This is a genomic window from Prescottella defluvii (assembly GCF_000738775.1).
In the GTDB taxonomy this organism is placed as follows: domain Bacteria; phylum Actinomycetota; class Actinomycetes; order Mycobacteriales; family Mycobacteriaceae; genus Prescottella; species Prescottella defluvii.
The window spans coordinates 1-57,671 of record NZ_JPOC01000014.1; the positions used below are offsets into that span (position 1 = coordinate 1).

Here is a 57,671-nt window from a genome sequence, read left to right on the forward strand (position 1 = left end):
GCGAATCCCGGGATCAACGGCCCCTCCCCGCGGGAAGTCGGCGAGGGATTCGCCAAGGCCGCCAACGGGATCGGCCAGGGACTCGGTGCCGCCGCAACCGGCATCGGGACCGGAGTGGGAGGCATAGTCGGGGCGGTCGTGGACCCGTTGACCGGCGTCCTGATCGGAAAGTAGCCGATGCCGACCGCGCAAATCCTCGGGCCGGCTCCGGACGAACTCGTCGAAGGCGTCCCCGGCGCCCGCGAATTCCTCGACGCCGTCGACGTCGCGACACCCGGTTGTGTCCTGCTCCGAGGCAACTCCGGCAGCGGGAAGTCCCTCCTGCTCGCGGCGGCGCGCGCACTACTGGACACCCCGGTCGGCGACGTCCACACCACCGTCGGATCATGCGACGACACCAGCGGCCCTTTGATACTCGACGGGGCGCACCTCCTTTCCGACGACGAACGCACCGCCCTCGTCGAACTGGTTCGACGCCGCGACCGCACCATCGTCGTCGCGACCGAACCGCGCCCCCACGACCCGACGCTGGGCCTGCTCGTCGCGGCGGCCCAGTCCCTCGGAACGGTGGTCGATCTGCGAGCGCTGACCGCGGACGAGATCGCCGAACGCGCCCACCGACTCGGTCATCCGCCGACCGCGACTCTCGCGTCGACGCTGCACGAATCCACCGGGGGCGTACTCGCGGGCATCGACGCCGGACTGGCCGCCGCCGCGACCGCCCCCGGCGACGACGACGTCGTCCGCGCCGCAGCGGTCACGCACCTGCTGGCCGCGCTCCGCCACCTCGATGCCGAGATGCTGGCCGCTCTTGCGCTGTGCTCGTACGGTTCCGGTGTCGACGCGAGCGACATCAGCACCGCCCTCGACGTCGATCCGCACCGGGGACAGGAGCTTGCCGACCGAATCCGGGCGAGTGCCTTCGCCACCCGGACCGGCTCCGTGTTGCCCTTCGCCCGCCCGCACATCGCCGTCGCCACCGGCACCAGCCGGGTGCGCGACCTTCAACTCCGATTGCTCACCACGCGACTCGACGCCGGAACGCTCGACGCGGAGACGGCCCTGGCCCTCGTCGAATCCGGCCTGGAGGATCCGCGATTGGCCGAATTCGTCTGCGCCTGCGCGGATGCGGCAGAGCCGACGGCAGCGTCCGTCCTGTACACCGCCGCGGTGCGGGCCGGCGCCGACGCCGACCGACTCGCCGTCCGGCACTGCGAGGCCAGTGCACTGAGCGGAGACCTCGACACCGCGGAACGGATCGCGGACTCGCTACTGACCCGCACCGACTCCCTCGATCCCACGGAACTCACTGCAGCCGTTCGAATTTCCGCCAGCGTGGCGGCCTGTCGGGGCGCGGTCGACCGGAGTGCCGATCTCTACGAATGGCTCGGACCGGCACGGGTCGGCGCCGACACCGCCGTCTCCGCGACGATGCTGCTCGCTGCCGGACGACCCGACGCTGCGGCCGCCGCCCTCGCCGTCGGACGCCAGGGACCGCCCACGTCGGGGGCCGCCGGCATCGCCCTGGTCGCCGAGGGGCTCGCGCAGTCCATCGCGGGTTCCGGTGCGGTCGCGATGAACTCACTGACACGCGCGATGTCGCTGATGTCCACCAGCGCCCACACCCGTCTGCTGCCCGACAGCGCGACCGCCGTCACGGCACTGCTGTGCCTGCACTCCGGGGAGCTTGCGCACGCCGAATCGGTACTCGGCCGCGCCCTCGAATCGGACCCGCCGGGCAGCGTCGCCCACCTCAGGCACCGCGTGCTGGCTGCCTGGACCGCGATGGTCGGCGGCGATCTCGCAGGTGCCGCCGCGCTCGTCGACCCGCTGCCCACCGACCGGCCCCTGCCCCACCGGGAGGCCCTGTTCGTCCACGGACTCCGGGTGGGACTCGCCCGGCGAAACGGCGATCTCGGTGCGCTGCAACACCAGTGGTCACTGGCCCAGCCGGTCGTCGCGGGATACTCGGTGGACCTGTTCAGCCTTCTTCCGCTGGGCGAACTGTGGCTCGCTGCCGTGCGACTCGGCGACGAACCGCGGATCACCCACCTGGTCGAGCAGGCCCAGGAACTACTGGCCCGCCTCGGGGAGCCGGCCCTGTGGGGCGCGTCGCTGCACTGGTACGGCGTGCAGGCGGCGATCCTCGGCGAGAACCCGGCGAAGCTGATGCCACACGCACGGGCCCTCGCCGCGTCCGCCGAGGTGAGTTCGTATGCCGCGGGACTCGCGGCGGCAGGCCGGGTCTGGCTCCGGGTGCTCCGCGAGGAGGCGGATGCGTCGGAGGTCGAGGCCGCAGCGCGGGCACTCGACCGGATCGGGTTGCCGTGGGACGGCGCACGGCTCGCCGGCGAAGCCGCACTACGGGTCTCGGACACCCGCGGCGCGACGACGCTCCTGCAGGTGGCCCGGTCGCTCCGGGACGCAACGGCAACCCCGCCCGCCACCGGCGCCGAGCCGAGCACCCCCGATCCCGCCGCCGGGACGCTCACCGACCGTGAGGGGGACGTGGCCGAACTACTGCTGCTGGGACTGACCCATCGTGAGATCGGCGCCCGCCTGTACATCGCCCCCAAGACGGTGGAGCACCACGTGGCGCGGATCCGGAGACGGCTCGGGGCCCACTCCCGGTCGGAGTTGCTGTCGATGTTGCGGGCACTCGGCCACGGCGTGCCCGAGTCACCGGCATCGTGAACTTCGGGACTTTGTTCCCGGGCGCCCCCACCACTCCTTGCCCTATTGTTGGTGGCTGATCCCGAAGACCCCGAAGGAATTCAATGCGTACCTCGCCGGCGCCGCGCGCCGCTGCCCGTTCGTTGGCCCGCCGCGTCGCCGTCGCAGGATCCTCTGCGCTACTTCTCCTCGGACCATTCACCGCGGCCGCACAGGCAGCCCCCGATACCGCCACCGCGTCGTCCGTGACGCAGTTGCCGGTCGATCAACTGCCCGCAGATCTGGTCGAGGCGATCACCCGAGACCTGAAGATCAGTCCGCAGGAGTACCTGGACCGCGCCGCCCGCGCGCAGGAGCTCGGGTCGTATGCCGAGGGCTTCCGCGCCGAACGCCCCGACGACTTCGCCGGCGCCTGGATGGGACTCGACGGCCATCCCGTCGTCGCCGTCACCACCACCGAAGCGGCACTGGTCGCGGCGCGCGACGGCTACCGCACGCACCTGGCGCCGGTCTCCGCGTCCGGCCTCGAAGCCTCCCTCGCCGACTTCAACCGGTGGGTCGCGGACCTGCCCCGGGAGATCGCGGCGCAGGTCGGTGCAGCGTCGATCGACGTCCTGAACAACCAGGTCGTCGTGGACATCGCGAACAGCCCCACCGGGCGTGCGCTCGACCTTCCGACCCACATCGCGAACGTCAAGGTCCAAATCCAGTCGTTGGGCCCCGTTCCCGTCGAACGCGCACCGATGGGCGGCGACACCTACGTGACATCGGCGGTACCCCTGGCCTCCGGCGGCGACAGCGAGATCGGCGTCTGTTCCTTCGGATTCAACGGTGTCGATCGCAACGGCACCGCAATCAACATCAGCGCCGGTCACTGCGACCCGGCCCCCGGTGCCGCCGCCGGCGTCTACCTGCCCAGCCGCGAGAACATCGACAACAGCCTCGAGGTCGGGAAGTTCGCCCGGTCCGTGGTGGGGACTGCGAACGCGCTCGACTACTCCCTGATCCGCATCAACGACGCCGGCGTGCGTGCCGGACTCGACCGCCCGGTGGTCCGCGGCGCCGCCGGCAGCACCCTCACCGTGACCGGCACGGCCGTCCCGGTGGTGGGCGCACCGATCTGCAAGTCCGGGCAGACGTCGTCGTTCACGTGCGGTGTCGTCTCCGCCGACCGCGTCCAGGCCGAGTTGATGATGGGTGACGGCAGCAGTCGGATCGTGCGCGGTTTCGCAGGCACCGCCTGCACACTCGCCGGCGACAGCGGCGGAGCGATCGTCACCGGCACACTGGCACTGGGCATCACGAGCGGTTCCAACAGCAGTGAAGCCCCGAACTGCGCCGAAGCCAACCTCGTCCTCGCATTCGACGGCGGCACATCGAACCTCGGTATTCCGATTCGGAACGTGCTCGACGCGGCGGATGCGTCGTCGGGCGGCGGCCTCGGAGCGGGCCTGTCGGTGCGCACCGGCCCCGCCGGCGACTGACGATCGACCCCCGAGAAATTACGTAGATCGGGTGGGCACGGCCGTACCGAACCCATATAGTCGTAGCGACTCGGGGGGCACTCGCTGACGCCGGGCGATCATCCCTGCGCACGTCTGGATCCAGGGCGCAGGGGCACACAATAGAAAGGCCCACATGCGAAGCTCGCTCGCACGTCGCGCCGCGGTGTTCGGTTCTACCGCGCTCCTCCTCCTCGGCCCCGCAACCGCGGCCGCCCAGGCCGATCCAGCCGAATCGTCGTCCACCGCGGGCGTATCGGATCAGGCGGCGCACCTACCGATCGAACTCGTCGACGCCCTGCAGCGGGATCTGCAGCTCACACCGGAGCAGTATCTCGAACGGTCCGAACTCGGGCAGAAGCTCGCGGAGTTCGCCGCGCTCGCCCGCTACGAGTTCCCCGACACGTTCGCGGGCGCATGGATCGACCCGTCCGGAACTCCGATCGTCGGGCTCGCCGGCGAGGGCCGCGACGCCGCGCGTGCCGCCGTCGAGCAGGCCGGGTTCACGAGCAAGGACGTCGAGCGCAGCGAGAACCGACTGCAGTCCGACCGCGCCGCCCTGAGCAAGTGGATCGACACGCTGCCCCGCGAGATCGCCGACCTGGTGCGCGGCATCACCGTCGACATCGCCGGCAACACCCTGGTGCTTCGCGCGGACGATGCCGCGGGCGACCTGTTCGACCTGCTGCCCCCGTTCCTGCAGGGCGCCGCCCGGATCGCCCTCGGCCCCGCCCTCGGGTCACTGCAGCCGGCGGCACCGGGCCCGGACGCCGCCCGGTATGCACCCGACGCCTTCCTCGGCGGGGATCCGTACGTCGCGGCCGGCGGTGGCCTCGGGCTGCGTTGCTCGCTCGGATTCAACGCGATCGACCGCAACGGCGCCCCCGTCAACATCAGCGCCGGACACTGCGACCCCAACGGCGGCTCCGCCGGAACGGCCGCCGCATCCAAGGCGTACGCGGCGGCAGGCAACGCGACCGGACCCATGATCGGAACGTTCGAGAAGACCCGCCTCGACGGACTCGACTACTCGGTGATCCGCCCCACCGCCGAATCCGCGCAGCGGTTCGCGAACAACGGCGTGCGGGTTCCCGGAGCAGCACCGATCTCCGTCACCGGCACCGCCGATCCCGTCGTGGGCGCCCCCGTCTGCAAGGCCGGCAACACGTCGGGCTTCAACTGCGGCGTCGTCACCGCCGCCAACCAGAACGTCAAGGTCGGTGCCCGCGTGCTCGCCGGCGGATTCGCCACCAACCTCTGCGCCCTCCAGGGCGACAGCGGCGGCACCATCGTCACCGGCACCCTCGCCCTCGGCATCTCGAGCGCGTCGACCGTCGGCGACTTGGGCTTCTGCGAGGTCGCCGGCTTCGTCAGCTCCGTCATGGGCCAGACCCCGGAACTCTTCGCGACCCCGATCAACGCGATCCTCCGCGACAACCCGGGCGTCCGCCTCCGGACGTCGTAGCCCGTCCGGACACACAGACGAAGGAGCCCACTTCCGCGAGGAAGTGGGCTCCTTCGTCTGTGCGCGCTGTCCGGTCAGGCTGCGGGCGCCGGAGCCGGGTTCATCGTCTGGAACACCTGCCAGCCGTTGTAAGCGAGGACGGGACCGGCGGCGAGGATCGTGCCGACCACCGCGCCGGTACCGGCGCCGGCCGCGATGCCCGCGAAGCAGGCGGCTGGGCCGGTGGAGCCACCCCCGACGCATCCGATGAGAGCCCCGACGATCGTCCCGATGAGGCTGCCGACGGTGACCGCCGAGTCGACGCCGTCGGCCAGCTTGTCGAGCATCGAGAGGTCGATCGGCAGCGGCGGGAGGGTCGGTCCCGCGACGTCCACCGGGGTGGCCTTCGCCGGATCGGTCTCGGGCGACAGCGTCAACTGCCGTCCCTCGATGACCGGGGCGATCGAGAACTCGCGGTCGCCGATGCGGTACGACAGCGGCAGCGTCTGCAGGACGGCGCCGGCGTCGTTCGTGATCTCGACGAACTGTCCGTTCGATGCCACCTGGAATCCCCCGGCGTCGAGGACGGTCACGACCGCGCCGCCGTCGATGTGGGCCGCGTACCCGATCGCCTCCTGCGCGGGCGCGGCGTACGACGTACCCGCACCGATCCCCATCGCGGCGATCACCAGGGCCGAGGTTGCGGCAAGCTTCGTGAACTTCATAAGGCTGTCATATCCGTTTCTGTGACTGCCACGAGTGGCTCCCCGAGCGAATAGGAATTCGAATCTGCGAATCGCTCCCAGCACACCCCACCTGGACAAACGGGCCGCGAGAAGGTCTCCGATCCGCGGCGAATCATAACCCGACAGAACGCGGAATCGTCATAAATTCATTTCGAATAATTAATGAACAAACGTCCATATCGACCCCGGATCGAACTCCCCCGCGCATGTTAGGCCTACCTACACGACGTGCGTCACACCGGTACCGCATACCGTGATCCGAACCCAGCCTCGAACCACGCGGACCGGGCCCGCCGCACAGGCGCTTCGGACCAGACGGTCTGTGCAACTGCGACGAATTTTGCGGGCGAAGATGCAGGAAGCGGCGCTTCGCGCTATGTTACCGATGAGTACTGCTCACAAGTTACCGGCGGGTAACTTATTGGGCGCTAGGATCTGTGGGCTGACCCCTGGTGGCACGCGTGCTGCCCCGAAACGAAAGGCCTCGACATGAATGCCCTGACGATTACGTTGGGCACCGTCGGCGTGCTGCTGAGCCTGGTCTGTTGGGCCTCATTCCTGAGTGGGGCCTGGCGGATGGCGAAGACCGTCCAGATCGGTCAACCGGCGCCCGACCGCTGGCGCCCCTTCTTCCCGCGCTTCAAGCAGATGATCGTCGAGTTCATCGTGCACACCCGGATGCAGAAGTTCCGCACCGTGGGCTGGGCGCACTGGCTCGTCATGATCGGCTTCCTCGGCGGCTTCCTGCTGTGGTTCGAGGCCTACGGTCAGACTTTCGATCCGACGTTCCACTGGCCCCTGTTCGGCAACACCGCGGCATGGCACCTGTGGGACGAGATCCTGGGCATCGGCACCGTGGTCGGCATGCTGACGCTCATCGTCATCCGGCAGCTCAACCATCCGCGCATCCCTGACCGGCTCTCGCGTTTCGGTGGATCGAAGTTCGGTCCCGCGTACTTCGTCGAGGTCATCGTTCTGCTCGAGGGCCTCGGCATGATCATGGTGAAGGCCGGCCGCATCGCGATGACCGGCCACGCCAACCCGTGGACCGACTTCTTCACGATGCAGATCGCGAAGCTGCTGCCGTCGAGCGCCGTGATGGTCTCGATCTTCGCGTTCGTCAAGCTGATGACCGGCATGATCTGGCTGTACGTCGTCGGCCGCAACATCACGTGGGGTGTCGCATGGCACCGCTTCTCGGCTTTCCCGAACATCTACTTCAAGCGTGAGGACGACGGCGACGTCGCCCTCGGCGCCGCGAAGCCCATGATGTCCAAGGGCCGCGCCCTCGACATGGAGAACGTCGACCCCGACACCGACACGCTCGGCGCCGGGCGGGTCGAGGACTTCTCGTGGAAGGGCTGGCTGGACTTCACGACGTGTACCGAGTGTGGTCGCTGCCAGAGCCAGTGCCCCGCATGGAACACCGGTAAGCCGCTGTCGCCGAAGCTGCTGATCATGTCGCTGCGCGACCACGGCTACGCCAAGGCCCCGTACCTGCTGGCCGGTGGCCGCAAGGACATGGGCGGCGACGAGGTCGGACTGGTCGACGCCGAGGGCAACGCCGACGAGGCCGCGCTCGCGAAGATTCCCGCGGCAGCACTCGCCGAGGCCGAGCGTCCGCTGGTCGGCGAATCCGTCGAGGGCGAACTGGGCGGCATCATCGACCCCGAGACCCTGTGGTCGTGCACCACGTGTGGTGCATGCGTCGAGCAGTGCCCGGTGGACATCGAGCACGTCGACCACATCATCGACATGCGCCGCTACCAGGTGCTCATCGAATCGGAGTTCCCGTCCGAGCTCGCGGGTCTGTTCAAGAACCTCGAGAACAAGGGCAACCCCTGGGGCCAGAACTCCAAGGACCGCCTCAACTGGATCAACGAGATGGACTTCGAGATCCCGGTCTACGGCCAGGACGCGGATTCCTTCGAGGACTACGAGTACCTGTTCTGGGTCGGCTGCGCCGGCGCCTACGAGGACCGCGCGAAGAAGACCACCAAGGCCGTCGCGGAACTCCTCGCGACCGCGGGCGTGAAGTTCATGGTCCTCGGCGCCGACGAGACCTGCACCGGCGACTCGGCTCGCCGCGCCGGCAACGAGTTCCTGTTCCAGCAGCTCGCGATGCAGAACATCGAACTGCTGAACACCGTCTTCGACGGCACCCCGGACAACAAGCGCAAGATCGTCGTCACGTGTGCGCACTGCTTCAACGCGCTCGGCAACGAGTACCCCCAGGTCGGTGGCGTCTACGAGGTGGTCCACCACACGCAGCTGCTCAACCGCCTGGTCCGCTCGAAGAAGCTGGTCCCGGTCGCCAAGCTCGAAGAGGACGTCACCTACCACGACCCCTGCTACCTGGGCCGTCACAACAAGGTGTACGACGCTCCTCGCGAGCTGATGGAGGCGTCGGGCGCGACTCTCAAGGAGATGCCGCGACACGGCGAGCGGTCCATGTGCTGTGGTGCCGGTGGCGCCCGCATGTGGATGGAGGAGCAGCTCGGCAAGCGCATCAACGTCGACCGCGTCGACGAGGCACTGTCGACGTCGCCCAAGAAGATCGCGACGGGCTGCCCGTTCTGCCGCGTCATGCTCACCGACGGCGTCACCGCCCGACAGGAGCAGGGCCAGGGCGAGGGCGTCGAGGTCGTCGACGTCGCGCAGATGATGCTCGAGACCGTCACCCGTCTCGATCCCGCGCAGCTGACCGCGAACATCAAGGTCGAGCCGCGCGAGAAGGCTCCCGTCGCCGCTGCTCCGGTTGCCGAGGCTGCTCCGGTTGCCGAGGCCGCTCCTGCTGCCGCGGCCCCGGTTGCTGAGGCCGAGGCGGCTCCGGCTGCACCGGCTGCCGGCAAGGGCCTGCAGATGAAGGGCCTGGGCAAGGCTCCGGGTGCGAAGGCACCGGGCGGCAAGGGCCTCCAGATGAAGGGCGCCGCCAAGGCACCGGGCGCCCAGGCCGAGGCCGCTCCGGCCGCCGCGGCCGAAGCTCCCGCCGCCGAGGCGTCGGCAGCGCCGGTCGCCAAGCCCGGCGGACTGGGCATGAAGGGCGGTGCCAAGGCACCCGGCGGCAAGGGCCTCCAGATGAAGGGCGCCGCCAAGGCACCCGGCGCCAAGGCTCCGGCCGCACCGGCTACCGAGACTCCCGCGGCTCCCGCTGCCGAGGCACCGGCGGCTCCCGCCGCACCGGCCGCCAAGCCCGGCGGACTCGCCATGAAGGGCGGCGCCAAGGCACCCGGCGGCAAGGGCCTCCAGATGAAGGGCGCCGCCAAGGCACCCGGCGCCAAGGCTCCGGCCGCGCCAGCTGCCGAGGCTCCCGCGGCACCGGCCGCGGAGGCACCGACTGCTCCGGCCGCTCCGGCCGCCGAGGCCAAGCCGGCACCGCAGGCGAAGCCGGGCGGACTGGGCTTCAAGTCCGGCGCGAAGGCACCGGGCGCCCGCAAGGCCGCCCCCGCCGCTGCACCGGCACCGGCACCGGCTCCGGCCGCCGAGCCCGAGCAGCCTGCCGAGCCGCAGGCCGAGGCCGCACCGGCCGAGGCCCCGGCACCGAAGTCGGAGGCAGCCACCCCGCCGCCTCCGCAGGCCAAGCCCGGCGCGTTGGGCTTCAAGTCCGGCGCCAAGGCTCCGGGCCGCAAGAAGTAGTTCCCTGACGACAGCGCCCTCACCGTCCGCGGTGGGGGCGCTGTCGTCTGTGCGCACCCCGACACCACACACCACTTGTCCGCATCACATGGCCGTTCGGCGGGCAGAACCCGTGTGATTCCGCCACAACCTGTGTGCAGTCGAGTTGTCCACAGCCCGACGGCTATCCACAGGGCGCCGGCCGATTCAGGATTCGCGGGGCCGGCCGGGGGTCCGGGGTGGGCACGATGGCCGGCATGGGGGCGAACATCATTCGACGGTCCGAGGCGCTGCGGCGCGGTGCCACCGATCAGGAACTGCAGCGGCAGTGCCGGAACGGCTCGTGGCTTCGACTACGGCCCGGGACGTACGCGTCGCAGGCCGAACTCGACGCACTCGATGCGGCCGCGGTGCATCGTCTGCAGGCCGAGGCCACTGCGTGCGCCGCGTCGCCGGGCGCGGTCCTGAGTTATCAGTCGGCCGCCGTCGTGCACGCCCTCGACATGTGGAACACCCCGCTGGACGTCGTGCACCTGACGCGTAATCGCCGGTCTGGTGGCAGCCGGACCCGACGCCGTCACGTCCATTCCGCGGCGTTGCGGCCCGACGAGGTGACGGCCGTCGGAGGTCTCCGGGTGACGACGGTGGCGCGGACGGTACTGGACCTGGCGCGATCGCTGCCGTTCGAGCAGGCGGTTGTCAGCGGTGATCATGCACTGCATTCGACGGCTCTGACGCTCGCAGAACTGCAGGACGCCTCGGACGCACTGCCGGTACATGCCGGACGCAATCGTGCGCGACGCGTCGTCGACCTACTGGACGGGCGCGCGGAGAGCGTCGGCGAATCCCGCAGCCGGGTCCTGCTGATCCGCGAACAACTGCCGATTCCGGCCTGCCAGCCGAACCTCTACGCGGCCGACGGCACCCATCTGGGTCGCGTCGACTTCCTGTTCGAGGAGCGCGGTGTGGTCGGCGAGTTCGACGGACGCGTCAAGTACGGCCGGTTCGTACCCGAGGGCCGAACCGCGGCGGACGTGCTGTGGGCGGAGAAGCAGCGCGAGGACGCGATCCGGGCAGCGGGCTGGCAGGTGGTGCGGTGGGTCTGGGACGAGTTGGCGACGCCGAGCGTGATCGTCGACCGGATCGCCGGGGCATTCGAACGCGCCCGGCTCTGCCCACGCCCGAGTGGACGCGTCGAACACACACCGCAGCCGTGACAGCACACAGGTTCCGACGACGTCACACCCGTCTTCGCCACCGAAATCCGGTGTGATCCGGGCAGAAGTCGTGTGACGCTACGGACGCCACAGTTCCAGCCGCGGCACGCCGGGTGTCTCGAAGCCGAGGACCTGACCGTAGAACGACAGTTCCGCTTCCCGCGCGCTGACGATGGTCTCGAGTTTTCGGAATCCGTGGGACTCTCCCTTGTACGCGAGGTACGCGTGCGGGATCCCCTTGGAGAGCAGTGCGCTCCGGAATCGTTCGGCCTGCGACGGCGGGACGATCGGGTCGGACAGGCCCTGGAGCAACAGCACCGGGCACGAGAGCCCGTCGACGTTGTTGACCGGCGCGCGCTGCGCGTACAGGTCGGCGGATTCCGGCAGCGGACCGATCAGGCCGTCGATGTACCGGGACTCGAAGTCGTGGGTTTCCTTCGCGAACTCGAGCAGTTCGGCGACGCCGTAATACGAGACGCCGCAAGCGAACACGTCGGACGTGGTGAGCGCGGACAGCACGGTCCAGCCGCCGGCCGAGCCGCCCTCGATCGCGAGGCGGGCGGGATCGGCGAGTCCCGCGTCGGCGAGCCCGCGCACGGCGGCGACGGTGTCCTCGACGTCGACGATTCCCCACTGTCCGCGCAGCCGGTTGCGGTACTCGCGGCCGAATCCGCTGGAGCCGCCGTAGTTGACGTCGACGACGCCGATCCCGCGGCTGGTGAAGTACGCGTACACCAGGTGTACCGCGGGTGCGACGTGCGCGGTCGGCCCACCGTGCACGAAGGCGACGTACGGCGGCAGTTCCCCGTCCGGCGCCGTGTAGTTCGGATTGCGTGGCGCGTACACGAGTGCGTGCACCTCGCGTTCCGGGCCCTCGAATGTGAGCGACTGCGCCTCCGGCAGGTATTCGACGTCGGGCAGGTCGTCGACGGACAGTCGGACGTCGGTGAGTGCACCGGTGTCGAGGTCGAGCAGTCGCAGCCCGGAGGCGACACGGGATCCCCCGCAGCGCAACAGGATCCGTCGCCCGTCGACGTCCGAGATCTGCACCGACGAGATGCCGGCGAGCGGGATGTCGTGGAGTCCACCGGTGTCGAGGTCGAGCACGGCGAGGGTGTCGGTTCCGACCGTGCGGGCGGTCAGCAGGGTGCCGTCCCCGAGGGCGGTGTGCCAGCGGGCGCCGAGCTGCCACAGTGGTGCGCCGAAGTCTGCGTCCGTCGGGCAGATCGGTTCCACGCCAGGGCCGTCCACCGGCACGCGGTAGAGGTTCCACCAGCCGCTGCGGTCGCTGATCACGTGCAGCGCCGAGTTGTCGGCCCACTCGGGCTGCAGCACCGATTCCTCCGGGCCGCCGAGCAGCACGTCCACCTTGCCCGTCGCGAGAGTGAGAACGCGCAGTTCGGTTCCGTCCCAGGGCATCTGCGGGTGATTCCAGGCGATCCAGGCGAGGCGAGTCCGGTCCGGGGACAGTCGCGGGTAGGCGAGGAAGTCGGATCCGCCGACGATCGAACGCACCGCCGCCGGGTCGTCGACGGCCGATCCGTCGAGGGGCACCGCGCAGATGTCTCGGACGGGCGACGAGCCGCGGTGACGCTCGCGCACGCACCACACCTCGTCGCCGACGATCGTGAGGTCGCCGTAGCGGTCCGAGCCCGGGAGGTGCGCTGTCGGCGTGATCGGCACCGGAGCCGCGTCGACGCGTGGGTCGAACCGGTACAGCCGCTGGTCGCTGAACTCGGCGAACACCAGCACGCGGTCACCGGTCACCGTCCACGCGCCGCCCCCGTACTCGTGGACGCGGGTGCGGGCGTTCCACGGGGCCGGGAGGACGTCTCCCGGTTCACCGTCGGGTCCGTGTCGGCGGATCGCCGTCCGGCCGTTCTCGGTGGGGCGCTGCTCCGACCACCACACCTGGTCGCCGACGAACCGGCCTCCGTCCACCTGGTGGCCACTGGCCGCCAGATCGGCGGCCGCAATGGGCGACATCCACGAGCCGTAGGGGGCGACGGTCCGAGCGGCAGGGGTCATGCGGACACCCTAGCCAGGAAGATCGCGGGGACACCGTACGTCGACGTACCGTTTCCTCATGCAGGTGCCGCCACGGTTCGCCGACGCCCCGATCGCCCGGATGGCGACGGTGACGGAGGGCGGCGACCCGCACGTGGTGCCGGTGGTGTTCGCGGTCCGCGGAGAGACGATCTACACCGCGGTCGACGACAAGCCGAAGAGCACCCGGCGGCTGCGCCGGCTCGCGAACATCACCGCGACCGGACGGGTGAGCCTGCTCGTCGACCACTACGAGGATGACTGGACGCGGCTGTGGTGGGTCCGGGTCGACGGGGCCGCACGGATCCTGTCCGGGGACGGCAGCGAGGGCCGGGCCGCGATCGACGCGCTGGTCGCGAAGTATCCGCAGTACCGATCGATGCGCCCGGCCGGTCCGGTCGTGGCCGTCGACGACCTCCGGTGCCGGGCATGGTCGGCGTCGTGAACGCTGCGGCACCCGGCCCGTCCACGCGTGCCGACGGGCGTTCCCCGGGCCCGTTCCCGCACCCGGGATCGGCGGTCCCACCAGGCCGAACATGCTCGATCTCGACGCCGCTCCCGGGTCGCCGTTCGTGGGCGGCCGATTTCCGTTTGCGCACGAGTGGAATCATGGTTGCGTGAGCACTCCAGATTCCGTCCGCCACCGCCGGCCGCAGCGCGCTCTCGAGCAGTCCACCAAACTGCAGAACGTGCTGTACGAGATCCGGGGGCCGGTGCATGCGCACGCGGCGCGACTGGAGTCCGAGGGGCACCGAATCCTCAAGCTCAACATCGGCAATCCCGCCCCGTTCGGGTTCGAGGCCCCCGATGTGATCATGCGCGACATGATCGCGGCTCTGCCCTATGCACAGGGCTATTCGGAGTCCAAGGGCATCCTGTCCGCACGACGCGCGATCGTCACGCGGTACGAACTGGTGCCCGGATTCCCGGAACTCGACGTCGACGACATCTACCTCGGCAACGGCGTCTCCGAACTCATCACGATGACGATGCAGGCGCTGCTCGACGACGGTGACGAGGTTCTGATCCCGGCGCCGGACTACCCGCTGTGGACCGCGATGACGAGCCTGTCGGGCGGCACCCCGGTGCACTACCTGTGTGACGAGCAGAACGACTGGAACCCGGACATCGCGGACATCGAGTCCAAGATCACCGAGAAGACCAAGGCGCTGCTGGTCATCAATCCGAACAACCCGACGGGCGCCGTCTACTCGGCGGAGGTGCTCTCGCAGCTCGTCGACCTCGCCCGCAAGCACCAGTTGCTGCTGCTCGCCGACGAGATCTACGACAAGATCCTCTACGACGACGCCAAGCACATCTCGCTGGCCACGCTCGCGCCCGACCTGCTGTGCCTGACGTTCAACGGCCTGTCGAAGGCGTACCGGGTCGCGGGCTACCGCTCGGGTTGGGTCGCGATCACCGGCCCGAAGGAGCATGCGGCCGGCTTCCTCGAGGGCCTGGACCTGCTGGCCTCCACCCGCCTGTGCCCCAACGTCCCCGGTCAGCACGCCATCCAGGTTGCGCTCGGCGGGCACCAGAGCATCGAGGATCTGATCCTGCCGGGCGGTCGGCTGCTCGAGCAGCGTGACGTCGCGTGGGAGCGGCTCAACATGATTCCCGGTGTCTCGTGCGTCAAGCCGCGCGGTGCGCTGTATGCGTTCCCGCGGTTGGATCCGAACGTCTACGAGATCCACGACGACGAGAAGCTGGTGCAGGACCTGCTGCTGCAGGAGAAGATCCTGATGGTCCAGGGCACCGGCTTCAACTGGCCCGACCATGATCACCTGCGGATCGTGACGTTGCCGTGGGCACGGGATCTCGCGGTGGCGATCGAACGGTTCGGCAACTTCCTCTCCAGCTACAAGCAGTAGGCACCCGAACCCCTCCCGTGCTTGCCCGCCCGACCCGGTGCAGGTGCGTCCGACACGTCGGAAGCACCTGCATCCGAGCATGATCCGCCGCCTAGCGTGCAGTCGCGATGTCCCGTTCGGCTGCAAGCCTGCGGGATCGTCCCGGTATGGGTAGATTGACCGACTGGCACCCCAGGGTGTCCGCAAGCGCCTCGTCTTGCCCCCTCCCCCCTGGGCGACGAGGTATCGGTGGCGGGGACGACCCCCCCTGCTCCCCGCCACCGTCGCTTCGCTGCACCGCCGCTAGCCTGATGCGGTGAACAGGCCGATTCGATGACACCCGATGCCCATCACGGCCTCAGCCACGGACACGGCCACGGCCACTTCGAGGGCCCCCTCCCGGTGGGGCCGACCGCAGCGCGTGTCGTGGTCGGGCTTCTCGTCGCGATCGCCGTCGTCGTCGTGGCGACCGCCGCCTTCCTGTGGCCGGGCAAGCAGCACATCGACATTCCCCTGCCGTTCCAGAACGCGGGCGGCGGCGCCGTCACCACCGAGGCCGGTACCGTCGTCGCACAGGACATCGCGCCGTGCGGCAGTCCCTCCGCGGGCCGCGCGTTTCCGGGTGAACCCGCACCACCCCCGAACGGTAGTTCGTTGGAATGCCGCCGCAGTGTGGTGACCATCGACTCTGGACCGAACTCGGGGACCCGCACCCTCCTCGAGATCGTGCCGGGTCCCGGACAACCGAACCTGAGCGTCGGTGGGCACATCAGGCTCGTCCGCCAGACGGATTCGTCCGGCACCCCGATCTACGCGTTCAACGACCACGCGCGCGGACTGCCCCTGCTACTCGTCGTCGCCGCGTTCGCCGTCGCCATCGTCGCGGTCGCCCGGTGGCGGGGCGCACGCGCACTCCTCGGGCTCGGGATCACCTTCGGGGTTCTCGTCGCCTTCACCCTGCCGGCACTACTCGACGGAAAACCGGCGATGCCCGTCGCGCTCGTCTCGGGGGCCGCGATCCTGTATGCCGTGCTCTACCTGGCGCACGGCGTCAATCTCCGTACCAGTGCGGCACTGCTCGGCACGCTCGCCTCGATGCTCGTCGCGGCCGTGTTGTCCACGCTCGCGATTGGGATGACACATCTGACCGGGCTGTCCGAGGAACAGAACACCGACGTGCAGGCCTACATCCAGCAGGTCAGCATCACCGGACTCCTCCTGGCCGGCTTCATCATCGGCTCGCTCGGTGTGCTGAACGACGTCACGATCACGCAGGCGTCGGCAGCCTTCGAGATCGCGTCGATGGACGAGGCCGCGTCCCGGCGAACCATCTTCACCTCCGCGATGCGGGTGGGACGCGACCACATTGCGAGCACGGTCTACACGCTGGTGCTGGCGTACGCCGGCGGTGCGCTTCCGCTGTTGCTGCTGTTCAGTGTCGCGGGCGGACCCATCAGCGATGTCCTCACCGGTGACGCCGTGGCGATCGAGATCGTCCGCGCGTCGGTCGGTGGCATCGCACTCGCGCTCTCGGTGCCCCTGACAACCGGGATCGCGGCGCTCCTCGCCCGCCCCCGGATCGCGGGCCCGGCACCGCGGCGACGCGCGGCCGGACGGCACGCACGCTGACCGACCGCAGTCACAGGCCCGGAATACTCGGAAGACGCGGCAGGGGCGGCAGTTCCACCGGAGGTAGCGGCAACTGCGGCAACTGCTCCAACTGGGGAATCGGCGGCAGCGACGGCAGCCCGGGTAGCTCCCACCAGCGCGGTGGATCCGCCGGCCGCGACTGGACTTGTGGGCGCGATGCCGGGGCGCTTCCGCTCCCAGCGATCGGCTGCGACGCACCCGGATCGGGGGGCGGTGGAGTCTCGGCCGGCGGGGTGGTCGGCGGGAGCGAGGCCTGCGCGGTCGCCGAAGTACTCGGTGGTACCGAGGTCGTCGTGTCGGCGGTCGCCGCGGGATCGGATCCGAAAAGTGTTCTGCCGTAGCTCAACCCGAAACCGATGACCGCGATGACGACGAGCGCGCCGCCGGCGATGCCGGCACCGCTGACCTGCCGTCGCGAGACCGGTCTCCGGTGCCGTCCCCGCGCCCTGGACGGACGCGGCCCCGCCGGTCCCACGACCGACACCGGTGTCGCCAGCAGTGCGGCACCACGAGCAGTCGCAAGTTCCGGCGCGTGCGGCGCGATGACCGGTAGACCGAGCCTCCACCCGAGCACGTCCCGCACGACCGGCAGGTGGGTTCCGCCACCGACGAGAACGACGGCGTCGGGCCGCTGCCCGGACTGCGCGATCAGTTCGGCCACCAGGTCCGCCGAGCGCTCGACCGCAGGACCCGCGACGCTGTCGAATGTTTCACGTGGCAGTCGGACCAGATCGTCGCCGCGCAGCATGCCGGTGCGCTCCGTTGCCGCGACAGCCCCCGTCGACCGGTCGACCACACTGACGGTCAGCCCGGAACTGCCGAGGTCGTAGAGCACGACCGTTCGGAACCCGGAGGCACCGTCCGTCCCCCGCAGGTGTTCGAGGATCGCGGTCGCCTCGGGAACGAGGCGGAAGCCGGTGATGCCCTGCCGGCGCATCGCCATGTCGAGCGCGGCGGCCTGGGCCTCGTCGCTGTAGGAGATGCCCACGCCGACTGCCGATCCCGACCCGGCCGCATCCGCGAGGACGACGCCGACGGACTGCGCCGCGAGGTCCTCGGCGATCTGTCCACCGACCTCGATCGCCTGGTGCTCGAACACGCCGGATCCGTCCGGAGCGTCGGAGCGCACCAGACGAACGAATCCGGCCCCCACCGACACCCCTAGAACCCCACCCATGAGCCGCCTTCGATCGTGGTCGCGATGCGGTCGCCGCGCGAGCCGCGTGCTGGACCAGCCGAGTCTATACAGGCGCGCCTACACTCACCCCCATGCAACTACTGTTCGTCTGCACCGGCAACATCTGCCGATCCCCCACCGCCGAACGGATCACTGCGGCCTGGTCGGCCCGCACCGGGCGGAGCGATCTGGCCGCGTCCAGCGCAGGAACCCGCGCGGTCGTCGGCGGCTCGATGGAACCGACGGCAGCGCAGATCCTTTCGGACCTCGGTGGCTCCGCGGACGGATTCGCGGCACGCCAGTTGACGCCCGCGATCGCGTCGTCGGCCGACCTCGTCCTGACGATGACCGAGAGTCATCGAGACGCCGTGCTGCGCATGGCTCCCCGCCAGCTCAAGCGGACGTTCACCCTGCTGGAGGCGGCGCACCTGGCCTCCGCTCGCGGTTCGGCCACCGTCGCCGAACTCGCGATGGCACGGGGAACCGTCCCCCGACCCGGCAACGCCGACGTCCCCGACCCGATCGGCCGCAGCGCGATCGTGTTCGGGGACGTCGGCGATCAGATCGACCAGGCCCTACTCGACCTTCTGCCCCGCCTGCGCGACTAGAGGCGCGGGTTCGACGGGAGCCGGGGAGCCCTCCGTCTTCTGCACCGGCGCATCCGAGTCGTAGTAGTACTTGTACTCGTACGCCCCCGCACCCTTCGCCGGCGTCATCGTCAGGATCGTGCCGAGGACGGTCGCACCCACGTTGCGCAGGTTGCCGACCGCGCGCGACACCTGGTCACGCTTGGTCTGCCCGTGCTTCACCACGACCAACGCACCGTCCACCTTGACCGCCAGCACCGCCGCATCCGTCACCGGCAGCAGCGGTGAGGCGTCGATGATGACGAAGTCGAACCGCGAACGCAGATCCGCGAACAGCTTCTCGGCGTGCGTGGAACCGAGCAACTCGCTCGGGTTCGGCGGCAACGGACCCGACGCCAGCACCGAGACGTTCGGGAACGGCGTGGACTGCACGACGTCGTCGATGTCGGCCTGCCCTGCCAGCACGGTGCTCATTCCGACCGACCCGATCAGATCGAGGTACTTCGCGATACGCGGGCGACGCAGATCCGCGTCGACCAGAACCACCGAATACCCGGCCTCCGCGATCGCCAGCGACAGATTGATCGCCGTCGTCGTCTTACCTTCTCCGGGAAGCGAACTGGTGATCGCAATGACCCGGGGCGGATTGTCGACCTCGAGGAACTGCAGATTCGTGCGCAACTCGCGGAACGCCTCGGCACTGCCCGAGTACCCGTCCTGGAACGCGATCGCCGCCTTCTCCTCCCGGTCCTTGTCGAACGGCACCGTACCGACCAGACCGACACCGGCGAGCTCGTCGAGCACCTCACGACTCTTCACGGTGTTGTCGAGGCGATCACGCAGCACGGCGAGGGCGATACCGACCAGGAGTCCGATCACGAACCCGAGGCCGAGGTTGCGGTTCACCTTCGGGCTGACGGCGTCGGCCGGGACCTTGGCCGCCTCGACGACACTCGCCTTCGCCACGGGGGCCCCTCCGCGCGAGTCCGATTCCAGGCTCTCGATCGTGGCTGTCAGCGCGACGGCGACGGCATCCGCCAGGTCTCGTGCCATCACCGGATCGGTGTCGGTGACGCTGACGTCGAACAGCACGGTGTTCACCACCGGGGTGGCTTTGACCCTGGCTGCCAGATCGGAAGGCGCGATATCCAATCCGAGTGCGCCGATGGCGTTCTCCATGACCTCTTGTCCCGTCGCCAGCTTCGCGTAGGACGCCACGCGCTGCTGGGAGAACTGCGCTCCCTGCATAGCCTCCATCACCGACGAACCACTGGTGGAGACGAACAGTCGGGCTTTGGCCGCATACACCGGCGTCGCAACGAGCGACGCGACGAGTGCCGCAGCAACCGCCACCGCAGTGACCGCCACGATTATCCGCCACCGCGCCAGCACGATACGGACGTAATCTTGAATCTCCACCCCATACACTCCTGTCAGATCAGGCGACTATTGCCTGCTCGAAAATCGTCTTTCGGCCCCGTACCGCTCTCACGTCATCAGGAAACCTCCGGTCTGCAGTGGCCGCGAGGGTCCCGGGCTCGAAGTTCCGCCGCGAGTATCGGGCCGATCACCGCGAGCGCCGTCGGCGCCGTCATCTCTGCGTGAGTGCAGTCGACCGGCACCTCCCGTACCTTCCCCGTGACGTAGGCATCCCACTGACGCGGAGCGGCGATACCTTCACGACGATCTTTCGCTGCTGTGAAGAATACGAGATCCCCGGTGAATACGCTCGGCCGATGACGCCGCACCAACGTACCGGCGAGTAGCGAGTTCTCGTGCATGGCAGAGATACTGGCGGCGGTCAGGAACGAGAACGGGCTGTCGGCGCGGCGCAGAAGCTCGGTCGCGCGTTCGGGACCGAGGTCCTGCGGTTCCCCGGTGAGGTCCAACGACGGTTCGAGTTCGGCCAGCAGATCGATCACGTCGTGCCCGCCGGAATCGGTGTCCTCACCGGCCGTGTGCTCGTCGACCTCGAGCAGGCTGTCGAGGGCCACGAGGAGGGCCACCGGCTCGCCCTGGTCCTGGAGTTCGGTTGCGATTGCATGTGCGATCACACCGCCGAGCGACCAACCGGCAAGGTGGTAGGGGCCGTGCGGCTGGATCCGGCGGATCTCCCGGACATAGTCGGCCGCGAGATCCGCGATCTCTCCGGGGAATCGCAGGCCGTCCTCGAGTCCCGGCGCCTGGAGTCCGTACACCGACTGCTCCCCACCCAGGTACTGCACCAGTCCGGCGTAGCTCCAGGCGACTCCGGCCGCCGGGTGTACGCAGAACAGCGGGGCCCGTGTTCCGTTGGTCTGCAGGGGAAGAACCTTCCCCAACGCACCTGACGTCGGCAGTGACGAGTTCTCGATCGACTCGGCGAGGCGTGCCGGAGTCGCGTCAGGGAACATCAGCGACACCGGCACTCGGCGGTCGAGTTGCCTCGAGAGCAGGGTCACCACCTGCAGAGCACCCAGCGAGGTTCCCCCGGCGTCGAAGAATCCGGTGTCACGGCCGACGGGGCCGCCCCCGAGAACCTCCTCGAACACCGACGCCACCACCCGCTCGGTCGCGGTGCACGGAGGCGCTGCCGCCGCAGCCGTCGGGAGCGGCAGATCTGCGAGTGCCGCGCGGTCCACCTTGCCGTTGATCGAGAGCGGGATCTCGTCGACCGGCACGAAGACACCGGGAATCAGGTTGCGCGGTAGCCGAAGTGACAACTGCCGACGCAGGTCCCCGGCGACGTCACTCCCATCCGCGTCGTCGGTGAGCACCACGTACGCGACCAGACGCGCATCCCGCAGCAGTGTCACCGACGTCGCGACGAATCGGGACGCGCCGAGCGCCGCATCGATCTCCGGCAGCTCCACCCGTGCGCCGGCGACCTGCACCTGATCGTCCGAGCGGCCGACGAAGTGGAGTTCGCCGTTGTCCCCGACCCGAACCCGGTCGCCGGTGCGGTACAGACGCCCGCCGTCGATGCTCCGGGGGTCGGCGACGAACCGACTCGCGGTCAGCGGCGGCCTCCCCGGGTATCCCCGGGCGAGACCGGGCCCGGCCAGGTACAGATCGCCGACCGCCCCGGGTGGGGTCGGACGCAGTCGGTCGTCGAGCACGTCCGCGCGCACCCCGGCGATCGGTGCGCCGATCGGCACCGGGCTTCCGGGCTCCAGCTCCGCGAGCGGGCCGGTGCCCGTCGCCATGATCGTGACCTCGCTGGGCCCGTACGCGTTGAAGAAGCGTCGGCCCGGGGTCCACCGCCGCGCCTGCTCGGGTGGGCAGATGTCCCCTGCACTGATCAGGACCCCGAGCCTGTCCAGACCGTGGGGGTCGAGAGTCGCCAGGACCGCCGGCGTGACGACCGCGTGGGTCACCTTCTCCTCGACCAGCAACCGGTGCAGCCCGGCACCGCCGAACTCGTTCGGCCCCGCGATCACCGAGGTCGCCCCGTTGGCAGCGGCCATGATCAGCTCGAACACGGATGCGTCGAAGCTCGGCGACGCGACCTGCAGGACGCGGGAGGTCGGTGTGAGGCGGTACCGCTCACGCTGCTCCGCCACCAGGTTCAGCAGGCCCCGGTGCGTGACGGCGGTTCCCTTCGGGACTCCGCTGGTGCCGGAGGTGTAGATGACGTACGCCGTCTGGTCGAGGTGCGTTCGGGGTGCCCGGGTGAGCGAACGGACCGCCGGGGGCAGGTCCCGGTCGAGGAGGATCCAGCCCGGCTCGTGGGGTAGCCCGTCTGCGTGGAGGGAGGTCGTCAGCCCGGCGATCGCCCCGGAATCGGCGAGCATCAGGGCAATCCGCGCGGCCGGATGGCGCGGGTCGACGGACAGGAAGGCCGCCCCGGTCTTGGCCACCGCCCACATCGCGACCACGAACTCGACCGACCGGTCGAAGGCGAGCGCGACAACGGTCTCCGGGCCGGCACCCCGCGTGGAGAGGTGTCCCGCAACGCGGTCCGACCACTCGTCGAGATCGCCGTAGGACAGATCGACACCGTTGCAGCGCAACGCCACCCGATCGTGATGCACAGCGGCCGCAGCACGCAGTATCGCCGGGAGAGTTGCCTCGGCCGGGTCCGTCGCCCCCTGCGACGGGCCGCCGGTGATCGGCGTACCGCCCAGGTCGACGTCGCCGATCGCGACCGTCGGGTCCGCGAGGACGGCGTCGAGCATCCGCCCGAAGGCGTCGACGAGCCGATCGGCGGTACCCGCTGTGAACACGTCGGTCGCGTAGTCGAGCCGGACGTCGAGACCCGTCTCGCCCTGCGTGACGTCGAGTTCGAGGTCGAATCTGATGGCGTCGGAGGCGAGCTCCACAGGTTCGATCGCATTGTCCGACAGCACTCTCCGGTCCGCGGCGTTGCCCGCACCGAATGTCAGCATCACCTGCACGAGAGGATGGTGTGTGGTGACCCGCCGGGGACGGATGGTCTCGACCAGCCGGTCGAACGGCACGTCGCTGTGGGCGAAGGCGCCCAGATCCGTGTCGCGTACCGTCGCAAGGAGTTCCGCGAACGATGCACCGGTGTCGACGTCGGTGCGCAGTACCGTCGTGCCGACGAACATGCCCACCATGTCGTCGAGTTCACGCGGGCCACGGCCCGCGGTGGGCGTTGCGACCGCGATGTCACCGACGCCCGCGTACCGAGCGAGTACGGCAGCCCAGACCGCGTGCACGACCATGAACTGGCTGGCACCGTGCGCGCGCGCTGCGTCCATGAGTGACGCTGTACCGGTGTCGAACTCGCGTCGTACCGCCGCACCTCGATGCGACGGCGGTCCCGGCCGCTGTCGATCGAACGGCAGCGGCAGCCGATCGGGCAGGCGCTCGAGAGTGCGGATCCAGTAGTCGAGGCATCGCGCGACGACGGAATCCGGATCGTCCTCGGAGCCGAGCATGTCGGCACTCCACGCGCTGTAGTCGCGGTACCGCAGCGTCGGCGGGGTCCACGACGGCGCGTGCCCCGCCACTCGGGTCCGGTACGCGTCCACCAGATCTCGGCCGAACGGTCCCATCGACCACCCGTCGGCGGCGATGTGGTGCAGCTCCACGACCAGCAGGTCCACGCCGGCGCTCTCGGGGACCACGGCGATCCGCAGCGGCATCTCGGTGGTGAGGTCGAACGCTCGCGGATCCGGCACCGCGTCGTGATCGGTGATCGGCACCGAGAAGGGCGCGAGTACCACCTGGTGCGGTCCGTCGGCGGAGTCGGGGTGAATCGTCCGCAGAGTGTCGTGACGTTCCATCACGTCCGCAACGGCGAGGTCCAGGGCCGCGCGATCGAGCCCGCCGCGAACGCGCAGACCGAACCTGATGTTGTACTCCGTCGATTCGGAATCGAGGCGGTTGACCAGCCACAGCCGGCGCTGCTGGGGCGCCAGCGGGATTCGTTCACCTCGCCTCCCCGCACGAGGGAACGGACGCGGCGACGCGCCGCCTCTGTCCCGCAGGGCGGTGGCCAACCCCCGTGCGGTCGGGTTGTCGAACAGGTCCCGCACCGCGATACGGTGAGCGGACGCCGCCTCGATCCGGGCGACCGCGGACGTCGCCGACAGCGAGCTGCCGCCCAGGGCGAAGAAGTCGTCGTCGACACCCACCGCAGACAGCGCGAGCACGTCCGCGAATGCCTCGACGATCGTCTGTTGGAGGGAATCACCCGCTGCGGCCCAGCGTTCCGGGCCCTGTCGGGTACCCGGCAGCGCCGACACGTCGAGCTTGCCGTTGCCGGTCAGCGGGATCTCGTCGAGCACCTCCACCCGCGACGGCACCAGGTGTGCCGGCAGAGCCGCGGCGGCGAACTTCCTGATCTCGTCCGGGTCCGGGCTCTCGCCGGTCCGTGCCGCCACGTACGACACCAGCACGTCCCGTTCGAGTACGGTGCGCGCGAGCGCGATCCCGGAATGGCCGACGAGGATGCTGTCGATCTCGCCCGGCTCCACCCGATAACCCCGCACCTTGAGCTGACTGTCGGTGCGCCCGATGTACTCCAGACCGCCCCGGGCGTTCCAGCGCACGCGATCACCGGTCCGGTACATCCGCGTGCCGTATCCGCCGTACGGATCCGCGACGAACCGGGATGCGGTCGCGGCGAGATCACCGAGATAGCCACGGGCCAGTCCGGCACCCGCCAGGTACAGTTCGCCGACCACGCCCCGGGGGACGGGACGCAACCGTCCGTCGAGAATCATGACGCTGGTTCCCGGAACGGGTGCGCCGATGTCCACGGCCCGCCCGCGTCGCACCAGGGCGGCCGTCGCGACCACGGTGGCCTCGGTGGGCCCGTATGCGTTGACCATCGACCGGGTGTCCCCGGCAGCCCACTGCTGGACGAGTTCGGGTGGGCACAGCTCGCCCCCGACCGCGACCGTTTCGAGCCGCGGCAGCCCCGTGGGGTCGACGGTCGCGAGCGCAGACGGCGTGGACAGCAGGTGCGTGACCCGCTCCTCCCGCAGCAGTCGCGTCAGCGCGGTCCCACCGAATCGTCCCGGCGGCGCGAACACCAGTGTCGCCCCGGCACCGAGGGCCAGGATCACCTCCAGCAACGCGGCATCGAAGTTCGCCGAATAGTTCTGCAGAACAACCGACTCCGGCCCCACACCGTAGTGCGTCACCGCGAGCGCGGTCAGGGCGCTCAGGCCGACATGCGTCACCACGACGCCCTTGGGGCGTCCCGTGGAGCCGGACGTGTAGACGACGTAGGCCGGGTGCTCCGCTCGCAGCGGGCGGATCCGGTCGACATCGGTGACCGGCGCCGCGGACGTGGACGTGGACGTCTCCACGAGCGCGTCGAGCGTCACCCACGCCGCCGCGCCCAGCGGCTCGTCCGGCAGCACGTCCGCGACGACGACGGTGGCGGCGCTGTCCGCCAGCAGGTACGCGATCCTGGCGGGCGGGTATTCGGGGTCGATCGTGACGAACGCACCGCCGGCCTTGCTCACCGCCAGCATCGCGGTCACCCACTCCGGTGAACGCCCGAACGCGAGCGCCACCACGGTTTCCGGTCCCACCCCGAGACGGATCAGTTCGCGGGCGAGACGATTGGAGACGGAATCGAGCTGCCCGTAGCTCCTCTCCCACCCGTCCGCACGGAGCGCCGCCGCATGGCGTCCCACCGCGGCACCGGATGAGAACACTTCGGGCAGCAGCACCGTGTCGGGTGCACCTTCGCCCGACGTCCGGGCGATCTCCCCGGGCAGCGCGATGTCGCCGACGGCTCGGTGCGGATCCGACACGAACGCGCCCAGCACCCGGTCGAGGGTCTCCACGAGGCCGACCGCCGTCGACTCGTCGAAGAGATCCGTCGAATAGCCCAGGGCAACAGCCAGACCGGCCGGTCGCTCTCGATGATCCAAGTTCTCCGTAACCGAGAACTCCAGGTCGAAACGTGCAGCCTCGGGAGTCAGATCGACCACGTCCACGGCAACCTCGTCGAGTGCCGCCGTCGCCGACGGCAGGTTCCCGAAGGCGAGGAATACCTGGAACAGCGGGTGCGCGCCCTCCACCCGTGGCGGATCCGTCGACTCCACCACCTGCTCGAACGGCAGCATCGAATGCTCGAGCGCGGCGAGGTCGCACGCCCGAACCTCCGCGAGGAGTCGCGACAGCGACATCGCGGGATCGATCCGGGTGCGCAGGACCAGGGTGTTCACGAACATGCCTACGGCGGTGTCCAATTCGGGTTCGCCTCGACCCGAGACCGACGTTCCGATCGCGATGTCCCGGCTGCTGCCGAGCCGTGCGAGCACAACGGCCAGAGCGGCATGCACGACCATGAACAGGCTGACGCCGTGCTCGTGCGCCAGGTCCAGCAGCGCCCGGTGCCGGTCCGGGGTCAGGTGCGTTCGACGGAGCCCGCCCCGGAAGCTCGGGCGGTCCGGTCGCGGCCGGTCGGTCGGCACCGTGGAGAGGGCCGGCAGTCCCCGCAGAACCTCACGCCAGTGCTCCCGCTCGCGGGCGGCGGTCGAATCGGACTCCTCGATCGCACCGAGCAGCGTGATCCGCTGCAGGGTGTAGTCCGCGTACTGGGTGGGCGCGTCGTCCCACCGCGGCGCCTCGTCCACGAGACGGGCCGCGTACGCGCGGGCGACATCCCCGGCCAACGGTGCGAGCGACCATCCGTCGAAGGCGATGTGGTGGACCACGACCACCAGCAGATGATCCTCGTCGAGAGCGCTCAGCAGCACCGTGCGCACCGGTGGCGCCACCGCGAGGTCGAAGCCGTCCGCAGCCAGGACACCGGCCCGCGCCTCGAACTCGTCCGCGGGCACCGCGAGAACCCGGAGTTCGACCGGGCCCGGACGGTGCAGGTGCTGCCGGGGCCCGTGAGCGTCTCCGGGATAGGAGGTCCGGAGAATCTCGTGGCGGGTGTAGACGTCGCCGATCGCCCGCTCCAGGGCGTCGACGTCGAGGCGTCCGCGCATCCGCAGACCGAACGCGATGTTGTAGACGGCGGACCCGGGATCGAGTCGGTCGAGCAACCACAGTCGTTGCTGCGGCGGCGACAGCGGGACGACGTCCGGCCGTGTCCGGGCAGGCACAACGGAGTTCTCGCGCGGCGCCTCCGCCAACCGGACGGCGAGCGCCGCGACCGTCGGGTACTCGAAGACGTCCCGCACGGAGACGTGCACGTGCAACTCGTTCCGCAGCCGACCGACCAGTCGCGTGGCCCCGAGAGAGCTTCCTCCCGAACGGAAGAAGTCGGTGTCGACGCCCTCGATGCGCATCCCGAGCACCTCGGTGAATGCTCCGGCGACGGCGATCTCCCACTGTCCCGCCGGTTCCCGGCCCGCACCGCTGTCGAGCACCGGTGTCGGCAGCGCCGCGTAGTCGATCTTCCCGTTGACCGTCAACGGCAGTGAGTCCATCGGGGTCACCGTCGTCGGCACGATCGGCGCCGGGAGCGTCCGGCGCAGCATCGTGCGCACGTCGTCGATGTCGATGTCGGACGGTGTGGCGATGTACGAGACGAGAATCGCCTCGCCTCCCGGCCCCGGCCGTGCGACGGTCGCCGCCGACTCGATTCCCGCGTGGCCGGTCAGCACCGCGTCCACTTCGGCCGGGTCGATGCGGTGACCGCGGAGTTTGATCTGTCGGTCGCCCCGCCCGACGAAGACGATGCCGTCCGCGCTGCGGCGCACCAGATCTCCCGTCCGGTACATGCGCACACCGGCATCCCGGGGATGAGCGACGAAGCTGGCCGCGGTGGCCGCCGCCCGCCCGTGATAGCCCCGCGCCAGTGGGTTGCCGGCGAGGTACAGCTCGCCGATCGCGCCGACCGGGACCGGCCGCAATCGGGTGTCGAGGACGAGCGCCCCGACCCCTCGGATCGGGCCGCCGATGGTGATCGGACCGTCGGGCGTGAGCGGGTCACTGATCATCGACACGATGGTGGTTTCCGTCGGTCCGTAGGCATTGAACATCCGGCGGCCGGACGCCCAGTTCCGAACGACCCCCGCCGGCAGTGCTTCACCGCCGACGATCAGGGTGCGCAGATCCGGCAGTGTCCGAGGGTCGACGCCGATGGACGTCCACGCGGCCGTCGTGACGAAGGCGTGTGTCACGCCCTCACGACGCAGGAAAGCTGCCAGGTCGGGGCCACCGTAGAGCTCGGTCGGCGCGACGACGAGCGTCGCCCCGGCCGGCGCCGCGAGCAGGATCTCCAGGAGGGCACCGTCGAAGGTCGTCGGCGCGAAATGCAGTACCCGGCTGTCGGTGTCGACGGTGTAGCGCTCGCGCTGTTCCTCCGCGAAGGTGGCGAGCCCGCGATGGGTCACCAGGACTCCCTTGGGTGTGCCCGTCGACCCGGAGGTGAAGACCAGGTACGCCCCGCAGTCGAGTCCGTTCCGGGCGCCGGCGTCTCCGAGTGCTGCAGCGGGCAATTCGTCCAGGCGGATTCGCACGCCGGCGTCGTCCAGGCAGATCCACTCGTCGAGTTCCGGCAGCGCGTGGAGGTGGCGGCCGACGGTGATGCCACCGACCGCACCCGCGTCGGCGAGAAGTCGCGCGTTCCGTGCCGGTGGCGCCGCGGGATCGACGGGCGCGAACACGACGCCGGCCTTGGCGCACGCCCACACCGAGACCACGGACTCGAGCGAACGCGACAACGCCACCGCCACCACGTCCTCGGTCCCCCAACCTCTCTCACGAAGGAGCCGTGCCAGACGGTTCGCGAGCCGGTCGAGCTGCCGGTAGGTGAGGGCGTCGGCACCGTCGCACACCGCGACACCATCGGGGTTCGCCGACACCGCGGCCTCGAGGATCTCCCCCAGGCTCCGCCTCGGAACGGCGTGCCGCCCACGCAGCACGTCGGGTTCCGTCGGTCCGAGCAGATCGAGGCCACCGATCGGCGCGGCCGGGTCGGCCGTGACCGCCGTCAGGACGCGGACGAAGGCGTCGGCGAAACCTCGGACGCTCCTCTCGTCGTAGAGGTCGGTCGCGTAGTCCATCCGGCACTCGGCGCCGGACTCCGGGTCGGGCGTCACGGTCAACTGCAGGTCGAACTTGGCGAACGTCGGCAGGTCGAGCTCGTCGATCATGGCCAGTCCCGGGACGCCCGGGACGACCCGGTCCTCCATCGACAACGCCACCTGGAACAGCGGATGGCGGGCCAGCGAGCGGGGATACCCGACTTCCTCGACCAAGCGGTCGAAGGGAATGTCGCTGCGCGAGAACGCCTCGGCATCCGTCGAGCGGACGCCGTCGAGCAGTTGCGTGAAGCCACCGTCGGGGTCGAGGCGCACCCGCAGTACCAGCGTGCCCGCGAACATCCCCACCACGTCGTCGAGGTCGCCGTGGCCACGCCCGGCGACCGGGGTACCGATCGCAACGTCCGGCCCGGCACCGAATCGGCTCAGCAGTAGGGCGAGCGCCGCGTGCAGGACCATGAAGACCGTCGCGTCGTGGGCACGGGCCACCGCGGCGACCCTGGCGTACAGGTCGGCGTCGAGGCCGAATGCCACAGTGGCCCCCGCGCCGGATGCGGTGGCCGGACGCGCCCGGTCCGTCGGGAACGTGACCTCCTCGGGCAGACCGTCGAGAGTTCGCGTCCAGTACGCCAGCTGCTCTGCCGCGAGCGAGGTTCCGGTCCCGTCGCCTTCGAGGATCCGGTGCTGCCACAGGCTGAAGTCCGGATACTGCACCGCGGGAAGCGGCAGCGACGGTGCCCGTCCGGCGGCCCGCGCACCGTAGGCCGCGGCCAGGTCGTGTGCGAGCACCCGCAGGGACCACCCGTCCGCGGCAATGTGGTGCACGACCAGCGCCAGGACGTCGTCGCCGCGACGGAACCGGTTCTCGAACAGCACCGCCCGGAACGGGAGTTGCGTCGTGAGGTCGAAGCCGCCGCCTGCGACCACCGCGGCCGCGGCGACCGGATCGTCCGTCACATGGACGGCGAGCCCGACGCGGGCATCCTCGACCGGCACCACCGACTGGTACGGACCGGCGTCGTCGACGGGGTGGATCGTGCGCAGCGCCTCGTGCCGTGCGATGACGTCGGCGACGGCGAGCCGCAACGCCTCGACATCGGTGCCCGCGCCCAGACGGAGCGCGATCGGCAGGTTGTAGGCACCCGAGTCGGGGGACATCCGGTTGACCAGCCACAGCCGATGCTGCGCCGGGGACAGTGGGATCCGATCCGGCCGCGGACCGGATGACGGTGCCGGCCAAGCAATTCCGTCTCGGTCCAGAAGCCGGGTGAGACCGGCCACCGTCGGATGCTCGAACACGTCGCGGACCTCGACACGGCGGCCGGTGAGCGCACCGAGCCGGGCCGCGGCCCGCGCCGCGATCAGCGAGTTGCCGCCCACCTCGAACAGGCTCTCGTCCGGCCCCGGAGCGACGCCCCCCAGCAGGTCGGCGAACACTTCGGCAACCTGCTGCTCGACGGCGGACCGGGCCGTCTGCGCCGGATGCTGCCGCGCGACGGGAGCAGGCAGGGCCTTCCGGTCGAGCTTGCCGTTCACCGTCACGGGCATCCGATCCAGGACGACGAGTTCCGCCGGGACCAGATACGCGGGCACCTCGGTGCGCAGCTCGCGCAGGATCGATCCCGGATCGGCGCGGTGGTTCGCCGCCGCGCTGACGTACCCGACGATCTCGCCCCCCGAGTCGGTCCGACGCACGATCGCAGCCGCCTCACCGACCTCCGGACGCCGGCGCAGCACGCTCTCGACCTCGCCGAGCTCGATCCGCACACCCCTGATCTTCACCTGGTCGTCGATGCGGCCGACGAAGTCGACGGCTCCGTCCGACCGTCGGCGGGCCACATCGCCGGTCCGATACATGCGGTCCCCCGGCGAACCCCAGGGGTCCGCGACGAACCGCGACATGGTCGCGCCCGGGCGCCTCAGGTAGCCGCGAGCCAGTTGTGCGCCGCGCACATAGATTTCACCGGTCACGCCCGGCAGGACCGGGCGCAGACGCACGTCGAGGATCACCAGATCCAGCCCCGGGAGCGGACGGCCGATCGGACTGCCCACACCGGCCGGGGGCAACGCAATCTCGGCCATCTCGGCCACCTCGGCCATCTCGGCGTCGAGGTCGTGGAACGTCGCGTGCACCGTGGTCTCGGTGATGCCGTACATGTTGGCCAACCGCGGACGGGTGGGTCCGGCGGAGCGCCACCACGACCGCAGTCGCGGGATGTCCGACGCCTCGCCACCGAAGATCACCCACCGGACCGATGCCGGCAGCGTCGGCGTCGTCCGGATCAGTTCGTGGAACGCCGTCGGGGTCTGGTCGAGGATCGTGACCCGCTCACGTTCGAGGAGCGCACGGAAGTCCTCCGGGCTGCGCGCCACGAACGGATCGACCACCACGAGGGTGCCGCCGTGCGCGAGTGCGCCCCACATCTCCCAGACGGCGAAGTCGAAGGCGTACGAGTGGAACATGGTCCACACGTCGGTCGGACCGGCGCCGATCCGGCCGCCCGCGGCGTCCAGGAGGGCGGTGACGTTTCCGTGGCTGACGACGACCGCCTTGGGGTGGCCGGTGGTTCCCGACGTGTACAGCACGTAGGCCGCCTCGTCCGGGCGCGGGCGCCTCGACAGCGGACGGGTATCCCGGGCAGTGGCGTCGATCAGTACTTCGGGGACCGGACCGGCGGCCAGACGTCCGCTCAGATCGAGGGTCGTGACGACAGCGACCGGACGCGCGTCGTCCAGAACGAAGCGGAGCCGTTCCGCGGGGTGGTCGAGGTCCAGCGGGACATAGGCACTCCCGGTCTTCAGCACCGCGAGCAGCGTCACCACCATCTCGATGCCCCGCGGCATCGCGACGGCAACGAGCCGGTCCGGGCCGGCGCCCGCCGCGACGAGGCGGCGAGCCAGGGCGTTGGAGCACAGATCGAGATCGCGATAGGTGAGGCGGTCGTCGCCCGCGACGATCGCGGCCGAATCCGGCGCCTGCCGGACACGGTCGTCGAACAGTGCCGTCAGCGACTGCGCCTCGCGCATCGTCCGATCCGCGCAATCGGATACCGGGCCCGGTGTTTCGGCACCGAGATCGATATCCCGCACCCGCACAGTCGGATCGGCCGCGACGGTAGCGAGGATCCGGAGCATCGCGTCGGCCAGCGCACGCATCGTCCGCAGCTCGAACAACTCGGTGGCGTAGGTGAAGGTGAGGGCCATCTCGCCGGTTGCCACGGGGTCGACGGCAAGTTCGAGATCGAACCGTGTGGCAGTGGTGGGCACCTCGAGCACTTCCACGTCCAGACCCGGAACCGCGACGGACGGCCGGCTCTGGTTCTGGAATGCGAGAGCCACCTGGAACACCGGGTGCTCGCCCGGAACACGCTCCGGCGCAAGATCGTCGACCAGGTCCTCGAACGGCAGATCCGTGTGCGCGAAGGCATCCAGTCCCACGCGCCGCGCACGCATCACCACATCGACGAACGGCTCGTCGGGGTCGATTGTCGTGCGCAGCGGCACCGTCGCGACGAACATGCCGACGGCACGGTCCAACTCCGCCGCGCCCCGGCCCGCGACGGGCGCCCCCACGACGATGTCGTCCTCGTCGCTCACCCGGGACAGCAGGGCCGCGAAGGCGGCGTGCACGACCATGAACAGGCTCGAATCGTTCCCGGACGCCAACGCCTGGAGCTGCGACACGGTCTCGAATCCCACGGTCGCCCGCACGCTCGCGCCCGCCCCCGTCGGCTGGGTGGGGCGTGGCCGGTCGAACGGTAGACCCGGGCGGGCCGGGGCGCCCGACAACACTCCGCGCCAGTAGTCGAGTTGCCGTCCACGCACGCTCGCCGGGTCGTCGACGCGGCCCAGCATCGAGTGCTGCCACAGCGCGTAGTCCGCGTACTGGATCACCGGCGAATCCCACTGCGGCGCGGCACCGTCGACCCGCGCACGGTAGGCAACCAGCAGGTCGTCGGTCATCGGCGCCACCGACCACCCGTCGGCGGCGATGTGGTGGACACCGATCACCAGCACGTGCTCGTCGGGGGCCAGACGATAGAGCACCGTCCGAAGCGGCGGTTGAGTGCGCACATCGAGCGTGAATGCGGCGCGGTCGCGGAGCGCGGCGTCGAGTTCGTCGCCGGTGATGTCGACTGGACACAGGTCCGGAACGGCACGCTCGACCGCGACCAGCTCCTGGACCGGCCCCGTGACGGTTTCCGGGTAGACCGTTCGCAGCACTTCGTGACGCGTCGCCACATCCGCGAAGGCCGCACGCAACGCATCGAGGTCGACCCCGCCGCGGACTCGCAGTGCCATCGGCACGAGATACGCCGACGACTCCGGATCCAGCCTGGCCAGGAACCACATCCTCAGTTGTGCGGCCGACAGCGGCAGCACGTCGGGCCGCATGCCGACCTCGAGCGGCGGCCGGATCGCCCGCGGACCGTCGGCGGCGGCATCGATGTGGGCGGCCAGCGCACGCACCGTCGGATTGTCGAAGATGTCGCGGACGCCCAGCTCGATCCCCGACACGGCAGTCAGGCGGGACCCGACCCGTGTGGCAGCCAGCGAATGCCCGCCGGACGCGAAGAAGTCGTCGTCGCGGCCGACCGGCCCAACTCTGAGCACGTCCGCGAAGACCTCCGCGACCGCCTCCTCGGTGCGCGTCCGTGCGGGCTCCGAACCGGCCTCGGCGGAAGCCCCCGACGGGGACGGAAGTGCGCGCCGGTCCACCTTGCCGTTCACCGTCGCCGGAACGTCGGTGAGCACGTGGATCCTGTTGGGGACCATGTAGTACGGCAGCGCGGCGGCCGCGTGCCGGCGGACTGCGTCCACCTCGAACACGTCGGGGTTCGCGGGCAGGATATGCACCGCGATCACCGATTCGCCGTCCGGGCCCCGTCCCGCGACGGCCACCGCCAGCACGACCGCGGCGTGCCGCTCGAAGACCGCCTCGATCTCGCCGAGTTCGACCCGGAACCCCCGAATCTGTATCTGGGTGTCGGCCCGCCCGACGAATTCGAGTTCGCCGAGCTCGGTCCAGCGGACCAGGTCACCGGTGCGATACAACCGGGAGCCCGGCGCTCCGTGGGGATCCGCGACGAACCGCGCCGCCGTCGCACCGGGAAGCCCGTGATAGCCGCGGGCGAGACCGACACCTCCGATGTAGAGCTCACCGACCGCATCCACGGACACGGCGTGCAGCCGTCGGTCCAGGACCACGACCGCGGTCCCCCGCACCGGCGTGCCGATCGGCGCCGGAGATCCGGGACGCAGAGGCTGGGACAGTGTCGCCAGCACGGTGGTTTCCGTCGGCCCGTAGGCATTGAGCATCAATCGCCCGTCGGCCCACACGTCCGCCAGGCCGGCGGGAAGGCGGTCGCCACCGGCGTCAACCACCTCGAGCGCGTCGAGGCCCGAGGGGTCGGTGACGGACAGCACCGCGGGAGAGGAGATGAAGTGCGAAACCGTGTGCTCACGCAGGAAGTCCCCGAGTTCCGGGCCACCGATCACACCCGCCGGGAGAAGCACCAGCGTCGCGCCGCTGGTGAAGGCCAGCAGCCATTCCTGTACCGCCGCATCGAAACCCGGCGACGCGGAGTGCAGCACGCGGGCGCGCGCCGAACCGCGATACCGGCACCGCACTTCCGCGGCGAGGCTGGCCAGTCCCCGATGGGTGACCGTCACGCCCTTGGGCCGACCAGTCGTACCCGAGGTGTAGATCATGTACGCGGCATTGTCGACCCGCACCTCGGCGCCGCGGAGGTCGTCGGAGCCGGCGAGCGGTACCGGGACCGTGCCCGGTCGGTCGCCCACCGCATCGTCCAGCAGAATCCACTCCGGCCCCGCGGGCACCACCACCGACCGCACGGTGAGCCCGAGCACGGCGCCGCTGTCGACGACGATGCTGTGCAGGCGTTCGGCCGGCAGCTCCGGGTCCACCGGTACGAAGGCGGCCCCGCTCCTCGCCACCGCCCACATCGCGACGATCAGGTCGATCGATCTCGGCAGCGCGAGCACCACGGATGTTTCCGGCTCGGCGCCCCGGTCGGCGAGCACCCGCGCCAGTCTCGCCGACCGGGCGTCCAGCTCTCCGTACGTCAGCGTCACGGATCCGGATTCGACCGCCACCGCCCCCGGACGGAGCCGCGCACCGTCGAGCAGCAGCCGAGCCAGTGGACGCGGGGCCTCGGCGACGGATCCGTCCACGCGAACCGGATCGCCGGCCGCACCGACGAGCAGATCCTCGACGGCCGTCGCTCCCGGCACCGTCTCGAACAGCTCCAGGAGGGTCGCGAATCGCTCGTGATGCCGGACGAGTTCGCTTCTCGTGTACAACGCCGGGTTGGCCTCGAGATCGACCCGCACCGCGGCACCGGGAACTCCGTCGTACACGTTCAGCGACAGGTCTTCGACCGGGCCGGTCGACAGGACGTGGAACTCGCCCACCGCGTCGGCGAGTTCGATCTCCCGGCGGAACAGCATCAGATTGACGACGGGGCCGAAGGACCGCAGCATCGATCCCGCCGAGCCGTCGAAGCGGTACCGCTGGTGCCGCAGGGCCCCGGTCAGTTCGACCGACACCTGCGACACCACCTCGTCGACCGTTGCGCCGGGTTCGATCCGGACCCGGACGGGAACGATGTTCGCGATCATGGCGCCCGAGCGGCGCATCTTCGCCGTCGTCCGCGCGGAGACCGGGAGGCTCAGGACGATGTCGTCGCATCCGGTCATGCGGGCGAGGTAGCACGCCCACGCCGCGATCACGACCGGAGCAACGGATCCGTCACGGGGTTGCACCGCACGGACCCGCGAACTCGCAACGAGCGGTACCGCCGAGGGGCGCGGGCGAAACGATTTGGCCGACAGGCTGACCGGGTCGGGAAGCGACGCCAGCCGGAGTCCCCAATATTCCTCGTCGATCACGAACCGCCGCGATCGTGGATACTCCTGCTCCAGGTCGTGGATCACCTCGAGGCCGGAGGCGGTCGAAGCGGGGACAGTCTCACCTCTCGCCTCGAGCGTGTACAGCTGGGCGATCCGGTTCATCAAGGTGGTTGCGCCGAACCCGTCGAGTGCGACGTGGTGAACCTTGCCGTACCAGTAGAAGTGCTCGGGGCCCAATCGAATTGCGGTTGCGGCGATCACACGGTCGGTCACCATGTCGAGCGGCCGGGACCGATCGCGGTCCATCCACGTGTGGGCCGCCTGCACGGGGTCGGCCGCCGAGCTCAGGTCCACGACGGAGAGCCCGTCCTCCAGGTCGTGGTGGACGAACTGCCTCGGCTCACCGTCCACCTCGCACAGGCGCAGCACCGGTGACTGCAGTTCGCGGCTCGCGCGATCGGTTGCCCGCGCGAGCATCTCGACATCGAGGCTCCCCCGAACCTCCACGTAGTGTGCCATCACACAGGGGGTTTCGGGATCCAACTGCTGCGCGTACCACACGCCGAGCTGGGCTGCGGACAGCGGGAATCGCGCCGTCATCCCGTCGTAATCAGGTTGCCACTCAGGAAGATTCACCACGACCACTCCCCCCGCGCACGATCGCGCGACGCGCTCACGAGTTCCACTGAAGTTGTGGGCCATCGGTGGGTGTGGCTAGGTTGTTCCCCACACTCCGAAACAGTCTCACTCGAGAGAGACTTGCGATAAGCCCAGTCCTGCAACATGTTCGACAGGAGTTCAACACGGTGTCCGAACCTCGCCCCCTTTACCGCCGTCCGATCGTGATCACCACCGGTGTCGCCGCGGTCGCAGTCCTCGCCTGCGGCGGCTGGCTGGCCTATACGACCGTGCAGGTCCACTCCGATCTTCTCGCCGCGAGTGAGCAGGCGTCCGTCACGAAGGCCGCCCTGCTCGACGGCGACACGGCCACCGCGCAGGCCGCCCTCGGACGCGTGCAGGAACATGCGTCGACCGCCGCAGAGGCCACCCACTCGTTTCCGTGGACCGTCGCAGAGAACATCCCGTTCGTCGGCGGGACGTTCGACGCCGTACAGCAGATCGCCGACGTGGTCCGGGACCTCGGTCGCGACGTCCTGCCGAGTGCGCTCGAGGCGGGATCGGCACTCGAACCTCGCCTGCTCGTCGGCTCCGGCGGGCGTGTGAATCTCGATTCGCTCAGCTCCGCCCTGCCCGCCCTCGACGCTTCCTCCGCTGCGGCACAGGAGATCTCGGACAGAACTGCCGGAATCGAGGCATCGTCGCCGATCGGCGCGGTCGAGGACGCCGGCGCTCAACTGCAGGATCAGGTTCGGGAACTGAGCGGGATCCTGTCCAACACCCGGACCGCGGCCCAGCTCCTCCCGCAGATGCTCGGCGGCGACGGCGACCGAAGCTACTTCCTCGCCTTCCAGACCAACGCGGAAGCTCGTGGAACCGGCGGACTCATGGGGGGATTCGCCGTTCTGCGAGCTGAGGACGGCTCCGTGCGGGTCGACGAACTGGCCGCCAACAAGGAGATCTCGCTGAAGCAGCAGCCGATCGATCTCGGATCCGACTACTCCGACCTGTACGGACGGCACCGGCCCACGACCGACTGGCGCAATGCCAACCTCAGTCCGCACTTCCCCTACGCCGGCCGCATCTGGCAGTCGATCTGGGCGCAGGAGAGCGGGTCCGTCGTCGACGGTGTGCTCGCGACCGATCCTGTCGCCCTGAGCTACGTGCTCGGCGCCATCGGGCCGATCAAGATGGCGGACGGCGAGGTCGTCGATGCGGACAACGTCGTCGAACTCACCGAATCGACGGCCTACATCCGATTCGCGGACGACAACGCGGCCCGTAAGGCCTATCTGCAGGAACTCGCCGCGCGGGTGGTCGCGAAGATAACCGGTGACGTGAAGAAGCCGACCGCCCTGCTCGAGGCGCTGGGACGTGCGGTGTCCGAGCGCCGGATCGCGGTCTGGAGTACGCATCCGGAGGAGCAGGAGGTCATCGCGCAGACCCCGCTGGGACACACCGTCCCCGACGACCCGGCGCCGTACGCGAACGTGATCGTCAACAACGCCGCCGGGAACAAGCTCGACTACTACCTGACCCGCGACATCAGCTACACCGCGGAATCGTGCGACGCGGACACCCGCAAGTCGACCGTCACCGTCGCCCTCGGCAACGACACCCCCGATGCGGTGCTGCCGGACTACGTCGCCGGGATGGTCGACAACAACACCGGGGCCGAGGCCGGCACGGCACGGATGCTGGTGTCGCTGTACGGCACCCAGGGCGCCACGCTGAAGCGGGCGTCCGGCGACAACGGGTCGCTGTTCGCTCTCGCCGGGCGCGAGCAGGGCCGTCCCGTCTACACGGTCGACATCCAGATCCCGCGCGGACAGACACGCACCGTGACCTTCGAGCTGACCGAACCCACCGCCGCGGGCCCCGCGACCGTACCGGTGCAGCCGCTCGTCGCCCCGGTCACCGTCACCACCGACGTCCCGGTCTGCGACTAGCCCACCGAGCACGACGGCGATACCCGCCCCGAGCCGGCTCACCGGCTCGGGGCGGGTGTCCGCAACCATCGCCGTCACCGGCGGCTCAACCATGCCGGAGCGTCGTAGAGGCCGGGCACGCCCTTGGTCACCCGGTAGATACCCAGTGAGATCGCCACGGCAACAGCCGAGATGACGAGCACCAGCGCACCGGACACCGCCAGCGATCCCCCACCGAAGGTCGGGAGTGCGACGACGATGCCGGCGATCGCGAGGTAGTGAATGAGGTAGATCGGCAACGTGTTGCGTCCCAGGTACTGCAGTTGCCGCCCGACCTGCGAGTCGGAGACCAGACGTGCGACGACGAGTGCGCCTGTGACGCCGACGAAGCTGGTGGCGAGGCGGACGCCCGGGATGTCCTGCAGGTCGAACAGGTACGACCCCACGGACGCGACCGCGAAGACCACGATCAACCCGAACGCCAGCGGAACCGTGATGCGGTCGACCGTGTCCACGATCCGACCGCGGAGGTGGCAGCCGACGAGGAAGAAGACCAGATAGGTGGCCATGCTGTCCCACTCGTACACACCGGTCGAGATCAGTCCCGACCCGACGGCGGCCGAGAGGATTCCGCTGACTGTCAGGAGGATTACCGGGGACTGCGTCCGAGTAGCCCGGGCGATCACGAAGAACAGCGCGAGAGCGTAGACGAACCACAGCCCGCCGGAGGGCAGCACGAAGATCGACAGCAGGCTGGAGAGGGTTCCTGCATCACTCGAGTCCAGCGGCCACGGGACGACCGAGAAGAAGACGAAGCGGACCACCGACCACACGACGTACACCCACAGCAGCAGCGAGATCTTCCGCGACCACAGTGAACGCCAGGAGCCCGAGACCGGACCGAGCGCGAACAGGCCTGCGGCCAGGAAGAAGAGCGGCATCCGGATGGTCACGAGGACGTTGTTGGCCTTGACGATCGGCCCCATCGGGAACCCGACCGCCTCGAGGAAGATGATCGTGTGGTGCACGACGACGAGCAGGATCGCGGCGCCCTTCGCGACATCGACCCACCCGACGCGCGTTGCCTTCTCGACCGTCTGGGTCATCGGATCGCCCCGGCATCCAGGACGCCGACCGGATCGGCCGGGTTCGCCTCGGCACCGAAGTTGCGCGCCGCGAGCGCACGGACGGCCGGCAGATCCTCGAGCAGACGAGCCCGGAGTTCGTCCAGCTGCTGGTCCACTCGCCCGATCGTCTCCACGACCTGCGACCCGAATCCGGGATTCGGGGCGACCTCGAGGTTGCCGATGTTCAGGAGCCGGTACAGACCTTCGACCTTGCCCTGCGTGCCGAGGGTGATCGGGACGGCGCCCTGGCCGATACTCATGATGGCCAGGTGCATCCGGCCGGTCACCACCAGGTCGGCCCGCGCTGCCAGCCCACGGATCTGCAACGGCGACAACAGTTCGTCGATCACGAGAGCATTCGGGGCCAGTTCTGTGACTGGCAGCTTCGAGATCTCGGCACTGTCGTCACCGGACTCACGAATGACATGCGGCAGCATCACGATCGCGAATCCGCGACGGTCGAGTTCCGAGACGATGAGGCGGTAGTCGGACACCTGATCCGATCGGGCACCGATGAGCGCGCTCATGTTCACCAGCGCGATCCGCCGTTCCGGCCCGAGCGAGGCGGACCACTTCACGAAGGGCTCGTAGGCTTCCTCGCCGCCGAGCGCGAAGACGGTGTCCGCAACCGATTCGACGCGGGCGATTCCGCAGGCGCGGAGCCGCTCGGCACTGAGCGGCTCCCGGGCCATGCACTGAACCGACGAACCGGCCTCGCGCAGTGCCCGGATCGCCGACGGATGGGCATCGGCCGACCAGCTGAATCCGACGATCCGCGCGGACGCACCGAGATCCAAGGCGCCTCGCAGGCAACTGCTCCGCGAGATGGATCCCGTCGGGTTGTACAGACCGTCCATGAGGTCTGCGCCGACGACGCTCACGTGGCCGGAGGTCCGGGCGAGGCGAACGAAGCGGACGACGTCCTGCGTTCGGGACAGCGGATTCCCGTCGATCAGCCGGGGCAGCGCCACCACGGTGACGCGGTCGCGGTGCCGGTCCGGAATCGTCGCCGCAGAAACCGCATTCAGAACCACGGTGATCTTGCCGGAGGTGTTGTCGAGGAACGCCTCGAGCATGGCCTGGTCGCCGATGTTCCCGTGCCCGGTCGCGGCGATCAGGAGGGTCGAGTCCCGCGGACCGATCGGCGCCGCATCCAGCCGCTCCACCAGCGCGGTGACCACGCGGTCGTGATTCCAGATCGCTCGGTACCACAGCCCCGAGCCGCGGAGCCTGCCCGCGAGATTGCGCGCCAGCTGTCGTGCGACGCTGCGGCCCCGATTCCGTGTTTCGGCAATCATTTTCGTCCCCTGTTCCATAGTGCGAACTCTCGCCAGCTGCCGACCGCACGCCCGGTCTCGGCGGCCGCCAACGCGGCCTGCGATCCTGCCGCCCCGGCGGCCCAGCTCCCGAACACCACGAGCCCGAGTGAGATCGGTGCCAGGATCAGCTTGACCCGAACCACTTTCCGGATCATCCCGACGGATCGGAGGGCGAGACCGGCGCCCATCGCGATGCACAATCCGGCGGAGGCCGCGCCGGCGAACGGCAGCACCGTCATCGCCGCATCGGCGGTGTCGCCGAGCAGGGCCGACGTGAGCCGCTCGGGCGCGAGGTACATCGCGAGCACCACCACGGCCGACCCGAGTGCACCTGCGGCGGAGTATCCGCATGCGAGCAGGAACAACCCCCGGTACCGGCACTGCTTCGCGAGGAGCGACGCTTCGGACCCCAGCGCCACCAGGCCGCCACGGAGAACCAACTGCAGCGGCGCGAGCAGGATCTGTGCCCCACGCAGCGCGCCGGCAGCGGCCACGCCTCCGAAGATCGAGACGATGTACATCGCGGACTGGCTCACACCGTTGGTCGTGACGAAGTCCGCCAGGTAGGCACGCCCGCCGGGCCAGGTGACCCGAATCCATCGCAGTCCGTCCGCGAACCGAATCCGCACCGGGCACAACCAGAGTCCGACGCCGGCCGCCACCACGCTCGCGACCAGCCACGGCAGCAGGTAGACAGCGAGGTTCGGGGAACCCGCCACGACGACGAGGCCGACGGCCTGCACTCCGAAGAACAGCAGATCGACGATCAACGCGGTCGTCGAACGCCGCTCGTGGACAAGGACGAAACGACAGTGGTCCTGCAGGATCGACGCCGGGACGACGGCACCCGCGACGAGCAACGCGAGCGCGTGCTCCGGGAAGATCGCGGCCGTGGCCGCGACGAGGACCCCGCCACCGCAGCCCAGGATCAGGTTCGCGGTGGTGCAGCCGTTGTACTGGCCGTCGGCGCCGTAGGCGCGCTCGGCGATCGAGTCACGGAAGACGATCAACTCGGTGGACAGGGCCCGCACGACGCCGAGCATGATCACGATGGTCGCGCTGATCAACGAGAAGATCCCCAGCATGGCCTGGTCCAAGGATCGTGCCACCACGACGGCCAACAGGAGTGACGCCAGACTCGCACACGTCTGCGCTCCGACCGAGGATCCGAGCGCGACGACCTTGCCCACACGTGACCGTGTCGTGGCTCCGACGTCACTCATCGGTGTCGGCGCTTCTGTGCTGCGGCCGCAGCCGCCGAGATTCCGACGAACACGAAGAACAGCTGCGAGATTCCGGCGTCGGTGAGATACGGGTGGATGATCATGGCGCACAACAGGAGTGGGATGGTTGCCATCGTCGCGGTCGCGACCGACCCGGCGGCGCTCCACTCCGGCGAGGCGGCCTTCGAGCCGTGGTACGACACGACGATGGCGACGACCATCAGCACCGCGAGCGCCAGCAACAGGAGTACGCCGCCGCGAAGCAGCACCGCGATGTACATCGACTCCGGATAGGCGAAGACCGCGTCGGCCTCCGACGTGGGGCCGTACCCCGTCCAGAAGTTCTCCCCGATCAGGGGGAGGAAGTCGCGTTGCCACACGTTGAGCCGATACGCGATCGTCTGTGGCAACTCACCGCCACTGTTCGCGCTCTGCGCGATGACCCGCGAGTTCAGTTCCTGACCCACCTCGGTCTCGAAGAACACGATCAGGAACACGAAGCTCGCGATGAGCAGGTGCGACAGCTTGTGACGCCACACGGTCACCACGGCTGCGCCGCCGAGGCCGATCGCGATGGGCGCGAAGGTCAGTGTAGTGAGCAGGCCGGCGAGGACCGCGCCGATCGGCAACCACAGCAGTCTCCGACCGCGGACCGTGCCGAGACTGCCCGCCATGACCGCAATACCCAGGATGAAGACCAGCGCGAGGTAGCCGCCCAGGGCATGCCAGGCATAGAACAGCCCGAAGCTGCGCGGCGCCTTCCACAGCAACGGGTCGGCGATGTGGAGGTTGCCGGTGACGAAGGTGCCGAGGTCCCGGCTCGGCTGGAATCCCGCGAGCTGCAACACCGCGATGACGCCCATCGCGCCGCCGGCCCAGATCAGAATCTCGACGAATCGTTCTACGACACCGGAGAATCCCGCGAGATTGAAGGCGACAACGAACAGGATCAGGTACTGAGCGACGCCCACGGAGTCCTGCACCAACAGCGACATCGGAAGATCCGACCGGCTCGATGCCGCGAGGAGTCCCGCCACCACGCTGCCCGCGGTGAACGCGAAGACCGCACCGAACACGGGGCCCGACGTGCGAACCCGACTCCCGAGGCGCACGACGCACCAGATGCCCAGTGCGACCGTTATCGCCTCGGACAAGCGGAGTCCGGGCACGAGCAGCCCTCGTGCGCTGCCCGCCGACGTCGGCACAGCGGCCAACGCCAGGGCCACGATCCACGTTTCGGTCCGTGACAGTGACGGCTTGGCCGGCGGTCTGGTCGCTGTCGCGGCCACGTCGGACGGATCCGTCGCGGTGGAGACGGCCTCGAGATGCATGTCGCTGCCGACCTTCGTCAACGGACGATGCCGGGACGCGACGGGGACCTCGCGACGAGTGCATCGCGAACCGGGAGACCGGCCACCATCAGGGTGACCACGACCTCGTTCGCCGGCAACCCCAGGGTGGCGCGCAGCTTCTTGTCGTCGGCGGCAGTCCGACTCCAGTTGAGCGCACACGAACCGATACCCGCAGCATGCAGCGCATACATGAGGGTCATGGCGAACATCCCACCGTCCACGAACGCCTGATTGCGTTCCCCCGGAGCGACGAAGGCCTCGATGTCCTGCGTCACGACGAGTACGTGGCTCGCGGTATGGCCGAATCCCTTGTTGCCGTTCTGGTGCGCGAGCACCGCATCCGCCGCGGGACCGCGGTCGAAGATCCGGACCCGCGAACCCTGGCGGTTGCAGACCGACGGGGACGTCCCCGCCAGCTCGATCGCCTCGACGATCGCCTGCCGGTCCGGAACGTCCGCCGTGTAGTTGCGGACGCTGTGACGCGAGCGCGTGAAGCTCGTGAAGGTCTCCGATGTGACGCCACTCGCCTCGAACGCGGAGGGGCCGATCGGCACCACGCCGCCGACATTCGCCGCGGAACGTGCCGGATGGTTCGCGGCCAGCTTGGCCGCCCGATCGCTCGCCGATCGTGCCCACGCCGGCGATGCGGTGTCCGAGCCGTCGTTCGCCCGGAAGTACTCGCCGAGCGCGCCGATCGCCGCATCGACGATGTACTCGTCGACGTCGTCCATCGGGTGCGATCCGCAGTAGCGTTCGGTGTTGTCGAGAAGTCGCTCGATCACCTCACGGCCGAACCACACTCGTGGCTCGGGGAGCGCCAGCCCCTTCTCGAGGCGATGGGCATCCATCACGATCTGTGCACGAAGTCCTCGGGCACCGTGTTCGGCCATCCCGGAATGCGACCGGAAGCGCGCCCAGTCACTCCAGTACGAGCCGGCGAGCAACAGCTGATCGCGGGCCCGGCGCAGTTCGGGCCGCGACGCGAGCCACGCCCGCGCCTTCACCGGGCACCTACCGGGCCGGTGAGAATCCCTCGCACGTTGCCGATCTGACGATCCTGCTCGAGAATCTGGAGTTCGAGGACCTCGGCAGATTTGGCCCGCAGCTCCGCGTTCTCAGCGAAGGCCCGTGCCACCTTGTCGCGGATATCGGCCGCCGAGCAGTCGCTGTAGAGTGCCGCCTCCCCGAAGTAGTCACGCAGCAGGGCGAAGTCGGACGTCACGACGGGAACGCCCCACATGAGCGCCTCGTAGCCGGCACGCTGCATCGTGTGGTCTCGCGTGGTGAGCGCCAGTACGACACCCGCGCGCCGCATCGTGTCGTCGTAGTCGGCGTTCGACAGGTAGCCGGTGAACACGACGTTCGACGGTGCGCCCGACCGAACGTGCTCCGGAGCATTGCCGGTCAGCAGGAAGGTGATGTCCGGCAGCGACTGCGCGGCCTCCATCATCTCGGCGATCGGCTCGTCCGACGCGTACGCGAGCGGGCACAGTACGGTGCGATCGCTTTCCGCGGCATCGCCCGATTCCTCGGTCTTGCTCGAGACGACGTCGTGCAGCGCGAAGGCACGCACGCCGTGGTCGGCGCAGACATCCACCAGTTCCGAGTTGGTCACGATCGCGAAGTCGCGTCCGATGATCTTCATCGACGGGCCCAGCGCCCATTTCCACTTGGGGTCGGAGAAGACGCCGGTGTGCATGTCCGCGACCAGTGGCGTCCCACGCTTCTTGAACAGCTTCGCCACCAACAGCAGCGGCGCGGGCGGCAGCATCACGATGACTGCGGACCAGTGTCCTTTCCGCAGCAGCCGTGCGGTGCGGACCGCCAGTTCCAGGTATCGCAATGGAGCCGGGGCCTTCGGCCACCGGGACTCCATGAACACCGGTTCGGAACCGAGTCGCGCAGCCAACTCCGCACTACGACCGTGGAACTTGATCCAGCTGATGAATACGCTCGTGTCGTTCACGCCACCCTCACAACCTTGCTGGACATCGCAGTCTCGATCGATGCGGCCGTGAGATCCTCCGGATCACAGACCACTCCGATTCCCTTCTGATTCAGCGCCTTACAGAGTTCAAGTTGATGATCGTCGACGTGCTCGCCGCGACTCTTCCGCCGGGGAACGACGATCGGGAGCTTGCCGCGATCGAGAATCCGCAGCACGTTGCCGATGCCTGCGTGCGTGATGACGGCGTCGCTCTCGTCGATCAGGCGCTCGAAGTCGCCGGTCGACAGCTCGGGCACCACGGTCCCCGACAGGTCATCCCGGTCGGTGACCCCGACCTGCCATGTCGTCTGTGCGTCGACCAGTCCGGTCCTGGACACGGAATCGATCAACGAGTCGAATCGATACGGCCGAATGGTACCGAGGCTGACCAGCATTCGCGGGTTCGCCGATCGCTCCACCGAATGGACTTCGTACCGGCCGAACACCGAGGGACCGGACGTCCATCGTTCCGACCATGCCGGGCCGGGAGACAGACAGGTCAGTCCCGGGACCCGGCTGAGGATCCGACCCGTCACCGACGGTCCGTCGAACCGGCACGCACTCTCGACGTACACCGACGGGATTCCACGCAGCCTCGTCGTCGGCAGCACGCTCAGTGCGATCCCCGACCCTGTGCTGATCGCACCGTCGAATGCGCTGTCGCGACGGAGCAGCCTGTCGACCGAACGTGCACCCCGTGCAACCGCTCCCACGTCTCGCGGTCGGACGTAGTCGAGGAAGTGCACGTTCCGGTCCGCGAGGACCGAGCGACTCTGAGGTGTGTCGAATGTGATCCACACCGAATCGTCGCTCATATTCAAACTGTCACTGAGCCTGATCATTTCATCGAGGTGGCCTCCCGTGGAGGCAGCCACCAGCAGACGTCGTCCGTCCGCGATCCCGTCAGGCCAGCCCTGAGACATGTTCATCCGACCCTCTCGAGCTTCGGGGTTGATGCAGAATTGATGGGTCCCGAGATTCGAGGTCCTCGACGTCAGTAGGCTCCGCTGCCCGCCGTGACGGCGCGGACGGTCTTGCCGACGATGAGGATGTCCTGCATCATCGACCAGTTCTCGACGTACGAGAGATCAAGCCGCACAGTCTCATCCCAGGAGAGGTCACTGCGACCGCTGACCTGCCACAGGCCGGTCAGGCCCGGCTTGACGAGCATCCGCCGGCGAACGGTGCCGTCGTAGGCTTCGACCTCCCGGCGCAGCGGGGGGCGGGGTCCGACGACGCTCATCTCACGGCGCAGCACGTTCACGAACTGAGGAAGCTCGTCGAGGCTGTACTTGCGCAGGAACTTTCCGACCGGCGTGATGCGGGGGTCGTCCTTCATCTTGAACAGGACACCTGCGCCCTCGTTCTGTCCGAGCAGTGCCGAGACCTGCTTGTCGGCGCCGTCGACCATGGTCCGGAACTTCAGCATGGGGAATGGTCGCCCGTTGATCCCGATCCGCTCGGACTTGTAGAGGACCGGACCCCGGCTGGTGGCCTTGACCGCGATCGCGGCGACGAGCATCACCGGCGAGATCAGGATCAGCGCAGCCAGTGCGAAGAGGAAGTCGAATGCAGTCTTCCCGAAGCGCTTCGCGCCGTGGTACCGCGGCTTCTCGACGTGGATCAGGGGGAAACCCGCGACGGGGCGCATCACCAGGCGCGGGCCGGCGACGTCCACGACACCGGGTGCGACCACCAGGTCGACGTTGAGAGGCTCCAGATCCCATACGAGACCACGGATTCCGTCATGACCGAGTTGTTCGGTGGCGGTGACGACCACGGTGTCTGCGCCGCAGTCGCGCAGCGCGTCGACCACCGAGTACTCGTTGCCGAGCACCGGGATCTCACGGCCGTCGACCACCACGTGCTCGTCGTTGCGGTAGCCGTAACCCGGCATGCAGACGCCGACCACGCGGTAGCCCGACGACGCGTCGCGTTCGAAGTTCCGCGTCATCGTCAGCACCGACTGCTGGCTTCCGACGACGAGCACCGAGGTGTGGCAGTCACCCTTGGTCCGCTTGTAGGTGACGACCTTCCGCATGACCCAGCGACCGGCCAGCAGCCCGGCCAGTCCGACCGGGAAGGCGATCGCCAGGTATCCCCGGGCGATGTCGACGCGGAACAGCAGGCTGACCATGGCGATCAGGCCGAAGAGTTGGAACGTCGCGGCACCGATGCGGCGGTATTCCTCGGCGCCGGCGCCGATGACCCGGGTCGATCGAGTGCGATGGATCGCGAGCATGGCGATCCACAGACCGGCCAGGCCGACCGACATCATCGTGTAGCTGAGCCCGGAGATCGCTCCGGCCGCCACCGACTCGGTGGTCGTACCGAATCGAACGATCTGCGCTGCCGCTACCGCCAGACCGACGATGGCCGTATCGACCATCCGCAGTCGACTGACGTAGCAGTGCTGCCAAAGGCTGCGCGAATTATGTTGCGGAGAAGCTTCATCCACCAGTCGAAGCGAGGCAGGACCTTCATCCATCCCCACCTCGGCTTCTGTTTCCAGGTAACGCGAAGCCGTCACGCCTTCACCTCCATCGACCATTCACATGACATGACCCCCGACGGGTCGATCTGTTGTCGAGCCCGGACCCCACGCTCGACACGGTCGAGACGCGCAGTCCGCATCACCTGCCCCAGTCCCCCCGGCCCGGCGCACGAAGGCGACGACACCGGCTCGGGATCCTCCCGGACCCGTCGGCTGGAAAGCCTGCGCGAGTCGTGAATTCACCCCTGAAACAGATGCGCATCGGGTGCTGATGTGGCCTACACCCTCTGCTGTACGGAATCGTTCTAGCACGGCCCGATGCTCGCCAAAAGTCGAAGAGACCGACTGGAAGAGTTGGGCATTCGTCCGGTTCACGGACTCCAAGATCTGGACGAACGTCCACAAAGATGATGCACCAGGGAACAAGGTCCCTACCTGAAATTTTCGGGGAGACTGACCTTTTAGTGATTACCGACCGACCTGCACTACTCCCGGGTAACCGAGGCGACCTGCGAGGACCACTCGCACCCGGCGCCTCGGCGCAGCCGTTTCGGCCACCCGACGCACCGCCGTTCGCCGCCCCGCGGGCACATGACCTGCCCCGAACCGGCCCGAACGAGCGTCTGTATTGATTCACCTCCGCGGACGAAACGCCCCCGAAGTGGGCAGACCGCGCGGTCCGTCAATGTGGCACATCTCACACCGCTGGAGCGGGGAGCGTGCGTGGGCTCACCCGCTCACCGAACGCCGCATCGGCTCGTTGCCTGAATCTTCAACTATCCCAACGTAGCTCAGGCGAAGAGCTGCCGAGAGCGCTGTCAGCGGGTGAGGCCGCCCGGATGCGTGGCGAAGTTCAGGTACGCCTTGGACGGGGTCGGACCACGCTGCCCCTGATACTTAGATCCCACCGCAGAACTGCCGTACGGGTTCTCCGCCGGACTCGTGAGGCGCAGCAGGCACAACTGACCGATCTTCATGCCCGGCCACAGCGTGATCGGCAGATTCGCGACATTCGACAGCTCGAGCGTGATGTGGCCACTGAATCCCGGATCGATGAACCCGGCGGTGGAGTGGGTGAGCAGGCCGAGACGGCCGAGGCTCGACTTCCCCTCGAGCCGGCCGGCCAGATCGTCAGGCAGGGTGCACACCTCGAGCGTGGATCCGAGAACGAACTCCCCCGGGTGGAGCACGAACGGCTCCCCCGCCGTCGGCTCGACCAACGACGTCAACTCGTCCTGACGGAGCGCCGGATCGATGTGGGTGTACTTGGTGTTGTCGAAGACGCGGAACAGGCTGTCGAGCCGGACATCGACACTGGAGGGCTGCACCATCTCGGGATCGAACGGGTCGATACCAAGTCGTCCGGAGGAAATCTCGGCACGGAGGTCACGATCTGAGAGCAGCACAGCACGAGGCTACCGGTGCTACCACTGTGACGGGCGCGACCCTGGCGATTGCAGGCCGACACCAGGACCGTCAGTGGTCTCGAACACGTGCACCGAGGGCGTCTGCTACAGTTGCCGCTTGCAAGGGCCGGATCCTCGGATCACGGTAAAACCCCTGCATGCCGATGTAGTTCAATGGTAGAACATCAGCTTCCCAAGCTGAATACGCGGGTTCGATTCCCGTCATCGGCTCTCTAACAGACTCACGAATTGGAAGCGCAGCGCGGTCTCCGCCGCCTCAGTTGATGGTTTTAGGCCACGGTCTCGCTATCTACATAGTTTCGACCGCTGACGGTCGGATAGTCGCCGCGGTATCCGAACGGATGGCGGCTGTCTTCTGCCGTGTTCTATGGGGCGGACGAGGCGGATCGGCGAGATCCGGAAATTTCGCGGACGGGGCGCGCTGCTATCTGCCGGGCGGAGGCGACGACCAGCCAGCCAGAAGAATGTCGCCACGCCGGCGATAATCGAAATCGCAACGTTCCCCAGGACATACGCGCCAAATTTGGCGAAGGTCACGTCGCCGCGGAGGATGGCTCGCGGACGTCGTGAGTTCGAAACTAACCGGGCTGTGAACACGGCCTCGCCAGCCGCGGCGGCAGCATTGATCAACTGCTATACGTGGCCCGTGACATGTCGACACCTCCCAGGCTGGCGATAGCCTGCGGGAACGCCACAAGCTGCGTGCGCGGCGAGGCCGGCGGGCAACGGTGCATCGCTCGGCGGGCCGGCGGCAAGGGTGCATCTCGCGTCGTCTCACCGACACCCAGCGTGACCATTCCTACCAAGGTGTAACACCAGGCTTGAACGGGTACTCGACATCGTGCCGGACCTCACCGGCGCGTAGTGAGGAGCGCTGACAATGAACGACAAGAATCGGACGCCGAGCGAAGAACCCCAATCCGCGCGGGGCGCGCCCGGGTCCCGTGACGCAGGCTCGGACGAACCCGGAGGCGGCGAGACAGACAGGCCATCCGGTTCGTTCGACGACGATATCGTCACCTCGAGCGGTGAGCCCGGGTGGACTCGGCCCGACACTCGGAGGGCGAGCCCAGGCGCGGCCGAGGTACCCCCGTACGAGGGACGCACCCGCACAGCAAAGCCTGTCGAGGAACAAGAAGCCAAGGCTGGAAAGTCGGTGCGAGGAGCAAACTCTGGCGACACGAGCACCCCGGCCGAGGAAGCCAAGCCCACAGAAACCGACGAAGGGACAGGACCGGCGCACCAGTCTGGCGTACGGCGCGGTGAAGATCACCCTCGCGAAGCAGATTGAGCCACCGATCTCACGCCCGAAATCAGTTCCACGAAATGATCGGGAGCGGTCATGATCCTCATCGGCCTCATCATTATGGTCGCCGCCATCGTCATCGGAGTCGCGGGAGTAATCGCCAACGCGGGTGCCGAACACGCGTTGACCGGCGACTTCACACTGTTCGGCTACCACGTCACCGGATCCACAGGAGCGCTGTTCCTCTACGGAATCGTCGTCGGCGCGGTGGGCGTCCTCGGACTCAGCCTCCTCCTCACAGGGGCTCGGCGGACATCACGACGGGAACGCGTCGCGCGAACCCAGCTCAAACAATCACGCCGCAACGAGGCCGCTTTGGCTCAACAGCGCGACGACCTCGCTGACACGGGGGCACAAACAAGCACCGTCCGGCATGCCGACACCACCACCGGCAGTGCGCGGAGTTGGAAACACCCCTTCGGAGGACAGCAGGGGCCTCCGTCCACTCCCCGGCCGGCACATTGAGACGAAGCAGGGCTCGGTTGAACCATCAGGTCGCGCAATTCACCTCGGTGCCGTGCAGCATCCAGCATCGCCGGGCGCATCGGACCTCTTCTCTTCCCACAACCGAAAGCAGGTAGACGTCATGATCATTCTAGGAATCGTCCTCGCAGTCGTGGGTGCGGTCGTCAGCGTCCCCATCCTCTTGTACGTCGGGGTCGCGCTGATCGTCGTCGGTGTGGTGCTCGAGATCATGGGAATGACGGGCCACCCGGTGGCCGGTCGACGTCACTACTACTGACCCCGTCGGCAGCGTCGCGCCTGGGAACGACATAACTTCCCCTGGCGGGCAAGCCTCGACCCCATAGGAGTGTGTATGGCGATCTCCGATATCAGGGAGTATGCGCACCTGACCGGGGAAGATGTCGAGGCGCTCAGCGACGAACTGAACCGGATTCGCTGCGATGTCGCCGCGTCCCTCGGTGGGTCAGACGCGGCCTACATTCGCCGCGTCGTTGCCTCCCAGAGAGTGCTCGATGCCGCGGCACGATTGGTCATCTACGGCAGCCGGAGCCCAGCCGGCTGGATTCTCGGAACGGCGGCCCTTGCAGTGGCCAAGAGTGTGGAGAACATGGAGCTTGGGCACAACATCTCCCACGGGCAATGGGACTGGATGAACGACCCGGAAATCCACTCCCTCAACTGGGAATGGGACATGGCAGGCCTTTCGTCGCAGTGGCGCTACTCCCACAACTATCGCCACCACGTGTTCAGCAACGTCGTCGGGATGGACGAGGACCTCGGCTACGGCGTCCTCCGCGTCACCCGCGACCAACCGTGGAAGCCGCACCATCTGCTGCAACCGCTGCGGAATATGGTGCTGGCTGCCACGTTCGAATGGGGCATCGCTCTGCACGGCTTACATTCAGAACACGACCGCACCAACACCGACGGCGAGAAGTCCGCCCACACCCGGGCACTGATCGGCAAGATCGCCCGCCAGACCGGCAAGGACTACCTGCTCTTTCCCAGCCTCAGCGGGCGGCGCTGGCGACGAACCCTGAAAGCGAATCTGGCCGCGAATCTTCTGAGGAACGTGTGGGCCTACGTGGTGATCTTTTGCGGGCATTTTCCTGACGGCGCTGAGAAATTCACCCCCACCGAACTCGATAACGAAAGCCAGGCTGAATGGTATCTGCGGCAGATACTCGGCGCGGCGAACTTCCGTGCCGGGCCGGTGCTGGCGTTCCTCAGCGGCAACCTCTGCTACCAGATCGAGCATCACCTGTTTCCCGACCTCCCCAGCAACCGGTACGAGCAGATCGCCCCTCGAGTGCGCGCACTGTGCGACAGGTACGACCTGCCGTACACCACCGGTTCCCTTGCCCAGCAGTATCTTCTGACCCTGCGAACCATCCACAAACTCACGTTGCCCGACCGGTTCCTGGCCGCGACCCCCGACGACGCCCCGGAGACCGCCTCGGAACTGAAATTCCACCGCACACCCATGCACGAGCAGGTCGGAACGGGTCCAGCTTCCCGATACGGGCTTCGGACCGCGCTACAGGCACTGGCCGCTTCCCCCCGCACCCGCTGACATCACGGGTAAACCAAGCAGAGCCGTGCCGACGCCTCAAACTCGGAGGCAGAGGCGTTGCGCGGCTTCGTCACTGAGTCCGCCGCCGAAGCCCTGCGCGTCAGGGTGAGTTGAGTCCACTGGTTCACAGCAACCCCGCCTACAGGGCGAGATGCGGATCAACCCGACGATGACGATTTCCACCAACTTGTCGGTCGAGGACAATGACCGCATGGCCTCTGACCATCCGGGGGTCCTGCGGACGGCGTCGACTGCCAGGTCCGATCCCGCAGAGAGTCCGCGCACGTCGCGGTGTTCTCCGCGATCCTGAAACGAGAGCACGGGATCTATGGGGGCTACGTCTGTGCGAGACCTGCGATACGTTTTCGTCGTGTCTCAACTCGGAACGGTCGACGCGGACCACTACCAGTTTGTGCTGGGCTCACCCACCGGGGAGACGTACCTGCCGGAGGAAACCGGCAGCGTCATCGAAGTCGGCCCCAACTTCGCCACCATCATGACCGGCATCGCCTACGGACCGGTCACACTGACCATCGACGTCCTCGACGCTGAACCAGCTGCGGTCGGCGACACCGGAGCATGGGGCGTCATCGAGGAAGCCACAGTCAACCTCACCAAACCGGCGTACGTGCTCACCTTGGACGGCGAGAGAGTTCCGGACTTTCAGAAGTTGCCGATCAAACGAGGCCTGCACCGATTCCGGGTGTTCGGCCGCGGACGCGACACCAACGCAGGACAGACCGTCTCCGAGCCGACGGAGCATTACCTGGTCCAGATCTGGAAGACGACGCGACCGCAAGAGATGCTGCGGCTGCACAAGACCGACGCCGCATGGGACCAGAGCATCGTCACCCACCCCAAACGCAACTGGTGGGATCCAGATCCGGCCGGCGACGCCACCCTGTATCTGAAATACGGATATGACCAGATGGCTCAGTGGGCGAAAGACGAAGCGATCCGCTGGGGCGGACGGCCACCGTCGGAGAAGCTCCGCTCCAACTTCCACGCGATGGGCATCGCCGGTCTCGACCGTCCACTGGCCGATGCAATCACCCGAGCTCGGCCCCCGAAACTGCGTCGCATCGCGGCTTGGGCTGCCCGCCGCGCATACACGACTGCAGGTATCGCAGAGATCAAGTGGATCCGGCCCGCACTGACAGCCCTGGACCAGGGTGGACCACTACCGCACCCTTTCGGCGAGCACGAGTCCATGGCGCTATACAAGGCGCTCGAAGACGACCCGGCCATCGATACGACCGTCACCGGCGACGACGTCAGGAACGCCAACGTACCCGCTGCCCTACTAGCCATGTACGCCATCTCCACAGCGGTCAAACAAGATCCATTGAACGCCGCCTTCCAGTGCCTGGACATCGCTGCGAAGACCGACGACTCCGACTACGCATCTCTCATCAGGGATCTGCGGCGTGAGCTCTTCCCGAAATTGATGCCTGTAGACCAGTACGAGCGATGGATCTGACTGACTTCGCGGCTCACCAACGGCCGGACAACGAAGCTCTCGCGCATCGAATGGCGGACGGCGAATCCACTCTGATCCGTGTGATCGGCGAGCGCCACTCGGTGTGACTACCCGCGAGTCAGTTCCACCAGTGTGCCTGCGGCCCGGGACAGTACGGCATAGGTGAACACCTCTCTCTAGGGTGTTCACCCATTCATGCCCGTTGTGGTCACCAATTGGATGGGCAGCGCGGTCTCCGCCGCCCCAGTTGGTGGTTTCAGGCCAAGGTCTCGCTATCTGCATAGTTTCGACCGTTGACGGTCGGATAGTTGTTGCGGTATCCGAGTGGACGGCGGCTGTCTTCTGCCGTGTTCCCTGGGGCGGATCGGCGAGATCCGGAGATTTCGCGGACGGGGCATGCGGTTATCCGCCGGGCATCACACCGAGAGTCGTAGCGGGGGCGACACGCCGTACATGCACTGACCGGCGAGGTGTACGGGCGGTGTGGGCCAGTTCGGGTTCGCCGAGGTACCGACCCACACGGATCCAAACAGCGCACGACTCGAGGTCGCGGCGACTTCGAGCCACTGCGACGACCTGGAACATCACTGCGCCACCTTCGGATCAACGGTGGTCATTTCACTGCCGTGCATGGCACAACTTCGGTGGCGTAATCCTCGGCTACGCCGGGACCGTCGTGGAGTAGTCGGTCCCGGCGCCTGGGATGCGGACCTGCTGTCAGCTGCGCCGGCTCCTGTCGAGAATGTCGATGTCGGTGCGGAAGTCGGCCAGCGTGACCACTGGCGCGTTCGGGTCCTTGCCGAGATCGTCGAACTTGCGCAGTTGCACCGCCTGCTCCGCGAATCGTTCCGATTCGAATGCGGCAACTTCATCGGCGTCCATCGTGCCGCCTTGGACTGCCATCGTGTATTTCGAAGCGTCGGAGAGCTTCTCGTAGTAGCTCGGGTCGACGGCACAGAGGTAACGCTTGGCTGCAACGTGCAGCCTGATCGGTTCCGTCACTGCTTCGTCGAACCACTGGGACAGCCACGTGGCGGCTGCGGTGTCGTGATGGTTGTCGCTTCCCCGCATGAGGTCGCGTCCGCTTACTGCGCCGGAGAAGTGCCCTACGTCGTGGAGTACGGCTGCGACGACGACCGTGATCGGCGCTCCCGCCTCGCGGGCCACCCGGCCGGTCTGCAGCATGTGCTGTGCCATCGAGACCTGCTCGCCGAGGTAGTCCTGGCTCCCTTCCCCCTCGAAGAGGGTGACGATAGCGTCGTAAGCCGAGGTCATCGGTTCCCCTCCGCGACCTGGAGGGTGCTGAGGAGCCCATCGAGATCTGCGTACGCACCCTGGAGATGCCGTCCGCCGGCCGATGCGAAGGCGGTACGGGAGTGCAGCAGCCTGGTGTTGTCGAAGATGAGACAGTCGCCCGGGTCGAGTTGGAAATTCAGCTGCGCCTCCGGGGCGTAGATCAGCTCGGCGAAGGACCTGTAGGCGGCGTAGAAGCGCCGCTGCTGATCCGTTGCCATCCGGGGGACCTCGATGGATCGGTTGTTGAACCTGATCTCCCGGATCCGCCGCTGGGAGTCGAGGGAGATGAGCGGTACCTGCGCAGCCAGGCGGGTGTTCTCGCTGCCGAAGCGGTAGACGACCTGGGTGGTGGTGAGGACCTCGAACGATTCGGGGTCGGTTTCGCGGAGCGCGACTGCGGCGGCGAAACCGTCGACGAGCCCGGACTCGCCACCGACGGCGGTGTTGTGCAGGCAGTGCAGCAATTGGAGGGTCGGCACGGGGTCGCGATAGGGGTTGTCCGTGTGGGGGCTGATGGCGCGGCCGGTGAACGCCAAGTTCACCGGGTTCTCCTCGACTCGAACATCGAAGATTTTGCCGTAGTTGGTCTCTCGCACGAACCCGAACCTCTCGGCCACGGAGACAACCTGGCCGGGTTCGGTCGGGACGCCACAGAGTACCGCGAACCCGCGGTCGACGACCGACTGCAGGGCATGCGACGGATCGGAAAGGTAAGCCTCCCAGTCCACCCGCTCCACAGTCGGCAGGTCCGCGGCACGGAACCACAGTTGCTTCGACTCGTGGGCCCGCGCGTCCGCGTATCCGGAACCGGCGTTCGACAGTAGCTGTCGCAGGCTGAATGTCGAGCGATGTCCGTCGGGCGCGAACTCGACCTCGACATTATCCCCGCGGATCTGCGCATCGGCGATGCGCACGTCCGCGGGAAGATCGACGATATTGAACAATCGCTGCCCACTGCTGGAGTCTCGACTGTCCTGGCCTTGACATGTGTCCCGCAGCCAGATGGCGGCGATGTCGATCCGAGCGGTGGGGGTGTTCAGTCGGAGATCACCGTCGGCGACCGACACTGAAACCTGAATGTCTTCCTCGACTTGGCTATACATGTTTGAGGACCTTGCACGGCAACTGAGACCGGGCAACGAAGTGTCGGTGAACGGGCGGTTTCCGATTGGCGAATCCTGCGGTCCGGCAACTGCGAAGTGCTGGCCGGACGATTCTTCCGCGCGGTTCAGAGGTAGGAGGATTCGCCGTCGCGTCATGTTCAGGACGTGTTCACCTTGCATACGCGCGAGATATCTTGGCTAGCCAACTTGCGCACGGAGAGTCTGTACAACCTGGCCGCGACGACCGACGAGAACGTCCCCCTTCCTTGGAGTTACACGTGCGCAGAGCAACTATCCACAAGAAGTTTCGAGCCGCCCTGGTCTTTGCCGCAGCGGGAGCTGTAGCCCTGACCTCCGCAGGCTGCACCACGAAGTCCGAGGCATCCGGTTCCGCCGCCGCCACCGCGACCTCCGCGGTCGAGGCCGGTGGAATGGACGCCCTCATCGCCGCGGCCCAAGCCGAGGGCGCCCTGAATCTCATTGCTACTCCTCGCGACTGGGCCGGCTACGGCGAGTTGATGGACAAGTTCGCGGCCAAGTACGGAATCACGGTCACGATGGACAACCCGGAGGCCAGTAGTGCCGACGTCGTCAACGCGGTCAAGACCCTTCGTGGCCAGGACCGGGCGCCGGATGCGGTCGATGTAGGCACCGCGTACGCGATCAGCGGTGACGCGGAGGGGCTGTACGCCCCCTACAAGGTCTCGACCTGGGACGACATTCCCGAGTCGCACAAGTCGCCGACCGGCACCTGGCATGCGGACTACGGCGGCTACATCTCCATCGGTTGTGATGCCGCGCGGGTTCCTTTGTGCCCCACTTCGTTCGCCGATCTCGCCAAGCCCGAGTACAAGGGAAAGGTGGCGCTCACCGGAGATCCACTCAAGAGCACCTCGGCGATGATGGCGGTGTGGTCCGCTGCGCTCGCCAACGGCGGCTCGCTCGACGACGTCGGCCCGGGCATCGACTACTTCGGACGGCTCAAGTCGGCCGGCAACTACGTCCCGGTCAAGGCGACCGCGGCAACCATTCAGTCCGGTGAGACACCGATCGTCGTGGACTGGGACTACCTGAACGCCGCGCAGGCAAAGGATCTCGCGAAATCGGGAGTCCAGTGGACCGTCGCGGTCACCGACGACGCGACGATCGGCTCCTACTATGCGCAGGCCGTCAGCGCCACGGCA

Annotated in this window: 31 protein-coding genes and 1 tRNA gene (1 of these 32 running past the window's edge); 16 read left to right on the forward strand and 16 right to left on the reverse strand. The window is 68.3% G+C overall.

Annotation, left to right across the window (positions count from 1 at the left end; genetic code table 11):
* Positions 1-177 precede the first annotated feature (177 nt).
* The 3 genes from IJ15_RS0105130 (at position 178) to IJ15_RS0105140 (ending at position 5,640) form a co-directional block, all read left to right on the forward strand.
* Positions 178-2,694, forward strand: a complete 2,517-nt coding sequence (locus IJ15_RS0105130; RefSeq protein ID WP_051918514.1) for a LuxR C-terminal-related transcriptional regulator — start codon at positions 178-180, stop codon at positions 2,692-2,694.
* Positions 2,695-2,777: 83 nt separating this feature from the next.
* Positions 2,778-4,157 (forward strand): S1 family peptidase, encoded by a 1,380-nt coding sequence (locus IJ15_RS0105135; protein ID WP_051918515.1) that lies wholly within the window; start codon positions 2,778-2,780, stop codon positions 4,155-4,157.
* A gap of 154 nt (positions 4,158-4,311) precedes the next feature.
* Positions 4,312-5,640, forward strand: coding sequence for a S1 family peptidase (locus IJ15_RS0105140; protein ID WP_031937275.1), 1,329 nt, complete (start codon positions 4,312-4,314; stop codon positions 5,638-5,640).
* A 74-nt stretch (positions 5,641-5,714) separates the two neighbouring features.
* Here the strand turns inward: IJ15_RS0105140 and IJ15_RS0105145 are convergent, their stop codons facing one another.
* On the reverse strand, positions 5,715-6,344 hold the full coding sequence (locus IJ15_RS0105145) for a hypothetical protein (protein ID WP_031937276.1): 630 nt from the start codon (positions 6,342-6,344) through the stop codon (positions 5,715-5,717).
* Between the two features lie 510 nt (positions 6,345-6,854).
* On the opposite strand from IJ15_RS0105145, the gene IJ15_RS0105150 reads away from it, so the two are divergent.
* Positions 6,855-10,001: a (Fe-S)-binding protein gene (locus IJ15_RS0105150; RefSeq protein ID WP_031937277.1), complete on the forward strand. Its 3,147-nt coding sequence runs from the start codon at positions 6,855-6,857 to the stop codon at positions 9,999-10,001.
* 227 nt (positions 10,002-10,228) lie between these two features.
* Positions 10,229-11,197: a hypothetical protein gene (locus IJ15_RS0105155; RefSeq protein ID WP_331281009.1), complete on the forward strand. Its 969-nt coding sequence runs from the start codon at positions 10,229-10,231 to the stop codon at positions 11,195-11,197.
* Between the two features lie 78 nt (positions 11,198-11,275).
* Here the strand turns inward: IJ15_RS0105155 and IJ15_RS0105160 are convergent, their stop codons facing one another.
* On the reverse strand, positions 11,276-13,225 hold the full coding sequence (locus IJ15_RS0105160; protein ID WP_031937279.1) for a S9 family peptidase: 1,950 nt from the start codon (positions 13,223-13,225) through the stop codon (positions 11,276-11,278).
* Positions 13,226-13,283: 58 nt separating this feature from the next.
* On the opposite strand from IJ15_RS0105160, the gene IJ15_RS0105165 reads away from it, so the two are divergent.
* The 3 genes from IJ15_RS0105165 (at position 13,284) to IJ15_RS0105175 (ending at position 16,722) form a co-directional block, all read left to right on the forward strand.
* The gene (locus IJ15_RS0105165; RefSeq protein WP_031937280.1) at positions 13,284-13,688 is read left to right on the forward strand and encodes a TIGR03668 family PPOX class F420-dependent oxidoreductase; all 405 of its coding nucleotides are present in this window, start codon (positions 13,284-13,286) and stop codon (positions 13,686-13,688) included.
* A 172-nt stretch (positions 13,689-13,860) separates the two neighbouring features.
* Positions 13,861-15,114 carry a pyridoxal phosphate-dependent aminotransferase gene (locus IJ15_RS0105170; RefSeq protein WP_031937281.1) on the forward strand — a complete coding sequence of 418 codons (1,254 nt, stop codon included), beginning with the start codon at positions 13,861-13,863 and terminating at the stop codon, positions 15,112-15,114.
* Positions 15,115-15,426: 312 nt separating this feature from the next.
* A complete protein-coding gene (locus IJ15_RS0105175) occupies positions 15,427-16,722 on the forward strand; it encodes a YibE/F family protein (protein ID WP_031937282.1) in 1,296 nt (431 codons plus the stop codon).
* 10 nt (positions 16,723-16,732) lie between these two features.
* On the opposite strand, the gene IJ15_RS0105180 is transcribed toward IJ15_RS0105175, so the two are convergent.
* Positions 16,733-17,920, reverse strand: coding sequence for an Hsp70 family protein (locus IJ15_RS0105180; RefSeq protein WP_031937283.1), 1,188 nt, complete (start codon positions 17,918-17,920; stop codon positions 16,733-16,735).
* Between the two features lie 92 nt (positions 17,921-18,012).
* On the opposite strand from IJ15_RS0105180, the gene IJ15_RS0105185 reads away from it, so the two are divergent.
* Entirely contained in the window at positions 18,013-18,528 is a 516-nt protein-coding gene (locus tag IJ15_RS0105185; RefSeq protein ID WP_031937284.1) for an arsenate reductase/protein-tyrosine-phosphatase family protein, read from the forward strand.
* On the opposite strand, the gene IJ15_RS0105190 is transcribed toward IJ15_RS0105185, so the two are convergent.
* Positions 18,496-19,926: a polysaccharide biosynthesis tyrosine autokinase gene (locus IJ15_RS0105190; RefSeq protein ID WP_081880598.1), complete on the reverse strand. Its 1,431-nt coding sequence runs from the start codon at positions 19,924-19,926 to the stop codon at positions 18,496-18,498. The two genes, IJ15_RS0105185 and IJ15_RS0105190, sit on opposite strands and share 33 nt — an antisense overlap.
* Positions 19,927-20,003: 77 nt before the next feature.
* Positions 20,004-36,389 carry a non-ribosomal peptide synthetase gene (locus IJ15_RS0105195; protein ID WP_051918518.1) on the reverse strand — a complete coding sequence of 5,462 codons (16,386 nt, stop codon included), beginning with the start codon at positions 36,387-36,389 and terminating at the stop codon, positions 20,004-20,006.
* A gap of 242 nt (positions 36,390-36,631) precedes the next feature.
* Here IJ15_RS0105195 and IJ15_RS0105200 point away from each other — a divergent pair, with 242 nt between their 5' ends.
* A complete protein-coding gene (locus IJ15_RS0105200; RefSeq protein WP_231569426.1) occupies positions 36,632-38,356 on the forward strand; it encodes a DUF4012 domain-containing protein in 1,725 nt (574 codons plus the stop codon).
* A 74-nt stretch (positions 38,357-38,430) separates the two neighbouring features.
* Here the strand turns inward: IJ15_RS0105200 and IJ15_RS0105205 are convergent, their stop codons facing one another.
* From IJ15_RS0105205 to dcd, 9 genes are all read right to left on the reverse strand, one after another.
* A complete protein-coding gene (locus IJ15_RS0105205) occupies positions 38,431-39,441 on the reverse strand; it encodes an acyltransferase family protein (RefSeq protein WP_051918520.1) in 1,011 nt (336 codons plus the stop codon).
* On the reverse strand, positions 39,438-40,760 hold the full coding sequence (locus IJ15_RS25230) for a polysaccharide pyruvyl transferase family protein (RefSeq protein WP_051918521.1): 1,323 nt from the start codon (positions 40,758-40,760) through the stop codon (positions 39,438-39,440). The genes IJ15_RS0105205 and IJ15_RS25230 overlap by 4 nt, the downstream gene beginning before the upstream one ends.
* Positions 40,757-42,004: an MATE family efflux transporter gene (locus IJ15_RS26360; protein ID WP_197059752.1), complete on the reverse strand. Its 1,248-nt coding sequence runs from the start codon at positions 42,002-42,004 to the stop codon at positions 40,757-40,759. The genes IJ15_RS25230 and IJ15_RS26360 overlap by 4 nt, the downstream gene beginning before the upstream one ends.
* A complete protein-coding gene (locus IJ15_RS0105220; RefSeq protein WP_031937291.1) occupies positions 42,001-43,356 on the reverse strand; it encodes a hypothetical protein in 1,356 nt (451 codons plus the stop codon). The genes IJ15_RS26360 and IJ15_RS0105220 overlap by 4 nt, the downstream gene beginning before the upstream one ends.
* Positions 43,353-44,360, reverse strand: coding sequence for a nitroreductase family protein (locus IJ15_RS25235; RefSeq protein ID WP_051918522.1), 1,008 nt, complete (start codon positions 44,358-44,360; stop codon positions 43,353-43,355). Before IJ15_RS25235 ends, IJ15_RS0105220 begins: the two co-directional genes overlap by 4 nt.
* Positions 44,357-45,322: a glycosyltransferase gene (locus tag IJ15_RS0105230; protein WP_031937293.1), complete on the reverse strand. Its 966-nt coding sequence runs from the start codon at positions 45,320-45,322 to the stop codon at positions 44,357-44,359. Before IJ15_RS0105230 ends, IJ15_RS25235 begins: the two co-directional genes overlap by 4 nt.
* The gene (locus IJ15_RS0105235) at positions 45,319-46,158 is read right to left on the reverse strand and encodes a glycosyltransferase (RefSeq protein WP_051918523.1); all 840 of its coding nucleotides are present in this window, start codon (positions 46,156-46,158) and stop codon (positions 45,319-45,321) included. The genes IJ15_RS0105230 and IJ15_RS0105235 overlap by 4 nt, the downstream gene beginning before the upstream one ends.
* A gap of 179 nt (positions 46,159-46,337) precedes the next feature.
* Positions 46,338-47,831, reverse strand: coding sequence for a sugar transferase (locus IJ15_RS0105240; RefSeq protein WP_081880593.1), 1,494 nt, complete (start codon positions 47,829-47,831; stop codon positions 46,338-46,340).
* Between the two features lie 824 nt (positions 47,832-48,655).
* Positions 48,656-49,243 (reverse strand): dCTP deaminase, encoded by a 588-nt coding sequence (gene dcd, locus IJ15_RS0105245; protein ID WP_031937296.1) that lies wholly within the window; start codon positions 49,241-49,243, stop codon positions 48,656-48,658.
* Between the two features lie 160 nt (positions 49,244-49,403).
* On the opposite strand from dcd, the gene IJ15_RS0105250 reads away from it, so the two are divergent.
* From IJ15_RS0105250 to IJ15_RS0105270, 5 genes are all read left to right on the forward strand, one after another.
* A tRNA-Gly gene (locus tag IJ15_RS0105250) sits at positions 49,404-49,474 on the forward strand.
* Positions 49,475-50,606: 1,132 nt separating this feature from the next.
* Entirely contained in the window at positions 50,607-51,035 is a 429-nt protein-coding gene (locus tag IJ15_RS0105255; RefSeq protein WP_031937297.1) for a hypothetical protein, read from the forward strand.
* 121 nt (positions 51,036-51,156) lie between these two features.
* Positions 51,157-51,312 carry a DUF6131 family protein gene (locus tag IJ15_RS26365; protein WP_197059753.1) on the forward strand — a complete coding sequence of 52 codons (156 nt, stop codon included), beginning with the start codon at positions 51,157-51,159 and terminating at the stop codon, positions 51,310-51,312.
* Positions 51,313-51,387: 75 nt separating this feature from the next.
* Complete coding sequence (locus tag IJ15_RS0105265; RefSeq protein ID WP_031937298.1) at positions 51,388-52,608, forward strand: fatty acid desaturase family protein; 1,221 nt, start codon at positions 51,388-51,390, stop codon at positions 52,606-52,608.
* Positions 52,609-52,978: 370 nt separating this feature from the next.
* On the forward strand, positions 52,979-54,088 hold the full coding sequence (locus tag IJ15_RS0105270) for a hypothetical protein (RefSeq protein WP_031937299.1): 1,110 nt from the start codon (positions 52,979-52,981) through the stop codon (positions 54,086-54,088).
* Between the two features lie 717 nt (positions 54,089-54,805).
* Here IJ15_RS0105270 and IJ15_RS26370 read toward each other — a convergent pair.
* Entirely contained in the window at positions 54,806-55,363 is a 558-nt protein-coding gene (locus IJ15_RS26370; RefSeq protein ID WP_031937300.1) for an HD domain-containing protein, read from the reverse strand.
* Entirely contained in the window at positions 55,360-56,487 is a 1,128-nt protein-coding gene (tmpA, locus tag IJ15_RS25515; protein ID WP_031937301.1) for a 2-trimethylaminoethylphosphonate dioxygenase, read from the reverse strand. Before tmpA ends, IJ15_RS26370 begins: the two co-directional genes overlap by 4 nt.
* 278 nt (positions 56,488-56,765) lie before the next feature.
* Here tmpA and IJ15_RS0105290 point away from each other — a divergent pair, with 278 nt between their 5' ends.
* Positions 56,766-57,671: the 5' portion of an ABC transporter substrate-binding protein gene (locus tag IJ15_RS0105290; RefSeq protein ID WP_197059754.1), read on the forward strand. It continues 243 nt past the right edge of the window; only the first 906 of its 1,149 coding nucleotides appear in the window; its start codon is at positions 56,766-56,768; the stop codon falls past the right edge of the window.

Bases quoted from the DNA above. Each gene is read 5' to 3' on its own strand.
- IJ15_RS0105130 (WP_051918514.1), top strand. From the start codon at position 178: ATGCCGACCGCGCAAATCCTCGGGCCGGCTCCGGACGAACTCGTCGAA.
- IJ15_RS0105135 (WP_051918515.1), top strand. From the start codon at position 2,778: ATGCGTACCTCGCCGGCGCCGCGCGCCGCTGCCCGTTCGTTGGCCCGC.
- IJ15_RS0105140 (WP_031937275.1), top strand. From the start codon at position 4,312: ATGCGAAGCTCGCTCGCACGTCGCGCCGCGGTGTTCGGTTCTACCGCG.
- IJ15_RS0105145 (WP_031937276.1), bottom strand. From the start codon at position 6,344: ATGAAGTTCACGAAGCTTGCCGCAACCTCGGCCCTGGTGATCGCCGCG.
- IJ15_RS0105150 (WP_031937277.1), top strand. From the start codon at position 6,855: ATGAATGCCCTGACGATTACGTTGGGCACCGTCGGCGTGCTGCTGAGC.
- IJ15_RS0105155 (WP_331281009.1), top strand. From the start codon at position 10,229: ATGGCCGGCATGGGGGCGAACATCATTCGACGGTCCGAGGCGCTGCGG.
- IJ15_RS0105160 (WP_031937279.1), bottom strand. From the start codon at position 13,225: ATGACCCCTGCCGCTCGGACCGTCGCCCCCTACGGCTCGTGGATGTCG.
- IJ15_RS0105165 (WP_031937280.1), top strand. From the start codon at position 13,284: ATGCAGGTGCCGCCACGGTTCGCCGACGCCCCGATCGCCCGGATGGCG.
- IJ15_RS0105175 (WP_031937282.1), top strand. From the start codon at position 15,427: ATGACACCCGATGCCCATCACGGCCTCAGCCACGGACACGGCCACGGC.
- IJ15_RS0105180 (WP_031937283.1), bottom strand. From the start codon at position 17,920: ATGGGTGGGGTTCTAGGGGTGTCGGTGGGGGCCGGATTCGTTCGTCTG.
- IJ15_RS0105185 (WP_031937284.1), top strand. From the start codon at position 18,013: ATGCAACTACTGTTCGTCTGCACCGGCAACATCTGCCGATCCCCCACC.
- IJ15_RS0105195 (WP_051918518.1), bottom strand. From the start codon at position 36,389: ATGACGGCGCGATTCCCGCTGTCCGCAGCCCAGCTCGGCGTGTGGTAC.
- IJ15_RS0105205 (WP_051918520.1), bottom strand. From the start codon at position 39,441: ATGACCCAGACGGTCGAGAAGGCAACGCGCGTCGGGTGGGTCGATGTC.
- IJ15_RS25230 (WP_051918521.1), bottom strand. From the start codon at position 40,760: ATGATTGCCGAAACACGGAATCGGGGCCGCAGCGTCGCACGACAGCTG.
- IJ15_RS26360 (WP_197059752.1), bottom strand. From the start codon at position 42,004: ATGAGTGACGTCGGAGCCACGACACGGTCACGTGTGGGCAAGGTCGTC.
- IJ15_RS0105235 (WP_051918523.1), bottom strand. From the start codon at position 46,158: ATGAGCGACGATTCGGTGTGGATCACATTCGACACACCTCAGAGTCGC.
- IJ15_RS0105240 (WP_081880593.1), bottom strand. From the start codon at position 47,831: ATGGATGAAGGTCCTGCCTCGCTTCGACTGGTGGATGAAGCTTCTCCG.
- IJ15_RS0105255 (WP_031937297.1), top strand. From the start codon at position 50,607: ATGATCCTCATCGGCCTCATCATTATGGTCGCCGCCATCGTCATCGGA.
- IJ15_RS26365 (WP_197059753.1), top strand. From the start codon at position 51,157: ATGATCATTCTAGGAATCGTCCTCGCAGTCGTGGGTGCGGTCGTCAGC.
- IJ15_RS0105265 (WP_031937298.1), top strand. From the start codon at position 51,388: ATGGCGATCTCCGATATCAGGGAGTATGCGCACCTGACCGGGGAAGAT.
- IJ15_RS26370 (WP_031937300.1), bottom strand. From the start codon at position 55,363: ATGACCTCGGCTTACGACGCTATCGTCACCCTCTTCGAGGGGGAAGGG.
- tmpA (WP_031937301.1), bottom strand. From the start codon at position 56,487: ATGTATAGCCAAGTCGAGGAAGACATTCAGGTTTCAGTGTCGGTCGCC.